Consider the following 54,814-nt stretch of genomic DNA (forward strand, 5'->3'; position numbering starts at 1 on the left):
AACACTACGGTGGAAGAAGGCGATCAAAGTGATGCGTAAAGGGCTTTTATGTACAGCTATGGCATTTTCGATTTGCATCCTTTCAAGCTGCTGGAGCAGTAAGGAATTAACCGATTTAGCGATTGTCGCAGCTATGGGAATTGATAAAACAAAAGATGGTCAGTATCAAATCACGCTCCAAATTATTAATCCAGGTAACGTAGCCGGCGGTCTTCAAGGCGGTGGGGGTGGTACCCAAAGTCCGTCTGTTTCCGTATACGGAGCAAAAGGCGCAAACTTAGTGGAAGCAAGCAGAAGAGCATCGAGCACGGTATCAAGAAGACTGTACTACGCTCATACAAACTTAATTGTTATCGGTGAAAGCCTAGCGAGAACGGAGGGCATTGATGTTATTATTGATGCTATTGACCGAGATCCGGAATTTCGAATTACATCCGATATGGTCATTGCAAACGGCGTAAAAGCTTCCAGTTTTGTAAAATCTCTTACGCCAATTGATAAAATTCCAGCTAATAAAGTCCTTAAAACGCTGGAGCTCACCGAACAAAAGTGGGGAGAACATATGAAAGTATCGGCTCAAGAAGTTATGAAAAACCTTGAATCCCCGGGAAGTCAAGCGCTGATGTCAGGGTTTGGAATAAGAGGTAGCGCTCAAAAAGCCCAAACGCTGCAAAATCTTCAGCAAACTGCTCCTGAATCGACTCTTCGTGCAGAAGGACTCGGCATGTTTAAAGATGGGAAGTTGATTACATTTTTATATGGAAAGAAAGCGCGAGGCGTGATGTGGCTGCGGGATAAAGTGCAGGGAACAGATGTGAATATTTCGTGGGAAGATAAAAAGAAAGCTATTGCTTATCAAGTCGTCCGTCAGCGAACAAACGTGAGTGCAAACATGGTAAACGGCAAACCAAAGATGATTGTACGAACTAGAGTAGAAGGAGATATTGGTGAAATGGAAGTACCTGTAGATATTAAAAATCCATTTGTGATTCTTGATATTGAAAAAAAAATAGAAGCAGCGATTGAAAACGAAATAAAAGAAGCGTTTGCTTTTGTTCAAAAAAAACAGACGGACGTTGTGGGATTTGGAGAAGTCGTGCACGAAAATTATCCGAGGCAGTGGAAAAGGCTTCAGCATGAGTGGAGCGATGTGTATTTTCCTGAAGTGGAGATGGATGTGAAAGTAGAAGCGTATGTAAGACGAGCAGGCTTGCGAAACAAGTCGTTTATGTCTGATGCGGTAAAACAACGCCAGTAAACAGGAGGGAGCAATGAGTGGAAAAAGTGAAAATTAGCTCTGTGCAGTTTTTTATTTTAATTGTCCTTTTTGAACATGGAAGCGCATTGCTCATTCCGCTTGCAATGGATGCAAAACAAGACGCCTGGCTTGCTATTTTACTCGGTATGTTTGGGAGCTTATTGCTTTACCTCATTTACTACCGGCTGTATAGCTACTATCCTAATATGCTGCCGACAGAATACATGCAAAAGCTGCTAGGGAAAGTCTTGGGATCTGCACTTGCTTTTTTATATTTGCTTCATTTTTCATATGCTGCCGCTCGCGTACTTCGTGATTTTGGAGAAATGCTGCTGACATTTGGCTACCCCGACAGCCCTTTGTTTGTCGTGAACGCGATGCTGATGCTGTTGATTATTTATACCGTGCACAAAGGACTTGAAGTAGTGGCTCGGGCAGGAGAGCTCATGTTTATTTTGATGTATATCTTGGCTGTAGCAGGATTTGTGCTTATTTTTGTTTCAGGATTAATTGATTTTACTTCTTTAAAACCGATACTTGGAGATGGGATTTGGCCGGTTTTAAAAACAGTCGCCACTCAGACTCTGTATATTCCGTACGGAGAAGCTGTTGTGTTTACGATGATTTTTCCATACGTAAAAGATCCTAAAAAAGTAAAGCTTGTAGGCCTTTGCGGCATTGTGTTAAGCGGTATCAATTTAGCAATTACAATGGCGATCAACGTGAGTGTATTAGGGATAGGGTTGACTAACAGGTCGGTCTTTCCGCTTTTAAGTACGGTAGAGAGCATTAGAGTAGCTGATTTTTTAGAGCGGCTAGACGTGTTTTTTATGATTGCGTTAGTCATTGGAGGGTTTGTTAAAATCAGCGTCTTTTTTTACGCGGTAATTGTGGGGCTTTCCACGCTGTTTAAGGTAAAACGCCCTTCTGCGCTGACATATCCTGTTGGCACGGTGATTTTATTTTTTTCTCTGACGATTGCAAGTAATTTTCAAGAGCATTTAAAAGAAGGCTTAACGATTATGCCGGTGCTACTTTTTATCCCTTTTCACGTAGTGATTCCGCTTACGCTGCTCTGTATAGCCTTTATTAAACATCGCATAAAAAAAACAAAAGCGCTGCAGCCATCCTAATGGCTGCAGCGCATTCGTCTGCGATTCTCTACTGCAAGTGCAGCTGTTCCCGCTCTTTTTTTACTTGTTCTAGCTGTGAAATCGTAACAAGCTGATATCCTTGTGCGTGAAGCTGCTTCATAATTTCAACTGCTGCTTCGGCACTTGTTTGGTAAATATCATGCATTAAAATAACTTTTCCGTCTCCGACTTGGCTCATAACTGCTTGAACGGAGTGAGGAACGTTTCGATATTTCCAGTCTTCAGGATCGATATCCCATAGAGTCACGCCAACATTTCCGACATAACGTCTTACATTTGCGTTCACAGCTCCATAAGGAGGACGTACATGCATTGGTTCATAGCCGCTCACTTGTTTAATAAGCGCTTGGGTATCGCCTATTTGGTGTTTGACCTGCGCTTCATTTAAACGTGTGAGCTGAGGGTGGTCCCAAGAGTGATTTCCGACTTCGTTGCCTTCCTTCACCATACGTTCGATTGTTTCAGGATAATATTGAACGCGGCTTCCTAACACAAAAAAGGTAGCGTGTCCGTTCACTTCTTTTAATCCATCTAAAATCACATTGGTAGATGCAGGGTTAGGTCCATCATCAAAGGTCATCGCAACGACTTTTTTAGTTGGATCAATAGGCGCTCCTTGCTGCGGTATTTCGTTAACGATATGTTTTGGAGGCGTTTCTTTGACTTTATTTTTATTTGCTGCTTCGTCTTTGTAAGCATCACTCAGCATGTCTTTAAATAAATCTTTTTGGATAGCGATTGTTTTGGTTTTCGTTTGTTCAGCACCTAGCTGATAAGGCTTAAAGTAGATCACAATACTGTTTTCAAGCAGCGCAAACTGACTGAAATTTTGATTGGCTGCCTGAGTTCCTTTTTGAAGGCTCGGGTCAAAATCAGCTTTTTTCATTTGTTTTTTTAATTCAGCATATGAAATAGCCGAAAGGCGATCTAAATAGTTTGCATTCTCGTTAAATAAATCTTTTAACGTCATTTGTTTTTGAGCAGGCAGGTCAAATGTAAAGGTTTTGAGAGAAGACGTTCCTTTCTCTCCATTTATAGATTCATATTCATCAAAGATAACGCTTAGCGTTTGCTTGCTGTAATGGACGATTTTATATGTAATCGTTAATTCAGATTTTTTCTTTTTTGACTGCTTCTTCAGCTTTTTTTCATAGTGTGCCACTTGATCTGTTACGTAAGCTTGAATGGATTGATCGATTTCTTTTTTACCAAAGGAAGGGTAACTAATGGCATAGCCTCCGTCGGTAAGGTCCTTAACTAGCGTTTGAATTTCAACGTTTGGATAGGTTTGATCTGTTTGAATACTTGCCGTTTTTTTCTCTGTACTGTTTGCTTTGACGATATACCCTGCTGTACCAAGAAACAAAATACAGCATCCAAGCAGTGTCAAAATACGTTTGTAGCCCATGGTTTTCATGTAGTAATATTCCCCTTTTTGTATATATCTACCTAATAGACGCATGAGACCATCATTTAGTTTTACTTTTTTTTAAAAAACCAAACTATTTTTCTACTCATTCCGTCTACCTTATAGATGTACTTCAGCAAGAGAAAATAGAAGGGGTATGAAAGACAATGAAAAAACATGATGCACATCAGATGCTCGTAGCGTGCATAACCGAGCATAAAGCGGATTTTTACCGGCTTGCTTTTAGCTATGTAAAAAATCAAGAAGATGCGCTTGATATTGTGCAAGAATCGATTAACAACGTCGAGCGTTAATCAGTACGACACGATTGATAAAAAACACGAAGTGCTCGTTACGCTTCCAAGTTTGTTCAAAGATAAACGCTATATAAAGGTCATTAGTGAAAATATTAAACAGCAAATGAAAGATCAAATGAAGCATGAAGAAGGCAAAATCTACTGGCTGACGGAAGAAGATAGGGATCCTTTTAAAGAGATTTCTGAAAATCAAAGCTTCTATATTACAAAAGATCACAAGCTTAGAATTGTATTTGATAAATACAAAGTCGCTCCAGGATATATGGGAAACATTGAGTTTGAAATTCCAACGGGCGTTATTTCAAACCTTCTAGTTGGTAAACGGTATATTCATTAAAAAACAGGCGTGAACGTTCAGCGTTCACGCCTGTTTTTTTACATAAAGAAACGTTTAAATTTATTTTTATGCAAAATAAGTTGAAATATATAAGCAATCATGTATAATATTCTGTATATATTTTCATTCTTTTTATTTATAAAGTCTTAGGGAAAAATGATGTGAACGGCTGCATTTCTAGAGAGGAAGTGAAGAGGTGAAACGCACGTTAAATCAAGATACGATTAAAGATGCCATGCTGTTTAATCAGCTTGTGATGCAAGTAAGCAAAGCTCTTTGGAAGTCTACTGAAAAGGATTGGGAACAGTGGGTTAAGCCGTACGATCTGAGCATTAATGAGCATCACATTTTGGGGATTGCTTATCAGCTGGAAATTGCGTCAATGACCGACATTTCAAAGCTAGGCGTTATGCATTTATCCACAGCTTTTAACTTTGCAAAAAAATTGCACCTGCGGGGATATCTTACCCTTTCTAAAAATGAGAAAGATAAGCGGAATACATACGTACAGCTCACAGAAGAAGGAAAAAAGATGTTTTTAAAAACGATCGAGGATTATAATCCTCTTGAAAATCCTTTGTTTCAAGGAGCGATGCCGCTGCGAGATGTTTACGGAGAGCTGCCTGACTTTGTTGAGCTGACGGCTCTGATTCGAAGCATATACGGAAAGGATTTTGTCCAGTTTATCGAACGTTCTTCTCAAGAGCCCGCTAGCTTGAAAAAATAAAAAAGCCTTCTTGTGCAAGCTGAGAAGGCTTTTTTGCATATCAACTTTTTTCAGTTAACCGTTCAAGTTCTTCTGAGGAATGGGCCATCTTCTCAATCCGCAGAGATAGCTGCTTCATTGCGTCAGCGATTTTATCAAGCTCTTTTTTTGTTAGAACGGTTTGCTGTTTGTTCTCGGTTGTTATGCTAAGGACGTTCGTGAAAAAAGAAGTAATGTTGTTCATATTGTCAGCCGTATCTTTTGTTAATGTGGCGACTTCTCCACCTAACGCCGAGACGCTTTCGATTTGTTTTTGAATGTCTCCGATAAAAGTAGAAATATTAGAAATCGATTTCTTCGTTTCTTCTGCAAGCTTCCGTACTTCCTGTGCCACCACTGCAAATCCTTTTCCATGCTCACCTGCTCGAGCAGACTCAATCGAAGCGTTTAATGCTAATAAATTCGTTTGCTCCGCAATAGAAGTAACAATCGAAACGATTTGATGAATTTGCTGTGATGTATGTTCGAGCGTTTTCATTTTGTTTTGAATGAGCGACGTATTTTTTTGTATGCTTCCAAGCATGTTTTGTTCTTCTTTTAATTTTGCTTGACTCGTAACGGATTCTTTCTCAATGACTTCTGCCAATTGGGAGCTTTTGTTTGCATAAGAAACGACGTCAGAAGACTGATTGTGCATTTGATTCATAAAGTTCTTCGTTTCTTCAGATAACGAAGAAAGGATAGATGATGTACGAGAGATTTCTAGCTGAATTTTCTCTTTTTGAGTCTGAAGTCCAGCGCGCTGCTCGTCATATTCAAGCTCATAGGCTTTTAACACAATTTGCTGTTCTAGACTAATAAGCTTGGTCATACTTGCGATAAAAGCTAGACATTCTTCTTTTGATTCCATCGTACGTTCACATACTGAAAGAAGCGACGTAAATAAATTTTGAAATGCGCACAAATACCAGTTTGGCTCAAGTCCAATTTTAACGTGCATCTTGGAAATTTTTTGACGCTTTACCACAAAAGCGTCGTCTATTTGTCCATCAAACATTTCTAAGATGTGCTGTTTTAACGTTTGTTTTAATGCATGGACGCTGCTGTGCTTTTCGATAATCGCAACCAAATGAGCCTGTTCGCCAATAGCTTTATAAAAATCATTCACGATTTCTTCGATGGCGTTCAGCGCGTGAACTTGAAATCTGGCAATCCGTTCGAGATCCTCTGCTGTTAAGGAAATCATGTTAATCTGCTTTTTTATCATCGGGTCCGATACATGAAGCTTTACAGTGATGGATTCGACAGCCGCGGCTTCGGCGGGCATGTTGTTTCGTTTAAACCAATTCATGTTTATCACCTTTATTTGCTAGAATAGTTGTGTTTCTCTTCTTCTTATATTTCGGCGTTTTACATCCAAGAGTTGAGGCTGTTTAAGAAGATTGTTATCAAATTGTTATCTTCTATTAATTGAATTGTTATCCACAGATGGTATGGTTGTACGGTGCTTAAAACATGATTCGGGGAGGAAACGAAATGAAAAAAATGCTATCGGCGCTTCTTGTAGGAGGAGCTTTATTTGCAAGTCCGGCAATGGGACATGCTGCGTTTGGCGACACGGTTTTAAAACAAGGGATGACAAATGATGATGTTGAACAAGTTAAAACGGTGTTAAAAGATAAAGGATTTTTAAAAGGCGAAGTATCGCGTTATTTTAATTATGAAACAAAGAAAGCGGTTATGGCTTTTCAGGAGAAACATAACTTAGAAGCAGATGGAATTGTTGGAGAGAATACATACAATGCATTAGGTAAAGGCGGCGTTGTAGAAGGCGAATCAGAAGTGAATACGGATAAAGTAATCAGCAAAGCAAAATCCTTAATGGGCACGCCGTACAAATGGGGCGGCACCACACCTTCGGGATTTGACTGCAGCGGATATCTTCAGTATGTATATAAAGAAAGCGTAGGCGTTGATATTCCAAGAACGGTTGAAGATATCTATAAAGCAGGTGAAAATGTAAGTGAACCGCAGGTAGGAGATCTTGTTTTCTTTGAAACATACAAAGAAGGTCCTTCTCATGCAGGCATTTATCTTGGAGACGGACAGTTTATTAACGCATCGTCTTCTAAAGGCGTTACAATTAGCGATAAAAATTCAAGCTATTGGAAAGAGCGCTATATAGGAGCAAAGCGTATTGCAGTCAACTGATTCTTCATTTAATAGATAAGAAAAGACAAAGCTTAGGAGCTTTGTCTTTTTTTGTTTGGGTTTCAGTAGGTAGGAGGAAGTAGGAAATAATCCTATGCAAAACGGGCTGGTCATGTGCGTATTTGTATAAAAACGTGATAAAAGTTCTGTCACCTTTCTGATAAAGCTTGTATATATTGGTAAAGTAATCTCTTAAGTTACGTCAATGGTTATAGGTAATTTGAAGGGATAGCAGCATAAAAAGGAGGAACAAAATTTATGTTTTTTTGTTGTTACCGTCGCTATGTAGAAAAGATAAAGCACCTGTTGTTTTCAAATCGATTTGCTGAATTTATTCAGGAAAACACAAAAAAAGCAGTAGAAGACGTTGTTTATTCCGACACGTTTAAAGAATATGTGATCAGTATTATTAAAGAAGCTCAAGAATCACCTTTTAAAGAAATTGCCAAGCAGTATATAGGACAAGAAGTTGTAATTGAAACAACGGCTGGTCCGCTTGAGGGCGTCGTGACGTTTGTTGGGGATAACTATTTAGAATTGATAGAGTCTTCCACATCAACGGTATTACTGCCATTTACAAGCATCGTCATCATTCAAAGTGCTTAAACGAAAGGAGAGAAAAGTATGTTTCAAGATGCATTAAGAGAAAATGTGGGTTCATTTGTGCAAATCATCACAGCTATTGACGTTATTAATGGAACACTTCTTGCTGTTACGGACGCAGCGGCTGTTGTACGTACATCAAGCTCATATGGTGAGCCAACGGATGTAACCATTCCACTAGTATCCATTACGTATGTTCGAATTTTTAGCGGAGTTGAGTGAGTTTGAAAGTATCAGTGATTATTCCAGCCTGTAACGAGGCCGATTCTTTGTTACCTGTCATTAAAGAAGTTCAAAAAATGAAGCCGTTTGAGATTATTGTCGTCGTAAATGGATCCAGTGATACAACAAAGGAAATAGCCGAGGATGCAGGATGCCGCGTTGTTTATTATGAAGAAGCTCTTGGTATTAATATTGGAAGAGCCATTGGGGCTAAAAAAGCAAAAGGAGATATTTTGCTTTTTTTGGACGGAGATATAGCGGTTCCTCATGAGGAGCTGATGAAATATACGCAAGCTATAGAAACCGGTCATGATATCGCTTTAAATAATCTTACATGGATTATGAAACGAAAGGTGCGTCCTCATCCTGTTTCTATTGCCAAATATATGCTGAACTTGTGCTTACAGCGTGAAGATTTATCTGTTCAAGCCTTAACAGCCATTCCTCATGCCATCAAAAAAACATCAGCAGCTAAAATCGGATACGAGAATTTAGCTCATCCGCCCCTCGCTCATACGATTGCTCTTTTAAAAGGAATGTCAATTGTTGCACCATGTTCTTCAGACGTTATTTATACAAACAAGATTCGAAACACTCATAAAACCATTCCTACCAATTCCCCTTTTCCTATTTCCACTAACTATATCATTGGAGATCACATTAAAGCGTTAGCTCATCTTATTGAAGAAAAAGGAATAAGAGGCGGACTAACAGACGGCGATCGAAACCGGGAAGTTGTTTCGGCTTATACACCGAATGTGAAACGGAAAACAGGCGTTAAGTACAGCGCCGTTATTCCAGTAGGTGAAGAAAAAGAAACGATTGCAAGCGTGATCCAAGAAGTGAAAAAAGCAGGAGTGGAAGAAATCATCGTGGTTGCCAACGGAGCCGATGAAGTGACGGTTAAACGAGCAATTGAAGCGGGTGCTACTGTTCTTCATTACAAACAGCGACTTGGGCATAACGTCCCTCGAGCAATTGGTGCGATGTACAGCAGTGGTGAGATTTGCTTGTTCATAGATGGAGACATTGTGATTTCCGCAGAAGATTTACGACGGTATTTAGAAGCAGCTGACCAAGGCATTGATGTAGCGCTTAATAATTTAGAGTGTTTGCTGGATGAAGTGCATCCTATTCACTCTGTAAGTGCGGCGAAATATTTTCTTAATATCATTTGTAAACGTCCTGATTTGACAATCAATACAACGACGGCGATTCCGCATGCAATTAAACGGGATGTAATGGAGAAGGTTGGCTACGAATCTCTTATTATTCCACCTTTATTTCAATTAAAAAGTATTATGTACGGCTTTATGGTTCAGCCCGTTCATTTTGTTGATGTGGCGCGAACGAACCGGGTTCGAAAGGAGCACATGAAAGTCAAAGGTTTGGCGGCATCAACGCAGCGTATTCTAGGAGATTACGTTGAGGCCCTTGCATACTATATTAGCCAAACAAGTGAAAGAGGCGAGTTTCTTCCGGACATACGAAGACATGATATCTTGTTTGAGGTGTTGAAGAATGAATAAAAAAGTTGCTGTTATTGGTCTTGGCTATGTTGGATTGCCGCTTGCTCTTTTATTTGCAAAGAAAAACTATAGCGTCGTTGGTCTTGATATTGACGCACGAAAAATTGAGGCGCTAAAACAAGGGAAAAGCTATATTCCAGATGTACGTAATGATGTGATTCAAACCCAGAAAAACTTTCAAGCATATGAATTGAAAAAAGGTATTTCCGCATTTCAAGCATGCGATTATGTAGTTGTGACTGTGCCAACTCCTATTACAGAAAATCATAACCCCGATCTAGGACCAGTCATTAGCGCATCTAAATTTTTGAAAGAACATATGGTAAAAGGGCAAACCGTTATTTATGAAAGCTCTACTTACCCAGGCACGCTTGAAGAAGTCGTTTTGCCTATTCTGAAAGATTCCAACTTACAGGCAGGTAAAGATTTTTATCTAGCTTATTCTCCAGAACGAGTTGATCCGGCAAACAAATCATACGATATTGAGCATATTCCAAAAGTGATTAGCGGCTACAGCAAAGACTGCCTTTATCACGTGCAGACGTTTTATGAAAGTATTTTTCAGCAGGTGGTGCCTGTTTCTTCTCCAAAAGTAGCGGAAATGTGCAAGCTGTTTGAAAACATTCAGCGCCTTGTCAATATTTCGTTGGTGAATGAAACAAATGAACTATGCGAGGAATTAGGGATTGATTTTCATGAGGTCTTACAGGCGGCATCTACTAAGCCGTTTGGGTTCACACCGTATTATCCAGGACCCGGAATTGGAGGGCACTGCATACCCGTTGATCCGCTTTATTTTTTATGGAAACTAAAGCAAAATGGGTTAACGAGCGAACTTATTGAAGCTGCTCATTATATTAATGAAGAAATGCCAAATAAAGTAATTAGACGTGTTGAAAAGCAGCTCGCAGCAAATGAGAAACGCGTGTTTGTTGTAGGCATCGCGTATAAAAAAGACGTAAATGATATGCGTGAATCGCCGGCGCTGACGGTATGTGAAGGTCTTTTAGCAAAAGGATATGAGCTGACGTATCATGACCCTTACATTGACTCCGCTATATTAAATAAGCAAACGTATTTCTCTGTCCCGCTGACAAAAGAAGAAGTTAAAAAAAGCGATGTTGTACTTGTGTTAACCGACCACAGTCAAATCGATTGGTCGATTGTAAAATACGCAAAAAAAGTTGTCGATACAAGAGGTATTTTAAACAAATGAAGCCGCTGAATTGTTCAGTGGTTCTTTCTTTAGGGGTGATATCAATGAAAACTCTTTCTGTCGTGCTGCCCGTTTACAATGAAGAAGAAACGCTAAAAAGCGTGCTTAAACAAATTAAAAAAGTGAACGTGCTTGAGATTATCATAGTTGCAAACGGCTGTACCGATGCTTCAGTTAAAATAGCGAAAGAAGAAGGGTGCACGGTAAAAGTAATAGAAAAGCGTATGTCTCCACATGAAGCGAGAATGGAAGGGGCAAAGGCTGCTAAAGGAGATGCCGTCTTATTTGTAGACGGAGACATTATCCTTTCGTCTTCTGAGATTGAGCGTTTTGTGCAGGCGCTGTTATTTGGGCATAGCGATGTGGTGCTAAACAAGTGGGAAAAAACAAAGATGAATACTTTTAACCGCAGCGAGCTTACGTGGAGTACGGTTTTGCATCATGCACTTGGAAAGCCTCATCGTGCAAACGCTTGTTTAAAAGCGCCTTACGGTGTGCTAGTAAGCGTATTAAAGAACCACTGGGAGTTGCCGCCTCTTTCTTTATTTGTGACGCTCTTAACACAGTATCGTGTAAGCTCGCATATTACGGTTGAAACGCAGGGAAAGGGAAGCTTTCGTCCGTTTGATCGCCCGCTGCGTAGCAGAGAACGAATTCAATCCTACCAGCAGCTTCTTCAAACATACTATACGCTTGCGTCAAATCGTAAAAGGCGAGTGGATATGCTCGCACAGCCTCTTCCAGTTGTGGAGCACGGCTGGGGGAAATTATCTTCTTTTTATGGAGGCAAACAGCTGTCTGTTATTGTTCCGGTTTGCAACGAAGAAGGAACAATCAAACAAGTGATTGCAGAAGCAAGAAAACTTGAGCCATTAGAAATCATTGTCGTGATTAATGGTTCTACTGATCAGTCCGAGGCGTATGTCAAAGAACAGGGTGTGAAAACCCTCGTCTACGATGAGCGGTTAGGGCATGATTGCGGAAGAGCTGCGGGGGCCCTTGCAGCAACGGGAGATATTCTTCTCTTTATAGACGGGGATTTTGTTCTTTCAGCTCAAGAGTTGTATCCATTTGCTTCAGCGGTAGCGAGCGGTGTTGATGTAGCTTTAAACGTATGTGAAGATGAAGCCAAGCTCACGCATGTTGTGCAGGGGTGGAAGTACGTGTTAAATGAGACAGTAGGAAGAAAAGATTTATTAATGAGCTCGATGACAGCTGTTCCTCATGCCATAAGCAGAGAGTGCCTGCAAAAAATTGGAGCTGAATCTCTTGTGATGCCGCCTTTTGCTCAAGTAAAAGCAATAATAGAAAATTTTCATGTGCAGGCCGTTCATCATGTTGACGTAAATAAATTCAATCGGTTTCGATATTCTGAACACTTATCATTGAAGAACCATTCTCCTACGGCAGAACTCATTGTTCACGATCATATTTTTGCTTTTCTCTCTTATCTTCAGCGTGACTGAGCAGGGAGTAATGCCTTATTCTCAAAAAAAAACGTTTAAAATGAGATAAGAAAATTTGCTGATATCTTGTTTTTCTGTTCTAACCCCTTGAATTTGTTCACAGTTGTAACTAAAATTGTTACATGTGCAGACAAAAGTAAAAAAGGAGGAAAAGAAATGAAAAGCTATCAGCTTGGAACGTTTTTACTTCGTCTTATGTTAGGGCTAACGTTTTTTATTCATGGTCTTGGCAAATTCCAAAGCGGTATTGATAATACGGTCGGTTTTTTCCACAGCATGGGCATTCCTGCGTTTTTCGCTTATGCGGTTGCGGTTATTGAATTCGTAGGGGGAGCCGCTATGATTCTTGGGTTTCAAACGCGTTTAATAGGTGTTCTGTTTGCGATTGTGATGATTGGCGCTATTTTTACAGCGAAAAGCGGTGCTGGTTTTACAGGTGGCTATGAGCTTGAGGTTGCCCTTTTTGTCGTTTCGCTTCATATGATTCTAGCAGGAAGCGGCGCGTACGCGTTAGACAACCGATTACAAAAACCAGAAGAACATTATTCTTAAAAAGGTAGGCGCTATGCGCCTACCCTTTTTTGTAAAAAATATCCTTCTATCGATTCATTTTTACTAAAATATACAGCTATCCTTTTTAAGAAAATTCGTATATATGGTACTATTTGGTCATAGATGACTACACAGTCATTCTATTTGAACGATACGGGGAGGTTTTAACATGAAAACCGAAAGAGAAAACGGAATCGTCCGTCAAGTGAATACGATTCAAACAAAAGAAGAGCGCTTTAATCCTTTTTCATGGTATGAAGAGATGAGAAACAGCGCGCCTGTGCAATGGGATGAAGAAAGGCAGGTGTGGGATGTTTTTCACTATGACGGGGTCAAAGAAGTGCTGGAACAAAAAAATATTTTTTCTTCTGATCGAAGACCTCCACAAAACCAAAGACAAACTGCTCTAGGAACGAGCCTAATTAATATTGATCCGCCTAAGCATGCTGAAATGAGAGCGCTTGTTAATAAAGCTTTTACGCCTAAAGCAATGAAAGCATGGGAGCCTAAAATTGCGCGTATTACCGCTGAATTATTACAAGAAGTTGAGCATCTTGAAGATATTGATATAGTCGAGCATCTTTCCTATCCGCTTCCGGTTATGGTAATTGCCGATATTTTAGGCGTCCCGATAGAAGATCAGCGTCAGTTTAAAGACTGGTCGGATATTATCGTAGCGGGTCCATCGAATAATGAACGTGAAACGCTCGAAAAATTGCAGCAAGAGAAAATGAAAGCAAACGATGAGTTAGAAACTTACTTTTATCGAATCATTGAAGAAAAACGGACGCAGCCAGGAGATGATATTATTTCCGTGCTTCTTCAAGCAAAAGAAGAAGGGAAGCAGCTAACGGATGAAGAAATCGTCGGGTTTTCCATTTTGCTTCTGATTGCAGGAAACGAAACAACTACGAACTTAATTTCAAATACAATTTATTGTTTAATGGAAGATAAGGCTTCTTTTGAACACCTCAAACGTGAGAAAGAGCTTTTGCCTTCTGCGATCGAAGAAGTTCTTCGCTATCGTTCACCCGTTCAGGCTCTTCACCGAATCGTAAAAAAAGATGTGACTCTTGCAGGTCAAAAACTAAAAGCGGGGGAACACGTTATTCCATGGATGGGATCCGCGCACCGAGACGCGCAGTACTTTGAAGACCCGGATGTATTTAAAATCGACCGAAAGCCAAATGTGCATATGGCATTTGGAAGAGGGATTCATTTTTGCTTAGGAGCACCGCTTGCTCGAATCGAAGCAAAGATTATGCTCGCTGAGCTGATTGACCGCTATCCGCATATGGACTGGAGCCCGGCATTTGAGTTAAAGCCGGTTGAAAGCACGTTTGTGTACGGGTTAGAAGAATTATTGATTCGTAAACATGTATAAAAAAAGCACGCTTTGCGTGCTTTTTACTCTTTCGCTGCCTGAATTCTCGCTTCAGCAATTTTATCGGTATGATCATATCCCCATTTAAACATCAGCTCGATAATAGGAATGAGAGTTTCTCCAAAAGGCGTTAAATAATATTCTACTTTAGGCGGAACTTGTTTGTAGACTTCACGGTGGATAATTCCGTCGCGCTCAAGTTCGCGAAGCTGCAGCGTGAGCATTCGCTGCGTCACGCCTGGAATGAGTCTGCGCAGTTCATTAAAGCGCCGGCGTTCCTTCGATAATTGATATAAAATGACGCTTTTCCATTTGCCTCCGACTACATCAACGGCTGCTTCCACAGGGCAAGAATAGCCGTGAGGCTCCCATTTTGTTAAGTCGTATTTCATAGTGATTACTCCTTTTATCCGTGAGTTCAGCTGCATTTGTGCTGTTTATACTATAGCACGTCTTATTTGATAAAAACATGGAAATGATTCATGGGATTATTGACGGAAAATTAAAAAAGTAATGGAAATAATTATGAGTTTGTTGTATGATGAAACTATGAAAATAACTTTTCTATTAAAAAGCGAAATATTTTGAAAGCGCTTTATTTATAAAGAACGACAGGGGAAAGGGCGGAGGAACGATGAAAAGATTTATCAAAGTAGAAAAAAGAAATCACGTGGCGGTTGTACGAATGAATCAGTCGATGCTTAATCGTTTGAACAGTGAAGTTATGTATGAGCTGCAAGAAACGATGAATGAGCTGCAGCACGATGCGTCGGTTGGATCTATTGTATTTATGGGAGAGTACTATAAAATGAACGGCGATCATAGAACAACTTCTTTCCTACGTGAAGAAACAGGAAGGCTTTATCAGCCGATTCATGCAGTAACAGCTCGAGCGATTTTTCAGCGCATTTCATGCAGCTCCAAACAAACGATTGCGCTTCTTACAAACTTTACGTTTGGCGGAGGGTATGAGTTAGCTTTAGCATGCGACGTACGAATTGCAGAAGAATCTGTGCAGCTGAAGTTAACAAACGGTATGACCGTTAGTGCGCAAGAAGCATGCAACATGGGTAAAGTGCAGCATATTGTGCAAAAAGGAAAAGGGTTGGACTATTCGTTTGCGCTGAACGCATTAGAAAAGGAAGCTTAAAAAACGCTTTCACTTTATTTTTATAAAGTGAAAGCGTTTTTATTTTATTTTGTTGATAAAAAGGTATTGAAAATTCTGAAAAAAGGAGTAGAATGATAACAAATCTACTTATTTTAAATAAGCAAAGGAGCTGGTATCAATGCCATTCATTTTTAAAGAAGCGGTAGTCGGATTGTTTACAGCGGCAGCAGCAGGTTTACTGGCGTTTCAAGGGGTAGAAGTGGTGTCAGCCATCATTCATCTGCTAACTTTTTGGAAACAGTAATAGCTAATAAGTAGAGAAACAACTTATAAAGATAAGGGGCTTGAGACTTTCTCAGCCCTTTTTGTTGTGGAGCTCATTATTTTTCAGTATACTAACGGTGGAAATTAAGACATAATATGGTTACATAGCAGGGATTTACGAACTCAGTAGGGAAGTATGTAGACTCTGAAAAAATAAACAATGATCGCTTTTACCCGGTAACAAGTTTTGTTATCGGGTAACGTGTGTAAGGGGTGTGGATAAGTGAAAAATAAAAATTTAACAGAAGAACAGCAGCGAGTTGATTGGGTAGTCGAAGAAATCAGCCAAAAAGCTGAAAAAATAGGCAAAAGCGTAGGAAGCGTAAAAGGCGAAATTGTCGATTTGCGAAGCACGTTTTGGGACGATGTCACGGTTAATATGGATGAGCCGGATGACGTGATTGAGACATTTACGAGCATTAAGCAGCAGGCAGAACTTTTAGCTGAACGTGAAATTACCCATAGACAAGCGTATGATCAATTAAAAACATTAAAAAAGCTAACGCAATCCCCTTATTTTGGACGTTTTGATTTTATAGAGAATGGTGAAAAAGAAGCGGAAGCTATTTATGTGGGCGTGGGCTCTTTAATGGATCAAAAAGATGAAGAGTTTTTAATTTATGATTGGCGTGCGCCTATTTCGAGTCTTTATTATGATTATTCACCAGGAAAAGCGCAGTACGAAACGCCAGGTGAAGCGATAAAAGGCGAGATGAAGCTAAAGCGTCAGTTTATTATCGAAAATAGCGTAATTAAAAGCATGTTTGATACAGGAATTACCATTCGAGACGAGCTGCTTCAAGAAGTGCTCGGACATAACGCAAGCAGTCAAATGAAAAGTATTGTAGCGACCATTCAAAAAGAACAAAACCAAATTATTCGAAATGAAAAAAATAAAGTGCTGATCGTCCAAGGAGTAGCAGGGAGCGGTAAAACGTCTGCAGCTCTTCAGAGGGTGGCTTATCTTCTCTATCATCACCGAAAGCAGCTGACTGCAGAAAACATGATGCTGTTTTCGCCAAATCCGCTTTTTAACAGCTACGTCTCAACTGTTCTTCCGGAGCTTGGAGAAGACAATATGAAACAAACAACGTTTCAGCAATATGCCGACGGACGGTTAGGAAACGAGTTTGACGTGGAGGATTTGTTCGTTCAAATTGAATATTTACTAACGGAAAAAGATGCTGCGGCAAAAAAACAAAAAATGCAGGAAATCCGCTACAAAGCAAGCCGTGAATTTAAAAAGCAGGTAGATGCGTATATCGAAGAGCTGTCTACTAAAGACATCATTTTTAAAAATATTAAGTTTCGCGGCGAAATCGTGTTATCTGCTCGGCGTTTGTTATCTTATTTCTATTCGCTTGATACGGGAATTTCCATTCCTAACAGAATGCAGCTCGTAGCCGAGTGGGCGCTTAAGCTCATCAACCAGCTTGAAAAACTTGAACGTAAAAAAGATTGGGTTCAAGAAGAAATTCAGCTTTTAGAAAAAGAAGATTATGTCGAGGCCTATCAGCATCTGCAGAAAAAGGAAGGCTATACGGAAAGCTCATTTGATGACTTTGACCGGGAACAAGCGTATTTAGCCAAAGCCGTTGTAGCTAAGAAAATGAAATTTATTAAGCAGGCCATCAAGCAGCTTAAATTCATCGACATTCGTCGTATCTATATGCAGCTGTTTGAAAGACATCACCTTTTTTCACATGTAGAAGGATGGGACGAAACAGCTAAAAACACGGTAGAAAGAGTTATGAACATGAGGCTGTCTTATGAAGATGTAACGCCTTACTTGTATATAAAAGATCAAATTGAAGGGCGAAAAGCCAATCCTGTCATTCGCTATTTGTTTATTGATGAAGCACAAGATTATTCACCGTTTCAGCTGGCGTTTTTAAAAGAGCTGTTTCCGCATGCTAGAATGACGCTGCTTGGAGACTTGAATCAAGCGATTTATGCGCACGCCTTGAACGCACCGACCATTCTTTCAAGCGAACTGTACGAAGAGAAAGAAGCAGAAACGCTGACTCTTACAAGAAGCTATCGATCAACGCGTCAAATTGTCGAGTTTTCAAGGGATATGGTGGCAAACGGCCATTTAATCGATCCGTTTAATCGAGACGGAGCGAAGCCGACCGTGACGGCTGCAGGTAACGTCAAAGATCTGCATGGGGCAATTATACACAAAATTAATGAATTGAAGCAGCAAAGCTATAAAACAATTGCTGTGATTGCCAAAACTGCTGAAGAAAGCCGAGAAGCATTCAAAGCACTGCCTGATTCGATGTCTGCAAGGCTGCTGACAAAAGAAACAAGTTCATTTGAAAAAGGCATGCTTGTCCTGCCAGCCTACTTAGCAAAAGGAATTGAGTTTGATGCAGTCATCATTTACAATGCCTCGAGTGAATGTTATCAGGATGAATATGAGAGAAATTTATTTTATACAGCATGTACAAGAGCGATGCATGAGCTGCACTTGTTCTCACTTGGTGAAATCAGCCCGTTTATATCAAATAAAGAAACTTATGAATACTAAGCACAATAAAAAGAGAACGGCCAGTGGCTTGAGTATCTGAGAAAGTGGAGAAGTAGTAGTACGGAAAATCGAGGGTGAAATCGCAAAGGTTTTACCCTCGATTTTTTATTTATATGGATTCAGCTCCTGTTCATTGCCAAAATAAAAATTGTTTGATTAAGTTTCCACTACTATAAAACGAATTAGAAAGACAGTGAAAGGAGGATTTTTATATCCAATATTTACGAATAAATGTATTACTCACCTCTTTGATAAGTTTATTTTTCTCGGGTATTATTCTTTTTTCTTATAAGTTATTTGCTGCAGGAATGTTGCCCATCATAGGCTTGCTTTTTATCTACGCTTTAACCTCTAAATATAGTTCAACTGTTTCTCTGTTTCTATTCTTTTTAATAGGGACATGTATGTTTCAAGTAGGAAGCAATTATTTCATTGAATGGGATCTATCTAAAGAGATGAAAATCATTGTAAACAGAGTTTTACTTTTGTTTATCATAGGTGGACTATTGCTTTCAATTTTATTGTCCAAGCAAAAGGTATTTCTTTTTGCATCATTACCAGACTGGCAGAAACGTATAGTGATGCCACATCATTCAATTAAACTAACGTATTTTTTACTGTTTGGTCTAATTGGTTCGGCTACAATTTTTGTACCGTTATTGTTCGTTGAAGATATAAGCTATACAAAATCATTCGTCATATACGGTATAGTATTCTCAATCATAAACGCTATTTTAGAAGAGGTGCTTTGGAGAGGAATCATGTTATCTCAATTAAAAAGTAACCTATCGACTTTTTATGCTGTTTTTATTACGAGTATTGGATTTGGTCTCTTGCACATATCAATAGGAATTCCTGTGGTAACAAGTTTACTTTTTTCTTTTGGTGGACTTTTCTATGCATTTGTCGTTTTAAAGACGAAAAGCATATACCCAGCCGTAGTTTTTCATTTTATTATTAATTTAGGCATGGTCTTTAACGGATGGATATTTTAGTATCTTGCACCAAAAAGCTCAGAGCTATATATCGCTCTGAGCTTTTTATGAGTTATTAGTGTTGTATATTACCTGAACTGTCTACAGTAGGTTGTCTTTTTTTATTGACTTTCAAAATGCAGCAAATACTTCACTAAATAAAGGCCTGAGTTTGTTTTTTCTTGAAGAGGAATAGTCAGGCATGTAACGTAATAATATCCTTTTGGAATATCATAGCTTAAGGCTTCAGATAGGACGCTTTTGATTTCAATGCCATCGCTTTCGACGTGAAATGGAAGGCGAGTCGTCTTTTCAGCTTGCGATGCGTCTGGAGTTTCGTTTACCCACACTTCGACAATGGCTTTTGTGTTCGACACGGCTTCAAACGAAATGGCTTTATCATCTGCGACATATCCTTTTTGAATATCTTCATCACTCCAGTCGTGATGGGGCTTCGGCTGTCCTTTTTGAAACAGCGTAAACTGATGATATGACATCGTTAGCTCTTGTTCTTTCCATTTTGTTTTCATCTTTTCACCTCTTCAAAGTAAAGCTTGTTCAGCTATTATTGCACGATAAATTGTACGCGTGTACCATCTGGGTATTGTTCTAATTGATTTCCAACCCATGAGCCCGCTCCGCGGTTATCAGAAGGTGAAATATAGCGAATATCAGCTCCCGCTCCGCCTTCTTCGCACATAGCCATTGGCCATTCATCGCGGTCATATCCTGTTTTTGTTGGGTATCCTTTCAGCGATTCTTCCCGATTCGCTTCAGCACCGTCGCGATCAATTGTGCAAACGGAAGAGTGACCAGCGGCAATCGCGTCGCGAATATGATCACCCGTTTCAGGATATCGGTCCAGTGGAAAATAAAGCGTTGCATCATAGTTTACTTCGGCTTCCGTTTTTTCAGGAGCTAAAAACGCTGTATGTCCTGTAAACCCTAAAACGCATGCAATGATAATGAATAGACTTGCCATTAATTTTTTCCCGTATGTACTCATCTCAAACCTCCAGTGTAGTCGTTTTTACAGCTTAACTATACTCTCAGATTGCTAAGTTTAGATTACAGGACAATAAATACGGTGTAAACAAGTATTAACAATTATGTAAAAATGATCATTTTGTCTTGTCTGTAAGATGTAAAAAGCCCCCATAATATTCTGAGAGTTATACTTTCTGATGTTTATCTACTTACGATTCAGATTAAATGGAGTGTGAAGTGTCTATTTGCATGTGGGTGAGTCCTAGGTGAAAAAAAGAGTCAATTTCCTTTACTTGACATCATACCCTAATAGGTATAAAGTTGTGTATACATTTACTTCTTGCGTATAGCTTAAAAGCAAGAAACGCAATCATGCATGAGCGGAGGTAGTAGTATGATGGAATATGATAAGCAAGTTAAAAATCGCTTGAAACGAATTGAAGGTCAGTTAAAAGGCGTCTTGAATATGATGGAAGAAGGAAAAGACTGCCGCGACATCGTGACACAGCTCTCAGCAGCCAGAAGCGCAATTGATCGCACGATGGGTGTTATTGTCAGCACAAACCTTGAACAATGCGTAAGAGAAAGCATTGAAAAAGGCGAGAATACCGAAAACTTAGTAAAAGAAGCAGTAGAGCTGTTAGTAAAAAGCAGATGAGACATTCGTTTCATCTGCTTTTTGTTTTTACTGTACGCTGCTCATAAGGATAAAAAGCGCTGTTCCTAAACACAATACGGATAGGAACAGCGCTTTTTTAGGTTTATCTCGTTTTAAGAACAGGAAAGATATATGAAGAGAAAGGAGGAGGTCAAGGTGAGTGATGACAAAAAGTCACCAACATATAATCATACGGAAATTCATCATAAAATTGAGGCTTCTCCAAAAGCGCCGGGAATCAAAGCTGCTTTTCGCTTTAACCACGCTTCTTCTCCGTGGGTAAGAGGAATCAGCTCGGGCTTGTCTTCAAGTTTGCCGATTTTAATAGGAATTTTGTTTGATCATTTGCAGTACGGACTCATTGCAAGTATTGGCGGCTTTACATATTTGTATACAAAAGATGAACCTTACGCGCAGCGTGCCGTTAAGTTATTTTTAGCTTTGCTTGGCGTTACGCTGTGCTTTACGCTCGGCTCGTTATTTGCTGACGTGGAGTGGATGAAAACTATTTTATTTGGTGTGATTGGAGCCGTATCGGTTTATATCTTCGGAGCTTTAAAAATTCCGGGACCTTCCGCGATGTTTTTTGTTCTTTCATTTGCCGTGAGTACAAGCATTCCAGCTCCGAATTTACAGGCAGTTTTTTTGCATGCAGGTCTCGTTTTTTTAGGAGGAGCACTATCTTGGTGTATTAGCATGAGCGGCTGGCTTATTAATCCACGCGGGCCTGAAACGGCCGCTGTGGCGAAAGCTTATAGGCAGCTAGCTTCATTTGTTGGATCACTTGGCACGGAATCGTTTCACGCTGAGCAACACAAAACGGTTGTAGAGCTTCGGGCAGCGGAAACAGCGATGAAGCAAGCGAAAATTAATCGAAAAAAATCCTCGTTTTCTCACCGCCTGTTTTTATTAAACCAAAAAGCTGAAGGGCTGTTTATTTTTGTGATGGCCGCTGCGAATGATTTTAATCCGGCTGTTTCGAAAAAAGCACAGGCGGTAATTGAAACGTTCGCATCCGAAATGGCCACGTTAAAAAAACATAAAAAAATTCGAGACGTGCGAGAAGAAATTGAAGAGCTGTCCATCAAAGAAGAGCTGCGCACATTGTTACTAGATGTAAACGACGTTCTTCAAATGAAGGAATTAAAAGAAACGGAGTATATTCAATTTTCACAAGGCAGCGTAAAAACACGGTTAAAAGCTGCTTTTCACAAACGTTCGTATGTACTTAAAAACGCTTTGCGCTACGGAATTATTATGATTATCGCCGCAGCTGTTGCCTACACGACAGACATTCCAAGGTCTTACTGGATTCCTCTCACGTGTGCAGGAGTGATGCTTGGGGCAACCGTTCGTGCAACGGTTCAGCGAGGTATTCAACGCTCTGTCGGAACCATTTTAGGTATTTTAATTGGAACCGGGATTCTCATGCTTGAACCAACGGGAATTGTCATTGCGCTCATTGTCTTTGTGCTTCAGTCAACGATTGAAATTGTGATTGTTAAAAACTACGCGCTCGGTACGCTTTTTATCACACCGAATGCTCTTTTAATTGCTGAAAGCGGTCATCCGGACAAAGCGATTAGCTACTTTACGTCCGCTCGAGTGATTGATATTGTTATTGGTTCTGTTATTGGAGTGGTCGGTACGGTATTAGTTTTTAAACGAGCTTCTTCGCTTCGTCTGCCGTATTTACTTGGAGATGTCATTCGAAAAGAAGGACAATTTTTAGAAATGCTAAGCACTGAACAAGATGAAGAAAGAATTAAACAAGAAAGAAATAAGCTTCAAGGGGAACTAGTTAATCTTCGGGCGCTTTATGATAATGTGATTGGAGAATATTCTAAAACGGCCGTCAAGCTTGAAGGACTGTGGCCGGCAGTTGTCGCTACGCAGCAGTTAGGTTATATGCTTCTTGCGTCGTATGAAGGATATGAGCTGTCAGAAACGGAAAAGCGAGAGCTTCAGGAAACATTTGCTCAGCTAGCCGCAGCAGCAGAGCAAAAGCGAGCGCCAAAGCTTTCAAGTGTTCCGACCCTGAAACGCTACCCCATTATTCAAGGGGAAATAACTGCTTTATATGAAAGTCTGCAGGTAGAAATATAAAAAGCACGGAACCAATGGGCTCCGTGCTTTTGCTTTTACATATCCACAACTTCACTTACCGTTTTATTTACATCGTCACGCGTCATTTTTTCTTTTCCTTTCATTAAGGCGTTTAACGTTCCATCGGCAAGCGCTAACGGAATTTTACAGAAATGAAGAATCGGAAGCGATTTGACATCTTCTAAATATTTCTTTCCTAGTGACAGATTGCGGCGAGCATAGGCAAACATATCTTCTCTGCTCCAGTTGTTAGGGAAGAAGCTGACTCCACGCTCTGAATCTTCCGAGGTATTGCGCAGAATATTTACAGACTGCAAGCCGCGTCCAAACGCAATGGCTAATTCTTTGTCTGTCTCCGTGCCGTCATACCATTTCCAAATGTCGTTAAGCATCACGCCTACTAGACCAGCTACATAGAACGTATAGTCATCTAAATCCGCTTCATTTTGAATATGCCAGTCTTTTTCTACCCAATCGGCCATTCCTTTGGCCATAATAGAAGTTGCATCTAATACTTGATCTGCAACTCCAGTCGGACAAAGCGCAATCCAGTTGCCGAGCTGAAGCGTTACGTCAGGTAAATCAGCTTGATAAGGACCTACTAATGCCATGTAGTCGTCTTCGTTAAAAGACTTTTTTAACAGGTCGCTAATGGCGTAAAGCAAGCGGCTTTTTACACCGGCTTCTAGCTCAGGGTGATCTTCAATTTCATCAATTGCCCTCATACATAAGTAAGCAGATCCTACTGCATCTTGCAATTCTGCCGGCAAGTGGCTAATTGGAATAAAAAATGTTCGGCTTGTTTCTTTTAACATCACCATTGCGTTGTCGCGTAATTTGTTGGGTACACTCATTGATAACTAGCTCCTTTTTACATATCCACATGTCAAATTAGTTTAAGTTTTCATCTTATATACTATAGTAACAAAAAATGAGCATTTAATGGAGTTTAAAGATTACTTATTAACGATATTGTCATTATTTTGTAGTATTTAAACAGAGATACTTGTATCATGCACAAGTTTACACTACGATAATACTCGTTCATTCTTCATTTTACAGACATAAAAAGTTTATTTTTAAGAAAATTGCCGTCATGCTAATGGGTTAGATGAACTTTTAAGAAAACCCTCAACAGTCGGGTATACATAATACATAGGAGAATACAGAGGTGAAGGTATGAAAATTTTAATTGTAGAAGACGATAGCAAAATATATGAATTAGTGAAAGAAAAATTCGAACAGTGGTCATTTGAAGTGGCTGGAGTAGAAGATTTTCAAAAGGTAATGGAAGTATTTATTGCAGAAAGCCCAGAATTGGTCATTTTAGACGTGAATTTACCTGTATATGACGGGTTTTACTGGTGTCAGCAAATACGTACAGTTTCAAAAACTCCTATCGTATTTCTGTCGTCTCGTGAACATCCAATGGACATTGTTATGGCAATGAATGTTGGGGCGGATGACTATATCCAAAAGCCGTTTAACTTGGATGTTCTTATTGCTAAAGTGCAGGCACTTCTGCGCAGAACGTATTCGTATGGAGACACGATTTCAGACGTTATCGAGTGGAACGGCGCGGTGCTAGACTTAAAAAAAGGAAGTTTGCATTATAACGATCGAGAAGTTCATTTAACGAAAAATGAATTTTTTATTTTACGCCTTCTTTTGGAAGAGCGAGGCAAGATTGTATCGCGAGAAGAGCTTATGCGAAGATTATGGGAAGATGAGAAATTTGTAAGTGACAATACGCTTTCAGTCAACATCACACGCATTCGTACCAAGCTGGAAGAAATCGGGCTGAATGATCAAATCGTGACCAAAAAAGGTCAAGGATATTTGGTGAATTAAGATGTGGAAAAGTTTTTTAAGAGAGAGACTAAGCTGGATTTTATTTGTTCTTATATGGCTGAGTGTAATCGATGCTCTGCTGCTGCTGGAGTATGATATTAAGGTGTCGTCCACTTCGTTTTGGTATTTGAATCTATTAACGCTGTGTATGCTAATTCTATTTCTTTTATGGAGAGGAGTAAAAGAAAGAAGATTTATAAAAAGATTAAGTTTAATGCTGCAGAATGACGCGTACGATTTACAAGAAATGCATTCATACGTGCGAACGAAAGCAGATGAAGACATGCTGAGTCTGCTGCAGCGTATAGATCGTGTGTATCGCAGACAAACTCACGCTCTTCACGTACAGCAGCGAGAGCAAGAGGAATATATAACGACGTGGGTTCACGAAATCAAAACGCCGCTTACTGCTATGAAGCTGCTTATTAACGCTCGTCGTACAGAGCTTTATAAATGGCCTTGGCTTAAGGAGATTGAAGATGAATGGATGAAAATTGATGGGTTAGTAGATCAGAATTTATATGCCGCACGTCTGCGTCACTTAGAAAAAGATTACCAGGTGCAGGCAGTGTCGCTAAGCGAACTTGTTTTTCCAAGCGTTGCGTATTTCTCGAAATGGTGTATTGAGAAAAGACTGCATATTGATGAAAAGAATCTAGATACGTTAGTGCACACTGACCCAAAGTGGATGCAGTTTGTTGTGAGGCAAGTGTTATCCAATGCAATTAAATATAGCCCTCTAGAAGGAAAGCTTTCTTTTTTTAGTGAAGAAACGCCGAAGTATGTGAAGTTATTTATCGTTGACCAAGGGGAGGGCATTCTACCACAAGACCTTCCGCGCGTATTTGAAAAAGGATTTACAGGAAATGTCGGAAGAAAATCGAAAGGAGCTACGGGGCTAGGGCTGTATTTTTCAAAAAAAATTACAGATGCTCTTGGCCATCGAATAGAGGTACATTCGCTTTTACACGAAGGAACCACGGTAATTTTGACCTTCTACAAACCGAATTCTTTTGATAACCTTTCAAAAATGTAAGGTTGAAAGCCGAGATTGTCATCTGCTTCAAACGAATCTTTCCTTGTTACGAAGTAAGATAGAGCTATACACAAGGAGGGAACGTACATGAAGCGAAAGTGGATTAGCCTCTTAGCTCTGCTTTTGGTTGTAGGGGCAGGTATAGGAGGAATAAAGATTTATCAAAACGCCGCAACGGAGCATCAATACGGGATCATCCCAAAAGAAGCAAAAAAAGTGGACGACTATGGACGAGTTCAATATACCATTTCAGTAATAAACGAAAAAGGACAAACAACGTTTCAAACGTTTACGACGATTAAACAGTTAAAAGAAGGAACGGTTATTGACCTTTTTGTTCGAGGTAACGAAGTTCGGAAATATGACATTATAACAAAAAATGAGCTGCCGCAGCGGGTGAAAAGCGTGTGGCCTACAAAAGAACGAAAGGAGGAAGGGGAATGAGTATTGTCCTTGAAGGGAAAAATGTAACTAAAACGTTTGGATCAAGAGGAAACGTATACGAAGCGCTACAAGGAATTGATTTTACAATCGAAGAAGGAGAGTTTGTCGGTATTATGGGACCATCTGGAGCGGGAAAAACGACGCTGATGAACATTCTTTCAACGATTGACCGTCCCACCGACGGCGAGGTATGGATTCAAGGAGAAAACGTAGCGCTCATGAAAGATAAGAAGCTGTCTGCTTTCAGACGCAATCATCTAGGATTTATTTTTCAAGATTATAATTTACTGGATACGTTAACAGTAAAAGAAAATATTCTTCTGCCGCTTACGGTTACAAAAATGTCTAAGAAAGAAATGGAAGCGAAGCTGAAAGACACCGCAACGCGACTAGGCATCTATGAGCTGGCGGGTAAGTACCCGTATGAGATTTCTGGCGGACAAAAACAGCGCGTTGCAGCAGCGAGAGCAATGATTACGAATTCAGCCGTTATTTTCGCCGATGAACCTACCGGAGCTCTTGATTCCAAGGCCGCTTCAAGCCTGCTTGAAAAGATGTCCCAGTTAAATCAAGAAGACCGTGCCACCATTATTATGGTGACGCATGATCCGCTGGCTTCAAGCTACTGCAGCCGCGTGCTGTTTATTAAAGACGGACAAATTTACACGGAGCTGTTTAAAGGTGAACAAACGAGACAAGAATTTTTCAAACGAATTATGAACATTCAAGGCGCATTAGGCGGTGAAGGCTATGACCGTATTTGATCTTGTTAAAAAGAATATGCGCAAAAACATTAGTCGGTACAGCCTTTATTTCTTTTCAATGATTTTTAGTATTGTTGTGTACTATGTGTTTGCTACGCTTCAGTACGACCAATCGATTTCAAAAGTGATTGGAGAAGAGATGAGGCTGCAGGGCATTTTTAATGCTTCAAATTACGTTCTGCTTACTTTTATTGTTGTCTTTATTTGGTACACAAACTCATTTTTTATCAGACAGCGTAAGAGAGAGCTCGGACTGTATCATTTAGTCGGTATTGAAAAACGTACGATTGGGAAAATGATTTTCTACGAGAATATGCTGCTGGGGATTTTTTCGTTGGTGGTCGGTATTTTACTAGGTACCGTGTTTTCAAGGCTGTTTGTGCTGTTTTTACTAAAGCTTATGGGACTGTCGCTTTCTATTACGCTCACATTTTCTCTTCAAGCGGTTTTAAAAACAGCCGTAGTGTTTTTGATTGTTACCATTTTTATCTCGTTTCAAGGCTATTTTATTATGTACCGCTATACGCTATTAGATCTGTTTCAAGCAGAAAGCAAAAGTGAACGCGTAAATAAAATGAATTCGAAACGCTCAATTGCAGTGGGAGGACTGGGTATCTTACTCGTTGGCTATGGGTACTACCTTTCATCGGGAAACATTGTGACGCCTAATTTTTTTCTAATTGTAGCCGTTGTACTGTTCTCGGTCATTTTCGGTACATTTTTACTTTTTAAAGCCACAATTGAGTGGCTGATGGGACTTTACCGAGAGCATGCAAGCCGATATTATTCGTTTGCAAATATGCTAAGCGTTTCTACGATGATGTATCGCATTAAAGCAAATGCACGAGTGTTAACCCTAATTACGATTTTGTCGGCTACTACACTTGTAGCAGTTGGTGTGACGTATTCCTCGTACTATAACACAAAAGCCGATGCCAGAAGCATGCAGCCTTATGACTATACGCTGCACAGTAAAAACGCAGCGCAAGGCTTTATGGATGTACTGCGTGAGTTAGATATCCAATCAAATCAGTATGTCTATCATATCGTGAAGCATTCCGCTGATTTATCGGATTTTCGATTTATTACATCGGGCTACTATAAAGATAGGGAACAAATCAGCTTTTTAGATGAAGAAGAAGTGCGGAAAAATGGCGTTTCGGTTCCTGCGCTAAGCGCAAACGAAACCGTTATTTTTGATTCAATGGCAAAAGGAAAAGTGTTTAAGCCTAGTACAGGTAAAACCGCAGCTGTGCAGCTGAAGGAATCAGAACAGCTTGCTTTAAAAGTCGTTAAATCCGAGCCTTTGCTCATTCTTGATTCTGACAGTGCCGGCTATCAGTTTGTAGTCAATCACGACACGTTTATCAAACTTTCAAAGGCTGGAAAAAAGCAAGCGGTGTACGTATTTAATACCGATGATGGAAACAAACAAAATGAACTTACTAAGAACTATCATCAAATCGCAAAAGAAGCTGGAGAAAGCCGTACTTCATACTATGATGTGTTTCAGGCAGGCTTAATGAGTAAAGGATTGTTTATTTTTATTGGAGGATTTTTAGGGCTCGTCTTTTTGATGGCAACGGGCAGTATTATTTATTTTAAGCAAATCTCCGAAGCCGAACAAGAGCGCAAAAGATTTGAAGTACTGCGCAAGCTTGGGTTTTCAGTGTCTCAAATGATGAGCGCCGTTCGAAAGCAGCAGCTGTTTACGTTTGGTTTGCCTTTAGTAATTGGCATCTTGCACAGTCTATTTGCGCTGAAGGTCATTACGAATCTAACCGGTGAAAGTCTGATCGTTCCTGTTTTAATAGCGGATGCAGTATACGGGGTTATTTATTTCATTTTCTACTGGCTGACAATGAATTACTATCGAATGGTAATAAAGCGACTGTAAAGAAAAGACTGTTTCGATAAATGAAACAGTCTTTTTTGTTGAAAAAATAAAAGGTATGGGGTAGCGAAAATCCGAATATAAAAAAGGGTATATAAAAACTAGAGAGTTACAAGGGAGGGGAAAAATGTGAAAGCAGATGCTGTGTTTGAAGGGGGAGGCGTTCGAGGAATTGCATTCACGGGTGCGATTGAAGCAATGGAAGAAAGCAATGTAGAATGGCAGCGTCTAGCAGGTACGTCAGCCGGAGCGTTGATTGCGGCACTTTTGGCGAGCGGCTATAAAAGCGGGGAAATTCGCAAGGAGCTTCAAAACATGGACTATGCTAAGTTTCGCGGGAAAACGATCATTAACCGAATTCCTCTCATTGGCAACTTGATTGAACTGATGGTTCATTTAGGTTTTTATAAAAATGATTATTTGGAAAAATGGGTGTACGGTCTGCTGCGTGAAAAAGGAATCGAAACGTTTGCAGATTTGCCTGCAGATAAGCTGAAAATTATTGCCTCAGATATTTCGAACGGACAGATGCTTGTGCTCCCTGACGATTTGCCCCGGTACGGAATGCAGCCAAGCGATATGAAGATTTCACAAGCCGTGATGATGAGTGCGTCCATTCCTTTTTTCTTTCGTCCCGTCATTTGGAAATCCAAAGGGTTCAAGAGGTCATACATTGTCGATGGAGCGCTTTTAAGCAATTTTCCGATTTGGCTGTTTGATACGGAGCATCCGCGTTTCCCGACGTTTGGTTTTCGATTTGTAAAAGAAGAAATTGATACAGCTGCTATTATTCCAACGCCTGTCCATTTATTTAAAAGCATGTTTACAACGATGCTGCAAGCTCACGATTTGCGGTATTTGAACGCGGAGACAAAAGAACGAACCGTACAAATTCCAACGGGTGTGATTACGGCAACGGATTTTGCCTTAAAGGAAGAAGAAATCGAGTTTTTATATGAATCTGGTTATATATCAGCCAAGCGCTTTTTAGAAAAGTGGGATTTTGAACAGCATAAAATGAATCGGACCGAACGTCCGCTGACGCGAAGGAAGCTCCTGTAACAGGAGCTTTTCTACGGCTGTTTTAAAATGTTGACTTCCACAGCCTCGCCTTTTGCGGGAACAGAATACTGAACGCTTTTGTCTTTTTTGAGCCATGCTTTAACGAGCTGTCCTTTTTTGTATGTTTGATCACCCGCAACTTTTACATAGATAGGCTGTACATCGCTTGAACCAAGTATTTCTTTTGTTGTATAGTCAAGCGCGGTATCTCGCGGAATGACGTTTGCAATAAGGATTTCATTCTGTTTCACTTGTAAAATGCGCCCTTGAACTAAATAGCCGGCTGGCTTTTTTGACTGCTCGGCGTTATCCGAACAGCCGCTTAAACAAATAAAAAAGAGAAGAAAAAGTGCAGCTGATTGAACGGTAAACTTCATAAAATCTCCTTTCCGTTTTAACATGACTACCATTATAGCGCGTTTGACCATTTCTTTTCCAGTTTTCGGAGAAAGCAAGAGGTAATTATTGACGTTATTTCAGCGCGCGTGATATGTTTTAACTCATAAACGCTATATTACTAGAAGCTATGCTTAGTACGGGAGGTCCTTGTATGGATGTTACCTTTTTAACCAATGTTATTCGACATATATTAGAACGAGATAATTTTGTCATAGACTTTGAAGAATCAGACGAACAGAATATTCATTTTTGGCATCGAGACGAGCCGTTTCGCCTTTTTATTTCAGAGCAAACGGAAAGTTATTTAGTATGGACCGTGTTTGAAAATGAAAAAGAACAGTGGAGCGGTAAGACATTTCTTCAAGAAGTGACGAATACGTGTAAAGACTGCAGTGAGCCAATCGCACACTGGATTTATAAAGATGGAGGCAAAGCAGGTTATTGCGATCGTTGTCTTCAAACGTTTGGAAATGCGTATTTTACCAATGCTGATGATATCAAGCAAAACCTTCATTTAATTGACGGTTCTATTTGTTTTATTACCGATGAAACCGGAAGCGACTGGTGGATTGCATATGAAGGATTCAAACGAGTAATTACAAGATTAGAAGAAAATCCCGATCAGAAAGTCGAAATGTACAAGCCTGAATATCCCGTCTTTAAATGGGAAATACATTTTCTAGAGGAAAACAATTCTGCTAGCTTTAAGTTCAAAGATGACTTTGCATCTGGAATTGTACCGAAGGGAAGAATACTCTAACATCCTTGTTATAAGGGTGTTTTTTCTTATAATGGGAAGTTTTTTTGAAAAAAATAATTAATTTAGGTTAAAAAGAAGGAATTAAAGGGTAAAGAGTAGAAGATATATCACTATAGGAAGAATGGGGGAAATAATTATGACAACTACAACAAATTTAACACTGGGGTACAAAATGTACACGATTGATTTTAGCCGTCCAACGCAGTCTAACGAGGCACTGCTTGATTTCTTTAAAGATGTGCAGCACAGACAGGGAAATAATGCAGAAAGCTTTTCTAAAACATTAATGGAAATTGAAGAAATCAAAACAAAATATGTAGATCATGAAATTGTCCTGCTGGCTAAATCGCTTGAACAGCAAATAAGCCGCTCAAATGCAGAAAAACTTGAGGTCTGATAATCACCAGAAATGGTCGATTTATCAGACCTTTTTTATTTTTATCGATGTAGCTCTGTCTCCATGGCTAAAGAGCAGCCAAGGAAACAGAGCTAGACCTAAGCGGAAGTTGTCCTCCCTTGCGGGCTGCCAACTTCCGCATACGTGGACCTTTTTGGGGGAATTCAAGGGGTCAGGGAATCTGGTAGCGTAGGTTTTTGGTCGACGATAAAATGCTGCACATTTCTCAGGACGTTTGATTTCATCAAAAGTTGTAGATGAATAGACTATTAAATCGTTGGAGGCGTTATATGGTTGGAATTTACAGCTGGAAGTGTGCAGTGAGTGGAATAAGTGTTGCGAGTGTCTACAGTAAGCAGCCGTCGTGGCAGCGGGAGTGTTATTTGGTGACACCTGGTAAAGTTTATTATGAGTCGTGCTATCAAGGGTACGGAGAGTTTGCGGGAATGGATATTTTTTGTTTGATGAGAGAACGCGGAGCGGAGCAAGAAGACAGTGAAGGGGTAGCGGCTTTTAAGCCTAAGATTGTGCTGGCGAAGTATTACAGCGGACAGCGTTATGAAGAACTGCCGGAATCAGAGCCGTGTCCGTATGGAGGCTATTTTTTTGAAGGGTGGAAGGAAGGATAGCGAATATACATAAAAGCTGTAGAGATATCTCTACAGCTCGTTATTAACGTCTTGTTTCATCGACAGATTGTTCTAAGTCACTTACTTCTTGCGTAATTGTATTTAATTCTTCTTGCACCGCTTCAGCTTCAAGAACAGGATCTTGAACGATTTCTGTCGTTTCAAGCTCTTCTGCTGCAGCCGTTTCTGCAAGCGGCTGTTCTTTAGCAGTGCGTAGAGATTTCACTTTGTTGACAACTTGCGAAGATTGTTCGGAGACTTTTTGTGAAAGACGAGCCGTGCGCTGTTTGAGGTCTTGGCCTTTTGCATATACCGTTTCTTTCACTTGACCTGTTTTAGCAAGTGCTTGATTCGCTCCGTCTTGAATAGAAGCACGCAGCTCTTTTCCTGACTTTGGCGCTACTAGTAAAGCTGTTGTTACACCCACTACGCTGCCTACTAAAGTGCCGACTAATAACTCTTTGCTTCCACCTTTTGTTTCTTTACCCACCGTTTCTTTTACGTTTTCTTTTGTCATGACATTTCCTCCTTTTATAATATGTAATATGAAGGGTTTACCATTTTGTTGAATACTTCCTGCAAAACGCAAATGATTCGCTAAAAAAATCTGCAAGTGCCGTCGGACGCTCGTACAGGCTGGTGAAATTTGATTGTATATAGTATTCAACCACCTGACAGAAAAACCTTCTTTTCTGCTATAAAAACAGAAAAAAACTTATCTATAAAATCCGACACAAGAAAACGACAACATTCGTTCTTTGGTAGCATTTTCACTTGAAATTTTATATCATAGAGGGCAAGGGGAATACGTTCTCTTTTTTTAAATGCTGGAGGGATTGAAGAAATGGCTGAATCGAAGTACAGAACGATTTTAGAAGCAAAATCTGGAGAGTTAGAAGTATTAAAAGACAAAGCAATCAAAGACAGCTGGCAGCCGATTTATCATATTCATCCACAGTACGGGCTGATGAATGATCCAAACGGATTGATTCAATTAAACGGTGAATATCACGTGTTTTATCAGTGGTATCCGTACGGTGCGATGCATGGAATGAAGCACTGGGCTCATGTGAAATCTACGGATTTAGTAACGTGGGAACGCCTTCCGGTTGCGTTAACGCCAACGGAAGAATATGAATCGCACGGCGCATACTCAGGCGGCGCGATTGAAAAAGATGGTCAAGGGCTGCTGTTTTATACGGGGAATGTAAAATACGAAGACGGCTCACGTTCAGCTAATCAATGTATCGCGATGCTAAACAGGGATGGAAGTGTAGAAAAATACACGCATAATCCAGCGGTACGAGGCGTTCCTGATGGATATACAGGACATGTGCGCGATCCGAAAGTATGGAAAGAAAATGATACATATTATATGCTGCTAGGCGCTCAGCGTGAAAACGAAACGGGCGCATTAATTGTGTATGAATCAAGCGATGCGCTTCAGTGGTCATTTAAAGGCGAAGTTCAAACATCGCTTCCTGACTTTGGCTATATGTGGGAGTGCCCGGATTACTTTAAACTGGACGGAAAAGATGTGTTTGTCTTTTCACCGCAAGGAATCAAAGCGGAGGGCCACGATTTTCATAATATTTATAATGTGATTTACGCGGTGGGAACATTTGATGTGGAAAGTTTAACGTTTGAAATGGAGTATTACCGTGAAATTGATAAAGGGTTTGACTTTTATGCACCGCAAACGTTCCAAGATGAAAGCGGACGTCGCTTGCTGTTTGCATGGATTGGAAACCCGGACGTTGACTATCCATCAGACGAATACGGATGGGCCCATGCATTAACGCTTCCTCGTGAGCTTTCGCTTGAAGGAAATGAACTTGTTCAAAAGCCTGTAGAAGAGTTAAATAAGCTTCGAGATCAAGCGGTTCATTTTAGAGGAACGCTAAGAAATGAAGAAGTGATCATTGATGAAGCAACAAACAATGCCTATGAAATCAATATGACGTTCCGCGAGATAGCGGCCAAACAGTTTGGTTTAGAGCTGTTTAATAGTAAAGAAGAAGAGCTTCGCCTCGTGTTTGATACAGAAAAGCAAGAAGTGCGACTCGACCGCTCTTCATTCCACCATCAATATGCAGCGGAATACGGTGTGGTTCGCTCTGAAAAATGGACGGCGTCAAATGAAGTCGATGTTCGCGTATTTGTCGACAAAAGCATTGTCGAAATTTATATAAACGGCGGCAAAATTGTCTTCACTTCCCGCGTTTTCCCGAAAAAAGATTCCAAATCAGCTGTAAATGTATTTGCAGAGGGATCTGTGGACTACCGTATTGATTATTACGGTATGTCGCGCGGCATTTCGTAAATGAGAAAAGAAGCTGTGACAAAAGTACTTTAGCGCAAGTGAAAAACGAACCACTAATTAACATGTTTGATTAGTGGTTCGTTTTTTTACGATGGTAAATATAGTTTTATCTGTTTCGTTCCTTCTAGCAGTTGATTGGAGGGCAAGGCGAAGACTCCTGCGGGACAAGCAGAAGAGGTGAGACCCCGCAGGAGCCAAGCGACGAGGAGGCGCTCAGCAGCCGCCCGCGGAAAGCGAAGCCTTGCACGAAAATCAACTGCGGTGTAACAAGCGGTTCAGCTCATGTATCTCATTTGTTCGTCTTTAGGTTAGCTTCATTTCGTTATGTTTTAACCTTTTTTTGAGCTCTATAAAAATAAAATACAAATACAAGAAGCAACTAAATGAGGAACGGCTGCAATAATAAAACGTTTCATCCATTCTGTATCCTCTCGCTGCCGGACCGGGGTAAAGTAAGGTCCTCTCGTTTCAAATCGAAATGTATCCAGTAAGGTTACGAGTGCAATTGCCGTAAGTAATATGCCAAGAGGGCCTGAAATATAGTAAATATACTGCCAGTTGCCTGCTGTAATAGAAATGATAATTACAATAATTAAAGATATAATGCCAGATATTAATCCCGTTTTCAAACTAAAAATCTCCTTACATCCAGTTTTTGCTTATCTATTTTACCATAACCGAATGAAGGTTTGTATATACGGCTCCGGACTGATATTTACTTTTTGGCTGTTCTTCGATGTAAGTATCTTCTCGTATAAAAAGAGTTTCCTAGCAAAAGCAGTGTCCCTAAAATCCAGCCAGCTGCAGGGGAATAAGGAAAGATATTTTTTATGCGTCAATCTGAACGTTTCTTTCCGGTTTATCACGCAGCGGCATCACCATACTCACAAATCCAATGACTACTACGATGATTGCCGCCGTTAAAAAAGTCGTCTGAGCACCTGCGAGCTTTACGACCATGCCTCCAAGAACAGGAGCAGTAAGTAAAACGGCGCTCGTTAAGGTGTTAATGAATCCGTACACTTTCCCTAGGTGCTCTTTGTCACTGTACTTTTGAACGATATAGTTAAACAGCAGCAAATTAAGTCCAACTCCGGCGCCACCGATAGGTGCAGCAATCAAAATAAAATAGCGCGACATAACGGCTGGGTTAAAGCAGCTAATAAAAAATAAAGAACCTCCAAATAGAAGCAGTCCAAGTGATAAAAGTCTAAATGGATGGTGAACCTGTTTTTTTCGATTAAGATACACTCCTGTTGTTAGCGCTCCCAGCCCGATTCCAGAAAGCAGCCAGCCGAGCATTTCCGGGTTATGAGGGAGCACATCTCGAAGAAAGATGCTAATTTGAGCATCAACAAGCATGACGACAAAGTATGAAATGTGAAACAAAACAACGACACGTAAAAGAATCGGGTGCTGAAAAACGAGTTTCCAACCGTTTGAGTACGTTTCTTTCGGTTGATGGGAAGAACGAGCAGCTTGCCCTTGAATATTTTTACCTGCTTTTTTAAGTGAAAACAGCACGCCGATAGAAATCATACAAGCTGCGGCGTTAACTAAAATACATGCTTTAGGTGTTGTAAACGTCAGCGCGGCGGCTCCGAGAAACGGTCCCACAACTTTGGCAATTTGAAACATAATGTTTTGTAAAGTAGAGGCCTGCAGCAGCTGGTCTTCTTTGACCACTTCTCGAACGCAAGCGAGCTGTGCGGGCACTTTCATAACAGAACTCATAGAGCGCAGCGTCAGCACCCCTAGTGCCAAAAGCGGTTCATTTGTGAAAAATAACAGACATGTAAACAGAAGACGGACTAGTTCAGACAGAAACATCAGCTGTACTTTGTTGTAGCGGTCTGCTAAATTTCCAGCTGCTTGACTTAGCAGGATGCTAGGCAAAGCGTACGCGACAGGAATAAGCGTAATCCAGAGGGAATTTGCGTGCCACACGTATGTAAAAAGCGTCATCACCGCAAACATATCAAATAAATCTCCGAAGCTTGCCGCAGTACTTGAAATAAATAATTTTTTATAAGAAGAATTAGCAAACAGCTTTTCTTTTTTCAATACTTTCATTCCTTTATGTGTTGCTCGTAAAAAATAATCGCATCTTCAATAAATTGAAGGACTTCGCTGTCAATAGGATAGAGATTAAGTGAACTGGATGCCTCAGGAGATTTGCGAATATCCCAAAAGGCTTTCTCTAAATCGGTATGAGGGCCAAATAGCTCACTTGATAAAAGCAGTATATCCGCCGCAATCAGCTGGCCATCTTCAGACTGTGGTGCACGCTGATGCTTTAAACACAGCTGAATTCGTTTAATGATACTGATCCATTTATCAGCACTCTCATTCTCCAGTTTAGGCATATCACGCTGCAGAATCTCACTTTCTTCTATTGAAAGCAGATCAGTCCAGCTGCTTTGCGTAGTAGGCTGATTGTGAACTAAAGGAAGGAGCTGCTTCCAGTTTAGTTCACCTTCTATTTTTATACTGTTGCGAAGAGTGTGGGTGTGTTCTAAAGCTCGCTGAATTTCTGAAGCTTTTTGCTGAAGTTTTTGCTGATGAATCGCTAAAAGTTCATCAATACTTACTTGATGAAGAATAAGTTCAATATCTCGCAAAGGAACGGCTAAGTTTTTTAACAGGGTAATTTTCTCTAGTGTGACTAAGTCCGTTTCTGAGTAGGAGCGTTTTCCATTTTCGGCTTTTGACGATGGATGAAGCAATCCGATTTGATCGTAGTAACGAAGCGTACGCACCGTGAGTCCTAATTTTTTAGCGGCTTGCCCCGTAGAAAAATAAATCATGTTTAATCCCTCCAAAAAAATGCTTGCAGGTAACGTTACGTCACCTTTTACACTGAATATATGTAAAAGGGAGGCGAAGTAAATTGAAACAACAAAATCAAGGATTATGGACAATAAAATCATTTGTAATTATGCTAGTCGTTACGTTTATTGGTGTTCCTGTTTTCATTGAAGGAGCATTGCAGCACGTTTTCCAGTCGCTATTTAAAAGTGAGCTCTATGCTGGAACAGCTACTGGATTTGTTATGGCAACTGTGTTTTTATCAGCTCTGTATTGGCTGATGGTGCAGGCTGGTGATAGAAAAATTGGTTTTCAATCGTTTTCAAAACGTCACTGGCCGCTCATTCTTTTTTGGCTTTTTGTGCTGATCTTAGGAAGTGTGGCAATTGTTGTACTCATGGAATGGTTTGGTATGACGTATGAAAATAAAAAAACAGCCAGTTTACAGCATGACCTGTCGCTGTTTTCATTTATACTTGCTTTTGTTTCAGCTGCTGTGATCTCACCTTTTTACGAAGAGATTATTTACCGAGGTTTTTTTTATACGTGGCTGAAACGTAAAGGAGGGATTGTATTTGGATTGGCGGGAAGTTCGTTTATCTTTATGCTGGTGCATATTCCAACGTACAATACCTTGCCCGTTAACTTTTTTTCAGGTCTCGTATTCGCTTGGGTGTACGAAAAAACAAAGTCGTTGCTTCCTAGTATGATCATTCACGCTTGTTTTAATGGAATTGCCGTGATTTTAACGGCGGCAGCTTAATGTAGTTTCGATAATGGGTAAGCTATGATTTATCTTACCATATTATGTCTAATGAAGAAGCGAATTGTAAAAAAATAAGCGGGAAATGAACCAAAAAACTGCTAGAAGCACTGCCTATTCCTAACAGTTTTTTGTATATGCACGCACGCTCAAGGCTTGTCTTAAAGTGCACATTAAGGTGTATGATAATAGTGACTATAAACAGAAATAAAAAGGAGAGGGTATCGATGCAATATCGAAAGCTTGGAACAACAGGTCTGGAAGTATCAAATTTATGTCTAGGTACCATGGCGTTTGGACGATGGATTGACGAAAAAGTGTCGGCAGCTATTTTACATAGCGCCATTGAAAATGGAATTAACTTCATTGACACAGCCAACTATTACGGAAAAGGGCAGGATGAAGAGTTTAGATATGGCACAGGGGAATCTGAAGAAATTATTGGACGCGCGTTAAAAGGAAAACGAGATGATGTTGTGCTTGCAACAAAAGTCGGCATTGCCGTAGGAAAAGGCAAAAATGATCAAGGTCTTTCACGCACACATATTATGAGAGAAGTTGATAATCAGCTGCGACGACTGCAGACGGACTACATTGATCTTTATCAAGTTCATCTTTTTGATCACCATACCCCTATGGAAGAAACGCTTCGCACGCTAGATGATTTAGTTCGTCAAGGCAAAGTTCGTTATATTGGCTGCTCCAATTATGCCGCGTGGCAAATCGCAAAGTCTCATCATATTAGTGACAACATGGATCTTGAAAAATTTATTTCCGTTCAGCCTCAGTACAATCTTCTCTCTCGTGAAATTGAGCAAGAGCTGCTGCCGTTTAGTCAATCCGAAGGTGTAGGCGTTATGGTATACAGTCCGTTAGCGCGCGGCATGCTTTCAGGCAAATATAAAACACCAAATGACGTGCCGCCAGAAAGTCGTGCTGCACATGGTGAAAAGCTGCTGCGAAACTACTTTACTGACCGAAACTTTCAGCTGGTGGAGCAGTATCGCAAGTTAGCAGAACAACATGAAGTAAGCTTGTCTCAGTTTGCTCTTTCATGGGTGCTAAATCAGCCCGCTGTGACATCAAGCATTATCGGAGCTAGTAAATTGCACCACGTAACAGATGCAGTTGAAATCAGCGATTGGACATGGTCAGAAGAACTGCTAAACACCGTAAATTCACTGTATTGATAAAAAGTCCGCAGGTGCACCTGCGGACTTTTGTGTTTATATTTTAATTTCTTTTTGCTCTAACCTTGCTTCTAGTGAGTCGTACAAAGCCAACTTGTAGTTAATTTGCTCGAGGTATTTAAAGGTTTTGGCCATTTCTTCTTCTACCGCTTCTTTGTGCTGAAGCATCATGTTTTTTCGTTCTTTAATCGTGCTTTCCCCTTGTTTATAGAGCTCTACATAGCGCTTGATTTCTGCAAGCGGCATGCCTGTTGAGCGCAGAGCTAAGACAAAACGGATCCATTCAATATTCGTATCATTATAGAGGCGCTTTCCATTTTCATCACGCTCTACAAAAGGAAGGATTCCTTCTTTTTCATAGTAGCGTAAAGTTGGTGCGGAAAGCCCGGTTTTTTCATTCATTTCTTTCATGCTATAAGACAAGATTGTTCACTCCCACTTATGAATCGTAAAGCTTACTTTAAGGTATATGATAATCGATGGTTGAACGTTTTATCAAATTCTTTTTCAGTTATTTTTTAAAAAAATGGAACTTTTATACATTTTGTCCGTAATAACAAGTAGACAATAAGAAACTTACTGTAAAAGGTTAAGTAAAGGGGATAGAGTAATGAAAAAAATAAAATGGATTAGTTTTATACTGCTGCTGATTTCAAGCGGAGTGTTTTTTATCAATCATCAGTACGCCATTTTACTAGCGGCTTGGACCGCTTACGGAATGGCTTTATCAGTCCTGGTTTATTTCTTTTCATACGGCATGAGTGATTCAAATCAAGAATAAAAACCGTATGCGCGTTTCTTATTGTCTTCAAAATAAAAGCAAAAAAAGAAAGGGTGGAAGAAATGGGAGAACTTTTTTGGATGATTTTTTTCGGAGCGTGTATTTGGGTTCCACTAATTTGGAATAAAATTGCGATTGGCAAGCGCATCGCTTACGAAGAAAAGAAAGCAGGACGTGATTTAACAGGAGAAATCAATCCGTTTACTGGAGGAAGAATGTAAATAGAGATTAAGACATCTCTAAATTACTCCCATTGAAAGACGAACAAATAGGATAAATGAGCTCATATGAATTGTTTGTGACACCGCTGTTAATTTCCGTGCAAGGCTTCGCTTTCCGCGGGCGGCCGGTGAGCCTCCTCGTCGCTTACGCTTCTGCGGGGTCTCACCTGTTCCGCTTTTCCCGCAGGAGTCTTGGCCTTGCCCTCCAATCAACAGCTATAAGCAGCTACCTACATAAAACTTACATTCAGCCTATCCATAAAAAATCCGAACGAATTTAATTCTCTACCAAGAATCTCAATGCATCGTTCAAATTTCCCTACCACTAATAAAATACGTTTGTTTCAGCCTCTTCATTAGTAAAGAAAACAATAGTTTAATTTTGTTATTAATAGTATAATTAACCATATTTATTTTGAATAGAAAGGCTGATGAAAAGGTGTCAACATTCTTTTTGGCCGGCATGGTACTTGTGCTGGTGATGATTATTTTTTCGCGTACGCTGTGGGTTCCCAGCGGAGTGGTAGAACGTCTCAGCAAGAAAAAGTGGTTTCAAAACCATTGGCTGAGCGGAGGCTATTTGTTTGGCATTAATGCTTTATATTTTGGTACTACAATATGTTTACTCTTTCTTCCTATCTTTACTAATATCCCTTATTTACATCTTGTTCTTATGTTTTTAGCGACGATTGTAAGTATTTTTACGTGGAGCGCCTTTAGTGCAGCGTGGACAGGGTCATTTAAAAATCGTCTTAAAATGGCTTTAACAGGAAGCAGCTTTTACTTGATAGTCGCATTGATTATGGTGATCCAGTGGCTAAGCGTTAAGCCTCTGTATCCCAATGAAGATACGTTTATGCGAGCTTTAGGATGGATGCTTGGCTTCTTCGTCTCAGCCGTCGCTTTTAGTATATGTTTTATCTTCACTGCGTTTCTTGGAAAACGTTCAGCACGTGTGTAAGGATTTTATCCGTTTATTAACGTTTTTTTCTAGTTAACTACTATTGACGAAAGCAGGGGTAAACGTGATTCGAGAAATTTCAGCTTCTGATGCAGCCGCTTTTTTAACGTTAAATAAAAAGCTTGATAAAGAAACCGCCTATATGCTGTACGAGGAAAATGAGCGTGCGATTACGCTTGAACAGCAGAAAAAAATGATTACCACTTTTTTAAAGATGCCGAACTCAACCATTTTAGTGGCGGAACAAGACGGACAGCTTGTTGGTCATTTATCTGTGATTGGAGGAAGCGTTAACCGAAAAAAACACAGCGCATACTTAGCTGTTGGCGTGCTTCATTCTTATGGAAACCGAGGTATCGGCACTGCGTTGTTTGAAGAAATGGAGAAATGGGCAGCGCAGAGCGGCATTAAACGAGTAGAGCTAACGGTTATGACACATAATGAACTGGCCATTTCGCTGTATAAAAAGATGGGCTTTAAAATAGAAGGGAAAAAAGTATGTTCACTCGTTGTAGATGGAAAATCAGTCGATGAATATTATATGGGGAAGGTTTTTGAAAAAACGTGTTTAAAGGAGAAATGAACATGGAAACGACGATTGTTCAGTTAAACGAATGGATGGTAAAGCTTCCTAAAAAGCTTGAAGTACTCTCTGAAGCAGAGGCGTCAAACCGTCCTGCTCCTAAGAAATGGTCACCAAAAGAAATTGTGGGCCACTTATGTGACTCTGCCATTCACAATTTGCAGCGCTTTATCAACGTGCAGCATGAAAAAAATCCTTGTGTACTGACGCCTTATAAACAAGATGAATGGGTAGAGCTGCAGCACTATCAAGATACGCCGATGGCAGAAGTAGTTGCCCTGTGGCGCAGTTTAAATAAGCAAATTGCTTCCGTTCTTTTGCATATACCAACAGAAAAGCATACGTATCAATTCGAACTAGGAGATGGAAAGTTCGTTTCGCTCCAGTGGTTGGCTAAAGATTATATCGCTCATTTGGAGCATCATATCAAGCAAATCGACGCTCAAATGCCGCTAGGAGGCAAAGAGGATGAAAAAAGAACATAAAAAAGAAGAATCTCAGGTGAAAGTAGATTTTAGAGTAGGCCGCGCCTATGGTGATCATGAATACATAGGATCTTCGAAAAAAGGCGTGCTTCTTGCTTTGTTACCCGTTCTGATCATTGCTGGAGGTATATTTTTTTTGATGGTAAAATGATAAAAGCCGCATTATAGCGGCTTTTTTTCATAAAGGTGCTGGGTTTTGCTTCCTTCGGGATTGTTGAGGCTTTCTAGGGTGGAAAAGCCTGCGTGTTCTGCGACTATTTTAGCTGCAGAAGGAAGCGTTTCGACTCTTTCCCAAGATTCTGGGTTCCACAGTTTTGATCGCTTGAACGCTTTGCTGCAGTGGAGAAAGCACTCTTGTACTTCGACGCCGATAGCGAGCAGAGGAGTTTTATTTTGAACCGCCATTGTTTCAAGCAGCGCTTTTTCTTTTACAATGCAAGCTTTGCCGTTAATACGCAGCGTTTCTTCTATGCCTGGAATTAAAAAAAGCAGCCCTATTTGAGGATTAGATAAAATATTTTCCAATGAATCTACTTTTTGATTGCCGCGCCTCTCTGGAATCAACAGCCTTTTCTCATCGACGACTTGTACAAAACCAGCATGATCACCTCGTGGAGAGCTGTCGCAAATTCCTTTATGATCAGCTGTAGCGATGATGACAAAAGGGGAATGTTTAATAAATTCCCGGCAGTGTCGATCTAAATAAGGAATTATTTTTTGATGCGCCAATTTGTTAGGCGCGCCGACTATACGTCGAAGCTCTTCCTTCGTTTTTACTCGTTCTTTAAAGTGACCGTTTTTCATTCCTCTTTTCACTCCTACAGTTTGCGTATACTGAAAATACCATTTTTACATATGAAATTCTATGTTTTTATATTAAAAAAACAGAAAAATCAGTATATTGAAAAGAAGGAGAAGCATGGTAACGCTAATTTCGGTCTTTTTTTAAGTTTTTGATTGCGTTATCAAATATGTCATTAACCGTTTTCATATGTTCACTGACAAGATGGTCGGAGTCTTTTTCTCTCTGGCGCATGTCTTTTAACAAATCATCCATATCATCTAGCAAACTTTGAAAATACTCATCTTTTTGTTCTTCTTTCATTGTGGAATCGTCCATTTCATCAAGCTTATCGAGCTTATCTTCAATTTTTTTGAAGTATTCATCTCTCAAAATTCTCACCTCATTTATAAAGTAGCTTTCTGCTTATTGTATGCAAAATGTTTGTTTGCATGAGTAAGAAGTAGAAAGGGTATAAAGAAAAAAGAGTCTAAAAAGCTCATTTGCATCTTAGTAGGTTACTTTTTAGTTCCCATATTACTTTAAAGTGCGTACTTTTTTTTCGTGTTTGTATGCTTCATAATAAATTTTGTCAGGGAATAATAAGACATTTAATAGATTGATTATACGAATCAAATTCTAAAATAGAGGTATAAAAATTTCAGGAGGTTTTATTCATATGAGAGAGATACTGCAAGGAAAACTAGGTTTTGGAACAGCACCACTAGGCAATATGTATCGCAATATTCCAGAAGAAGAGGCCATCGCAACGGTTGATGCTGCTTGGGAAAGCGGCATCCGCTACTTTGACGCAGCCCCTCTTTACGGAGCTGGCTTAGCAGAAATGCGCCTTGGTGAAGCACTATCAAAAAGAAACCGCGATGAGTATGTGCTAAGTACAAAGGTAGGTCGCGTCATTTCAGATGAATTGGAAGATATATCTTCACGTGATATGGGAGAAAAAGGCGGGCTTTTTGAATTCGGCCGTAAAAATAAAATTATTAATGACTATAGCGCTGATGCAACTCTTCGTTCAATTGAGCAAAGCTTAAACCGTTTAAAAACAGATCGCTTAGACTTTGTGTATATTCATGATGTTGCGCAAGATTTTTATGGAGATGAGTGGGTAGGACAATTTGAATCTGCTCGAACGGGCGCATTTCGTGTGCTTACACGTTTGCGCGAAGAAGGAGTTATAAAAGGATGGGGACTTGGAGTAAACCGAGTGGAACCAATCGAAATTATGCTGGAATTGGAAGAAGCAAAGCCCGATGTATCGCTGTTAGCTGGTCGATACACGCTGTTAGATCATGAACGTGCGCTGCAGCGAGTGATGCCCGAAGCTGTAAAGCATAATATGGACATCGTTGTCGGCGGACCATACAGCTCAGGCGTTCTTGCTGGAGGTACACACTTTGAATATCAAAAAGCGTCTTCAGACATTATGGCAAAAGTAGAAAAAATCAAAGCCATTGCAGATCGTCATCAGATCAGCATTAAGGCTGCTGCTGTACAGTTCTCGCTTGCTAATCCAGCGGTTGCTGCCGTTATTCCTGGCGCCAGTCGTCCAGAGCGTATTGCAGAAGACAAAGCGGCATTAAACACGGTAATTCCGGCAGCCTTCTGGGAAGAAATGCGTGAACAGAAGCTTGTAGCGTCACATGCACCGCTGCCAATAAACGTTAAATGAAGGTAGAACGGTAAATAGTAAGTAGAAAAAGAGTCTGGGACAAAAGTATTTTAGACGAAGTGAAAAACGAACCATTGATCAAAATCTTTGATTAGTGGTTCGGTTTTTTTGTTTTGAAATAGGGATTTGTCATACATTTAGTAAGAATTGACTAAAGACGAACAATTAAAATAAATAATATTAAAATATTCGCTTTTTATATTGAATAACCATTTTATATTTGATACATTTAGACAGTGAAAAATATTACTCGTATATGCTTGGAAATATGGTCTAAGTGTCTCTACCTGGTTCCCATTCAAAGAACTGGACTACGAGTTAAAGTATAAAAATGTTCGGTTTACCCAGACAGAAGCTGTATTCCGTACTTAATTTCTTATACTTTGACTCTAAAAAACGTAGACCATGAAACATGCTCTAGGTTTTTTTCTTTTGTCCAATCATCGAGTGTATGAAACAGCAAAACGAAATGGAGTGAAAGTAACGATCTATGAAAAACAAGATGTTAAAAACAGGGGCTTTATTTACTATTGGTATGGTTTTACTGCTATCTATACTTGCCGGGTGTAATTCAGCTTCAAAAAAAGAAGCTGGAGATAAACAGAAGCAGCAGCCTATTATTGTGCAAGGACCGATGCCGATAGAAGCGCAGAAATTCGCTAAAAAATTAGAAAATGTAAAAGAAGAAAAGTCAGGGAATTTTGTTTTTTACAAAGGAACTGTCGATAATTATCCAGTCATCGTGGTTAAAACAGGAAAAGGAATGGAAAACACGGCAGCTGCTACAGCGATAGCTATAGAAAAATACCATCCTAAAGCAATTATCAACCAAGGAACATCGGGCGGGCATGATGAAAACCTGAACGTGTTTGATATTGTATTAGGAAAGCGAACAACGAATATAGGCTCTTTAAAAACAGAAGATAAAAAAGAAGAGGAAGGAATGGATCCTACTGCTTGGAAGCCGATGGATTTAATGGCTTCTGAAGGAAGCGCTGGAGAAGATCCTAATGCTGAAAAAGCTCGTTATTATGAAGGAGATAAGAAGTTACTTGCGGCTGCAAATGCAGTAAAAGATACATATAAAAAAGGAAAAGTGGTTGAAGGAACGATAGGATCAGCAGACACGTGGAATAACGAAGTGGATCGAATTAAGTGGTTCCATACTAAGTTCGGGACGTCCGTAGAAGAAATGGAAGGCGCAGCGGCAGCACAAATTGCAGGAAGCTACGACGTTCCATTCTTGGGTATCAGAGTGTTATCTAACAACAAAGTAAACGGTGGAAAATATAATCCAAATACAGCAGCCGCTTGCCAAGACTATGTTTATGAAGTAATTAAACATTATATCAGCACAAACGCTAAGTAAATCTTTATTTAAAAAAGCATCAAAGCTTTTGTTTCTCTAACAAAAGGCTTTGATGCTTTTTTCGTCATGTCTATAGGGGTTTACTGTATTTACTTAGTATGAAGACGGATGGCAGAGTTCATAATATCCTCCTTTAGATAAAATACTTTACTTATAAACATACTAAGAATTAAGAATTGAGACAAGAAAAATTGAATCAGTAATCGTAAAGAAATAGTTTAATTTTGCTAATTTCACAAACAAATGGAAAGGTGGTAGGATGGTTTATATCCCTACTAAACTTACAAAAATAGTGGGTTTTAAAAAGTGATTTTAATTATTGGGGGAATGACGTTGAAACAGGTTAAGGTGAAATGGTTATTATTTATTGTGATTGCTTTATTTGTTGCCGGGTGCAGCAATAATCAAGCAAGCTCAGGCGATAAAAGCACCAGTGCCGCTCAAAAAGACGGAGGTACGCTAAACATTGCGTTTCAAAGCGAGCCAACAACTTTAGATTCTCAGATTACTGGAAATTCTTCAGTTAAAGATGCGGCGCGAAATATTTACGAAGGACTTGTTATTTTTGATAGTAAAGGCAATGTAGAGCCTGATTTAGCAGAAAAAATTGATATAAGCGATGATAAAAAAGTCTACACGTTTCAGCTGCGAAAAGGCGTAAAGTTTCATAACGGAAAGGAAATGACAGCGGACGATGTAGAAGCTTCGATTAACCGCTGGATTAAGCTGTCTTCACTTGGCAAAACAAACTTTGTTGGTTCACAAGTTAAAAGAACAGGAGACTATACGGTTGAGCTTCATTTGAAAACACCGAACGTGAATACGCTGGCACTGCTAGCAGATCCAATTCCGGCAGCCGCTATTTTTCCAAAAGAAATTATCGAAAAAGCACCTGCTGAAGGAGCTACTGAGTTCGTTGGCACAGGGCCATTTAAAGTGAAGGAATGGAAAAAGAATCAATATATCACGCTAGAGAGATTTAAAGATTATTCTTCAAAAGGACGAAAAATTAAAAAGACTCCTCACGTAGATGAAATTAAAATTAGTTTTTTAAGCGATGAATCTACTAGAATTTCAGGCATTACAGCTGGACAGTTTGATATTGCCTTAGGTGTTTCAAGCGACAATGCGGCACAAATTGAAAGTACGCAAAACGTTAAGAACAAGCTGGCTCCAGGAGGATTTATTGGTTTATTTTATAACACGCAAGAAGGGTTCTTTAGCGATTTAAATGCTAGAAAAGCTGTAAATGCCACGATTAATGCAAAAGATATTTTATCAAGTTCATACGGCGATTCGGATTATTATGAACTGACTTCATCGATTGTGAATAAAAAATTTCCTAACTATTACAGTGAAGCAGGAAAAGAAGAGTACAATCAGCATGATGAAAAGAAAGCAAAAAGCTATTTGAAAAGAGCTGGATACAGCGGGCAGGAACTGCGTCTTTTAACTTCACGCGATTATCAAGATCAGTACAATACGGCTGTTATCGTCCAGCAAGAGCTTGAAAAAATCGGTGTAAAAGTAAAGCTAGAAGTGTATGACTGGGCAACGTTTACAGATAAAGTAAATGATCCTAAAGCATGGGATATTTACCCGGTAGACTGGGCGGCGCGTTCAACCATTTTCCAAGGGCTTTGGACGTCAGGGGGCGCTCCTGTTGAGAAATCAACAAAGTACTTAGATAAAATTAAAGCGGCTGCTTCTGTAAAAGATGCGAGACCAGCCATTGATGCTACGCAGAAATACGTATGGGATGAGCTTCCGTTTACGTTAATTGGTCATAAAGTAAATATTAACGCCGTGTCTACACATGTAAAAGGCTATGACTTTAACTTAGGACCTGTATTTTATAACGTGAGCGTGAATAAATAACATACGCTAAGTTTAAACAAAAAGCGGTTTTAAAGGTACGAGAGAGGCTAGAACAAAAGTATTTTAGTTAAAAGAAAATCCGAACGGTGAAGATTCTTAATGGGAATCTAACTCGTTCGGATTTTTTCATGGTTAGGGTGAACGCAGATTTCATGTATGTAGGTGCTTCTAGCGGTTGATTGGAGGACAAGGCGAAGACTCCCGCGGAAAGCGAAGCCTTGCACGGAAATTAACAGCGGTGTAGCCATCCATGCTAGATTGTTAATCCTGTTTGTTCGTCTTTAGATTGAATCCATTGAGTTATGTCTCAATCTCTTTTATTTATCTATTCTTCACACCGCTCATCAGTAAAAACAAAGGAATACGCATTCGACGCTCGTAAGTTTCAGCGCTGTCGAAATGTTCATTTTGAGGACATGCTTCTTTTAAATTTGTAATGGTGAATCCACTTTGCTGCATCAAAGAAAAGTACTCTTCAAGCGTGCGATGATACTTTTGAACGTATCCACCCATCCAGTGCTGCTGACGGAATCCCATGAAGAAATAGTTGTCCACGGTCCAGTTTGTGCGGAGAGCGGAAGGCTGAAGAGTAGACGTAATAACTGGATGTTCAACGGAAAAAATAAGCCTTCCTTCAGGTTTGAGTGCTTGATTTACTTTAGTAAAAATGGAAGCTAAGTCTTCTATATAGTGAAGAGACAGTCTTGCGGTAACTAAATCATATTTGTCACGGGGCGGAGTATAGTGCTCCATCGGTTCATGGATCACTTCTGCATTTGGATAGTTTGAAAGCTGTTGCTGAGCTGCATTTATCATATTGATAGAGCCGTCTACTCCGGTATAAGAGAAACAGCCTTGTGCAAGAAGCTCCGCACCAAATCCAGCGTTTCCGCACCCTAAGTCTAAAACGTTTGCATTTGCAACATCACCTAGAAGCTGTAAAATGGCCGGTTTTTCAATCGTATCGTTGGCATTTTCTTTTTGCTGCCGGCGTTTTGTATAGGCCAAAAACGTCTCGTCATTATCGTAAAATTCAGCTCCTGTTGAGATCTTCAACTAAATCAGCCTCCTTTATGCAAAGTACCTTATTATAATCATATATTCAAATTATTTACAATGATTTAAATAAATATGGAAATGGTGTTTTATTTTGGAGATAGTGCTATCATGTGGAGTAACCGGCTTGTACACGTTTATGGAAGATAAGTCTAAAAGCTAAGAGTTGAGTATAGAAAGGGTCAGTCTATGCGTAACTCTTAGCTTTTGCTTTGAATCCGTAGGAAACCATTTGTTTTTGGCGTCGTTCTTATTTCGGTAATTTTTCAACAATTGCTGCGTCTATTTGCTGAGATAATACGCTGCTAATCTCTTTTTCATTTTCCACTTTTTCTAAAATTAGCTGCTTATTGCCCTTCTTTATTTTTAACATTGTACCTGAGTGAATAGAGAAATCATCTCGCAGCTTTTTAGGAATAGTAAGTCGAAAACGGTCATCAATTTTTCGAGATTGAGCCGTAAATGTTAAAGACGTTTTCTTACCAAAACTCATTTCATATTTTCGAATCACAATGTTATTTTCTTGGTTAATAAAAAATTGAACCTCCATGTTTGCAACCAATTCGACTGACGTTAACAGTTCAGAAGTGAGCTGAATCTGCCGTCCGGTTAATGATGCATAATAAGGAGGAGACGCCGCAGGTTTTTGTGAAAGCGCTATCGATTTTTCGTCTCTTTTTTTCACAACAATTTGCTGTTCTACTAAGTATAGTTCTACATAATCAAAGGGCTTAAGTTCATAGTCATCTCGTAGGGATCTGGGAATGACTATTCTACCCATATGGTCAATTGTTCGAATGAAGATATGAGAAGGAACGGGGACATTTTCATCATGATGATCAATAATAATCCAATCATCACAGCTCCGTAAAAGAACTTTGTCGTTCGTCTCGAGTTTCGTTAGTTGCATAAACAAAGAAGAAAGGGATACTCTTCCCATTTCATCAATTATACACTCTTCTTTTTTTGTACGCATCTTGCTACTTAATCCTTTCTAAAAACAGTTTAGATGGGGTATGTTACTTAAATTACACAGCATTTATTTCTTTGTCAAATGAAGCAAATGAGTATTTATTCATCCTACAGATTGAGAAATACAGGAATTTTGACCTCATTCAGTAGATGCACAGCTTTCCCGTGTAAATGGTAATCATCTGAAGAAAACAAGTTAATCTATAATTGAAAAAGCATAGAATAAAAGCGTTATTCTTTCTTTTGGTTTTATTGCAAGAAGAGAAAGAAAAAAAGCTTAAAAAGGGCCAATACCCTATTTCTAAAGAGTAGATGTAGGTTTTTAATCAAAAAATGCCGCGGAACTCAGTCTGAATGATGAATAGATTTATGCATATTAAGCCTAGAAAAAAATTTCAAGCAGTGCTTTTTTTACTTGGTTTGGAGAGCACTTATAGTTGAAGAATAAAGAAAAAGCTCAATGTAATGAGCTTTGTGCTAATTTTATCGTTTTTCAACCAGCAGTAAGATGAAGGTAGCAAGCGGTCCTAAAGCAAGAGATAATAAGAACCAGTTCAGACCGGTTCGATTTTTACCTTGCGCTAATCCGGCATTAATTAGAGCCAGCGTTCCCCATCCTACAACGTATTGATTATCCATATGACACCCCGCTAATATTATTTCTTTATATGATTAACAAATTTTATATTAGCATAAATATCCATATTTTTGATTGGAATTCCTGAATTAGGTGGAAAAGCGGTGAATTTCTTCATGAAACAAAATTCCTGTTTTCCTCCACTCAGTGAAGGTAGTAGTGAATAAGAGAAGGGTGCACGTAGTACACGTGAACGTACTGAGGACGATGATAGTGAAGCTGATGCATATATTGATTCATAAGCCTTTGAATGGCGTCGTACACATTGGGCGGATAGCCGTAATAGCCGTGATGAATCCCAACTCGAAGCAAGGAAACGGGAGGCGTGTTATTGTTTTTGTACATTTTTCGGTGCTCTTCTGCGCGTTTAACCTTGCGCAGCTGCTCCGCCCGCTGCCGGCGCAGCTGCTCCGCCCGCTGCCGGCGCAGCTTTTCGCTGTCCTAGTTCTTGATCGAGTATAAAAATAGCTGCAGGGTTATTTTGAGCAATTTTTAAGCGGTCTACAATTGTCTGAGCCTGAGCTTCTTCATCGACTTGTTCTCTCAAAAAGTCCTGCACGATGACTAGGGTTTGAGGATCGTTCGCTTGGCTGATAAATTGAAACGCTTGACGATAAGAATTTGTGACGAACTTTTCATGCTCCAATACTTTTTGAAACGTTTCTAACGGTGTCCCAAACTCACTTGGCTGAGCAGGTAAAGAACTTAATTCAACCGTTCCGCCGCGGTCAACTAAGTAGTCAATAAGTTTTAGCATATGAGTGCGTTCTTCTTCAGACTGCAGGCGTAGCCAGCTGCCCATTCCTTTATAGTTTAATCGATTCATATAGTTAGACATAGCTAGGTACAAAGTTGAAGAGACGTGTTCAAGTTGAATTAAGTTATTGAGCAGTTTTTGAATTTGTTCGTTCATATTTGTTATTCCTCCTTAGGGAAAGAATTTCTTTCATATACTAGCTGCAACCCTCACGTTTTTTATGGTGAAAGAAATCTACAGTGATACTATATGTCACTTCTTTAAGTAGGTAACTTGCCCATCCTTTATTGGTGCTTCTTACTTACATAAAGGGGTTGTATAATATAGGAATAAACGTAGTTTAAAAGACTCTTTTTTTAGATGGTTAAAATTACTATGTTCTATTTAACCAATTTAATGATAAAATTGTCACTCTGTGCAATTTTAATTGGTATGAAGGAGTCAGAAAAATGAATATGCAACACGTATTAATACCTGGATTTGAAAAGCTCGCGAGCTTTGTTTTCTGGTATCCATTTATTATGTCTTTATTTTGGATTGCGGGCACGCTTATTTACATACGCTATCGCGACCGAGATCCTAAAGTTGATTTTTCAACAGTTGATTGGCCGTTAGTGAGCTTTTTAGTGCCTTGCTATAATGAAGAAGAAACGATTGAAGAAACGCTTAAGCACCTTTTGGCGTTAGATTATCCGTCTAAAGAAATCATCCTTATTAACGATGGAAGCACCGATGGAACAGCTGATATTTTAAAGGAAATCAGCAGGAATCACCCTGAAGTTCGTGTGATTCAGCTTTATGAAAATAAAGGAAAAGCCAACGCGTTGCATTTAGGTGCGCACGCATCTAAAGCTGAGTTTTTAATCTGCTTAGATTCAGACGCTATTTTAGATCAAGACGCTCCGTATTATCTAATCCATCATTTTCTTCATAAAGGGGAACGGCTGGGAGCCGTTACCGGAAATCCGCGCATTCGAAACCGTAATACGCTGCTGAGTCGCATTCAGCTAGTTGAGTATTCTTCTATTATCGGTTCTATTAAACGAACACAGCGAATTTTAGGAAAAGTAATGACGGTCTCAGGCGTAGTAGTGGCTTTTCGAAAGAAAGCACTTGTGGACGTCGGGCTGTGGGATCGTGACATGATTACGGAAGATATCGCCGTAAGCTGGAAGCTGCAGCAGCGCTTTTGGGATATCCGCTATGAACCGCGGGCATTGTGCTGGATGCTTGTGCCCGAAACCTTAAAAGGAATTTGGAAGCAGCGAGTACGTTGGGCTCAAGGTGGGCAAGAGGTAATGCTTCGCCACTGGAAAGTGTTATTAAAATGGAAGCAGCGCAGAATTTGGATTGTATACCTAGAGCAGTGGATCAGTACTCTTTGGTCATTCGCATGGCTGTTTGTGACGATCATGCTGCTTGTTACCGCGAGCAGTCCTCAAGACATACTGTTTTGGTTTACGTTTACGTCATTTTCCCTTGTATTTATGAGCTTAATTCAGCTGTTTATTGCGCTGAAAATTGATTCGAAATACGACAACGTGAAGCGGTATTACGTCTGGGCTGCATGGTACCCAGCGCTTTACTGGATTGTCAATACGATTGTGGTAGTGGGCGCTTTTCCTCGTGCTATCAGATCTAGAGTGAAAGGAGGCTATGCCACATGGAGCAGTCCAGACCGCGGCTTAACGAAGAGCAAATCATGATTCAAGCTAAGCAGCCTCTTGCTCGATTCGTGATAAGCATCATTGTTTCATCTGTTTTTTGGCTGTATTGTGCCATTGTTCTTTGGTTTTTCCTTTCAGCTGTTATCGGCGTAAATGACCGTTACAGCGGGATATTAAAAATTGCGTTCAAAACGACGAACGGCGAAATTCGAACGTTTTTAGTAATTGGACTCGCTATTTTTTGCTTCTTTTTCCTGGCTCTGTTTTTATGGAGATTCTACAACAAAAAGAGATTTGGAAGCTTAAACCGACGAAAAGAGCCGGCGTATACGAGTATTAAAGATTTAGAGCGTCTTGAGCTTTTATCGAAGGATCAAATTCAAGAGCTTCAGCGTGCACAGTACATCGAGTTTGATGTTAATCCGTTAAAACATACTGAGGAGAGGAAGCACGCATGAAGAAATATGTATTCTTTCTTTTAATTGCGGCAGCGGTAGTTGGCTTTATTTTCTTTAAAGTAGTGAACTGGGAAGATAAGGCGAAAGCAACAACGACCGTGGAGCCAGCGCTTGAGACGAACGGATGCTTAGGCTTAAATTATCATCGCGTGCGCAAGCATAATTGGTTTAATCGAATTGTCAGCTCAGTTACAAAGTCTGACGAACTGACAGAGTACAGCGTCTACAGCAATGATTTTGAACAACAGTTAAAAAAGCTAAAGGAACTTGACGCTACGTTTGTTACGCCAAAAGATATTGAAACGTATCAGCAAAAAGGCACGTTTCCAAAACGCTGCGTATGGATTTCATTTGACGATATTGACCGTACCGTGTATCAAAACGCTTTTCCAATTTTGAAAAAGGAAAACATTCCGTTTACGCTATATGTAATCGCAGGACAAGTGGGAGCAGAGGACTTTCAAAATTTAAATATGGCTTCATGGAGTCAGCTAAAAGAAATGAAAGACAGCGGCCTTGCGACAATCGGTTCGCATACATATGATATGCACCGTTTAGAAGAAGACAAGCCTTTATTTCTGACGCCTGCTAAATACAGCGCGTTTGCTCGTGATTTACGAAAAAGCAAAGAAACGATTAAGAACCATTTAGGAATAGACCCCGTTTACTTTGCCTATCCATACGGCAATACGAATGATGACGTAGCTAAGATTGTGAAAGATGCTGGTTTTCACCAAGCAGCTATTTTAGCCCCTCATGTTATTACAAAAGACAACGATCCGTATTATCTTAACCGGATTGTTGTGTACAACAAAACCTTTCAATATCTTATTCTTCCGTGGCTGACGCGTACGAGCTCATGAGAAGAAAGTGAAAAAAGCCTCTGTCTAAAGCAGAGGCTTTTTTCTGTTTACCATCAAAAGGTATGTCAATTACGTGAAGAAAGTACACTTTCATTTCTATAAAAATCATTTTAATGTTACCATAGAAAAGTTGTGATAACAGATATGGATAAACGAAACTATCTATCAATCCTTTTACAAACTGCGTGTAAGAAGTTTGTAAAGGTGTAAAGAGGAAAAGCGGCAATTGTACGCTTACTATTTTACGAATGTAAGGCAATCGGACAAACTAATTCGCTG

Annotated in this window: 63 protein-coding genes, 2 pseudogenes and 1 riboswitch (1 of these 66 cut by a window edge); of the genes and pseudogenes, 45 read left to right on the plus strand and 20 right to left on the minus strand. The window is 39.8% G+C overall.

Going from position 1 to position 54,814, the window contains the following annotated elements:
- The 3 genes in view from ACH0CI_RS05075 to ACH0CI_RS05085 are tightly spaced (at most 17 nt apart) and all read left to right on the plus strand, a layout consistent with a single transcriptional unit that may run on beyond the window.
- Nucleotides 1-39: the final stretch of a spore germination protein gene (locus ACH0CI_RS05075; protein ID WP_335706760.1), read on the plus strand. It extends 1,584 nt beyond the left edge of the window; 39 of the gene's 1,623 nt are visible here — the last part of the coding sequence; its start codon lies beyond the left edge, outside the window; the stop codon is at nt 37-39.
- Nucleotides 29-1,258 carry a Ger(x)C family spore germination protein gene (locus ACH0CI_RS05080; protein WP_406900957.1) on the plus strand — a complete coding sequence of 410 codons (1,230 nt, stop codon included), beginning with the start codon at nt 29-31 and terminating at the stop codon, nt 1,256-1,258. Before ACH0CI_RS05075 ends, ACH0CI_RS05080 begins: the two co-directional genes overlap by 11 nt.
- Nucleotides 1,259-1,275: 17 nt before the next feature.
- Nucleotides 1,276-2,391 carry a GerAB/ArcD/ProY family transporter gene (locus tag ACH0CI_RS05085; protein ID WP_165636149.1) on the plus strand — a complete coding sequence of 372 codons (1,116 nt, stop codon included), beginning with the start codon at nt 1,276-1,278 and terminating at the stop codon, nt 2,389-2,391.
- A 28-nt stretch (nt 2,392-2,419) separates the two neighbouring features.
- Here ACH0CI_RS05085 and ACH0CI_RS05090 read toward each other — a convergent pair whose 3' ends face one another.
- On the minus strand, nt 2,420-3,829 hold the full coding sequence (locus ACH0CI_RS05090) for a polysaccharide deacetylase family protein (protein ID WP_335706762.1): 1,410 nt from the start codon (nt 3,827-3,829) through the stop codon (nt 2,420-2,422).
- Between the two features lie 158 nt (nt 3,830-3,987).
- On the opposite strand from ACH0CI_RS05090, the pseudogene ACH0CI_RS05095 reads away from it, so the two are divergent.
- From ACH0CI_RS05095 to ACH0CI_RS05105, 3 genes and pseudogenes are all read left to right on the plus strand, one after another.
- Nucleotides 3,988-4,116 (plus strand): annotated as a pseudogene (locus ACH0CI_RS05095) (RNA polymerase subunit sigma-70); the annotation flags it as partial.
- 22 nt (nt 4,117-4,138) lie between these two features.
- Nucleotides 4,139-4,474: pseudogene (locus tag ACH0CI_RS05100) on the plus strand (RsiV family protein); the annotation flags it as partial.
- Between the two features lie 196 nt (nt 4,475-4,670).
- A complete protein-coding gene (locus ACH0CI_RS05105) occupies nt 4,671-5,201 on the plus strand; it encodes an HTH-type transcriptional regulator Hpr (RefSeq protein ID WP_335706763.1) in 531 nt (176 codons plus the stop codon).
- A gap of 40 nt (nt 5,202-5,241) precedes the next feature.
- On the opposite strand, the gene ACH0CI_RS05110 is transcribed toward ACH0CI_RS05105, so the two are convergent.
- The gene (locus ACH0CI_RS05110; RefSeq protein ID WP_335706764.1) at nt 5,242-6,531 is read right to left on the minus strand and encodes a protoglobin domain-containing protein; all 1,290 of its coding nucleotides are present in this window, start codon (nt 6,529-6,531) and stop codon (nt 5,242-5,244) included.
- Between the two features lie 185 nt (nt 6,532-6,716).
- On the opposite strand from ACH0CI_RS05110, the gene ACH0CI_RS05115 reads away from it, so the two are divergent.
- The 8 genes from ACH0CI_RS05115 (at nt 6,717) to ACH0CI_RS05150 (ending at nt 14,363) form a co-directional block, all read left to right on the plus strand.
- Nucleotides 6,717-7,391: a C40 family peptidase gene (locus tag ACH0CI_RS05115; RefSeq protein WP_033579928.1), complete on the plus strand. Its 675-nt coding sequence runs from the start codon at nt 6,717-6,719 to the stop codon at nt 7,389-7,391.
- A 258-nt stretch (nt 7,392-7,649) separates the two neighbouring features.
- Nucleotides 7,650-7,997 (plus strand): DUF2642 domain-containing protein, encoded by a 348-nt coding sequence (locus ACH0CI_RS05120; RefSeq protein ID WP_335706765.1) that lies wholly within the window; start codon nt 7,650-7,652, stop codon nt 7,995-7,997.
- A gap of 18 nt (nt 7,998-8,015) precedes the next feature.
- Nucleotides 8,016-8,216: a hypothetical protein gene (locus ACH0CI_RS05125; RefSeq protein ID WP_033579930.1), complete on the plus strand. Its 201-nt coding sequence runs from the start codon at nt 8,016-8,018 to the stop codon at nt 8,214-8,216.
- Between the two features lie 2 nt (nt 8,217-8,218).
- The gene (locus ACH0CI_RS05130) at nt 8,219-9,745 is read left to right on the plus strand and encodes a glycosyltransferase family 2 protein (protein ID WP_406900959.1); all 1,527 of its coding nucleotides are present in this window, start codon (nt 8,219-8,221) and stop codon (nt 9,743-9,745) included.
- Nucleotides 9,738-10,961: a nucleotide sugar dehydrogenase gene (locus tag ACH0CI_RS05135; protein ID WP_406900961.1), complete on the plus strand. Its 1,224-nt coding sequence runs from the start codon at nt 9,738-9,740 to the stop codon at nt 10,959-10,961. Before ACH0CI_RS05130 ends, ACH0CI_RS05135 begins: the two co-directional genes overlap by 8 nt.
- 44 nt (nt 10,962-11,005) lie before the next feature.
- Nucleotides 11,006-12,427, plus strand: a complete 1,422-nt coding sequence (locus ACH0CI_RS05140; RefSeq protein ID WP_406900962.1) for a glycosyltransferase family 2 protein — start codon at nt 11,006-11,008, stop codon at nt 12,425-12,427.
- Nucleotides 12,428-12,583: 156 nt separating this feature from the next.
- A complete protein-coding gene (locus tag ACH0CI_RS05145; protein ID WP_013058570.1) occupies nt 12,584-12,979 on the plus strand; it encodes a DoxX family protein in 396 nt (131 codons plus the stop codon).
- 169 nt (nt 12,980-13,148) lie between these two features.
- Complete coding sequence (locus tag ACH0CI_RS05150; protein ID WP_406900963.1) at nt 13,149-14,363, plus strand: cytochrome P450; 1,215 nt, start codon at nt 13,149-13,151, stop codon at nt 14,361-14,363.
- A 23-nt stretch (nt 14,364-14,386) separates the two neighbouring features.
- Here ACH0CI_RS05150 and ACH0CI_RS05155 read toward each other — a convergent pair whose 3' ends face one another.
- Nucleotides 14,387-14,755, minus strand: coding sequence for a winged helix-turn-helix transcriptional regulator (locus ACH0CI_RS05155; RefSeq protein WP_335706769.1), 369 nt, complete (start codon nt 14,753-14,755; stop codon nt 14,387-14,389).
- Nucleotides 14,756-14,997: 242 nt separating this feature from the next.
- Here ACH0CI_RS05155 and ACH0CI_RS05160 point away from each other — a divergent pair, with 242 nt between their 5' ends.
- The 4 genes from ACH0CI_RS05160 to ACH0CI_RS05175 all read left to right on the plus strand — a co-directional run bounded on the left by ACH0CI_RS05160 (nt 14,998) and on the right by ACH0CI_RS05175 (nt 19,326).
- The gene (locus ACH0CI_RS05160; protein ID WP_406900965.1) at nt 14,998-15,513 is read left to right on the plus strand and encodes an enoyl-CoA hydratase/isomerase family protein; all 516 of its coding nucleotides are present in this window, start codon (nt 14,998-15,000) and stop codon (nt 15,511-15,513) included.
- Between the two features lie 139 nt (nt 15,514-15,652).
- Nucleotides 15,653-15,778 carry a hypothetical protein gene (locus ACH0CI_RS05165; RefSeq protein WP_016765178.1) on the plus strand — a complete coding sequence of 42 codons (126 nt, stop codon included), beginning with the start codon at nt 15,653-15,655 and terminating at the stop codon, nt 15,776-15,778.
- Between the two features lie 243 nt (nt 15,779-16,021).
- Nucleotides 16,022-18,331, plus strand: a complete 2,310-nt coding sequence (gene helD / locus ACH0CI_RS05170; protein ID WP_406900967.1) for an RNA polymerase recycling motor HelD — start codon at nt 16,022-16,024, stop codon at nt 18,329-18,331.
- A 404-nt stretch (nt 18,332-18,735) separates the two neighbouring features.
- Nucleotides 18,736-19,326, plus strand: coding sequence for a CPBP family intramembrane glutamic endopeptidase (locus tag ACH0CI_RS05175; protein WP_335706772.1), 591 nt, complete (start codon nt 18,736-18,738; stop codon nt 19,324-19,326).
- A 101-nt stretch (nt 19,327-19,427) separates the two neighbouring features.
- On the opposite strand, the gene comJ is transcribed toward ACH0CI_RS05175, so the two are convergent.
- Together comJ and ACH0CI_RS05185 are read right to left on the minus strand one after the other, a co-directional pair.
- Nucleotides 19,428-19,835: a competence protein ComJ gene (gene comJ / locus ACH0CI_RS05180; protein ID WP_033579939.1), complete on the minus strand. Its 408-nt coding sequence runs from the start codon at nt 19,833-19,835 to the stop codon at nt 19,428-19,430.
- A 35-nt stretch (nt 19,836-19,870) separates the two neighbouring features.
- Entirely contained in the window at nt 19,871-20,311 is a 441-nt protein-coding gene (locus ACH0CI_RS05185) for a NucA/NucB deoxyribonuclease domain-containing protein (protein ID WP_335706773.1), read from the minus strand.
- 378 nt (nt 20,312-20,689) lie between these two features.
- On the opposite strand from ACH0CI_RS05185, the gene ACH0CI_RS05190 reads away from it, so the two are divergent.
- Together ACH0CI_RS05190 and ACH0CI_RS05195 are read left to right on the plus strand one after the other, a co-directional pair.
- Nucleotides 20,690-20,950, plus strand: coding sequence for a metal-sensitive transcriptional regulator (locus ACH0CI_RS05190; RefSeq protein WP_335706784.1), 261 nt, complete (start codon nt 20,690-20,692; stop codon nt 20,948-20,950).
- Between the two features lie 156 nt (nt 20,951-21,106).
- Nucleotides 21,107-23,056 carry an FUSC family protein gene (locus ACH0CI_RS05195; protein ID WP_257041777.1) on the plus strand — a complete coding sequence of 650 codons (1,950 nt, stop codon included), beginning with the start codon at nt 21,107-21,109 and terminating at the stop codon, nt 23,054-23,056.
- A 35-nt stretch (nt 23,057-23,091) separates the two neighbouring features.
- On the opposite strand, the gene ACH0CI_RS05200 is transcribed toward ACH0CI_RS05195, so the two are convergent.
- Nucleotides 23,092-23,910 carry a squalene/phytoene synthase family protein gene (locus ACH0CI_RS05200; RefSeq protein WP_033579942.1) on the minus strand — a complete coding sequence of 273 codons (819 nt, stop codon included), beginning with the start codon at nt 23,908-23,910 and terminating at the stop codon, nt 23,092-23,094.
- Nucleotides 23,911-24,235: 325 nt separating this feature from the next.
- On the opposite strand from ACH0CI_RS05200, the gene ACH0CI_RS05205 reads away from it, so the two are divergent.
- The 6 genes from ACH0CI_RS05205 to ACH0CI_RS05230 all read left to right on the plus strand — a co-directional run bounded on the left by ACH0CI_RS05205 (nt 24,236) and on the right by ACH0CI_RS05230 (nt 30,107).
- Nucleotides 24,236-24,907, plus strand: a complete 672-nt coding sequence (locus tag ACH0CI_RS05205) for a response regulator transcription factor (protein ID WP_028414985.1) — start codon at nt 24,236-24,238, stop codon at nt 24,905-24,907.
- Nucleotide 24,908: 1 nt separating this feature from the next.
- A complete protein-coding gene (locus ACH0CI_RS05210) occupies nt 24,909-25,943 on the plus strand; it encodes a sensor histidine kinase (protein WP_406900969.1) in 1,035 nt (344 codons plus the stop codon).
- A gap of 87 nt (nt 25,944-26,030) precedes the next feature.
- On the plus strand, nt 26,031-26,387 hold the full coding sequence (locus tag ACH0CI_RS05215; protein ID WP_406900970.1) for a DUF1093 domain-containing protein: 357 nt from the start codon (nt 26,031-26,033) through the stop codon (nt 26,385-26,387).
- Entirely contained in the window at nt 26,384-27,151 is a 768-nt protein-coding gene (locus ACH0CI_RS05220) for an ABC transporter ATP-binding protein (protein ID WP_406900972.1), read from the plus strand. Before ACH0CI_RS05215 ends, ACH0CI_RS05220 begins: the two co-directional genes overlap by 4 nt.
- On the plus strand, nt 27,138-29,048 hold the full coding sequence (locus ACH0CI_RS05225; protein ID WP_034263844.1) for an ABC transporter permease: 1,911 nt from the start codon (nt 27,138-27,140) through the stop codon (nt 29,046-29,048). The genes ACH0CI_RS05220 and ACH0CI_RS05225 overlap by 14 nt, the downstream gene beginning before the upstream one ends.
- A 126-nt stretch (nt 29,049-29,174) precedes the next feature.
- Nucleotides 29,175-30,107, plus strand: coding sequence for a patatin-like phospholipase family protein (locus ACH0CI_RS05230; protein ID WP_028414980.1), 933 nt, complete (start codon nt 29,175-29,177; stop codon nt 30,105-30,107).
- A gap of 11 nt (nt 30,108-30,118) precedes the next feature.
- On the opposite strand, the gene ACH0CI_RS05235 is transcribed toward ACH0CI_RS05230, so the two are convergent.
- Nucleotides 30,119-30,484, minus strand: coding sequence for a DUF3221 domain-containing protein (locus ACH0CI_RS05235; protein WP_406900974.1), 366 nt, complete (start codon nt 30,482-30,484; stop codon nt 30,119-30,121).
- Nucleotides 30,485-30,657: 173 nt separating this feature from the next.
- Between ACH0CI_RS05235 and ACH0CI_RS05240 the strand changes: the two genes are divergently transcribed.
- From ACH0CI_RS05240 to ACH0CI_RS05250, 3 genes are all read left to right on the plus strand, one after another.
- The gene (locus tag ACH0CI_RS05240) at nt 30,658-31,266 is read left to right on the plus strand and encodes a hypothetical protein (protein ID WP_335706776.1); all 609 of its coding nucleotides are present in this window, start codon (nt 30,658-30,660) and stop codon (nt 31,264-31,266) included.
- Nucleotides 31,267-31,402: 136 nt separating this feature from the next.
- A complete protein-coding gene (locus tag ACH0CI_RS05245; protein ID WP_016765166.1) occupies nt 31,403-31,663 on the plus strand; it encodes a hypothetical protein in 261 nt (86 codons plus the stop codon).
- Nucleotides 31,664-31,953: 290 nt separating this feature from the next.
- The gene (locus tag ACH0CI_RS05250; RefSeq protein ID WP_335706777.1) at nt 31,954-32,292 is read left to right on the plus strand and encodes a hypothetical protein; all 339 of its coding nucleotides are present in this window, start codon (nt 31,954-31,956) and stop codon (nt 32,290-32,292) included.
- Nucleotides 32,293-32,335: 43 nt separating this feature from the next.
- Here the strand turns inward: ACH0CI_RS05250 and ACH0CI_RS05255 are convergent, their stop codons facing one another.
- Complete coding sequence (locus tag ACH0CI_RS05255; protein WP_013058548.1) at nt 32,336-32,809, minus strand: YtxH domain-containing protein; 474 nt, start codon at nt 32,807-32,809, stop codon at nt 32,336-32,338.
- Nucleotides 32,810-33,136: 327 nt separating this feature from the next.
- Between ACH0CI_RS05255 and ACH0CI_RS05260 the strand changes: the two genes are divergently transcribed.
- On the plus strand, nt 33,137-34,615 hold the full coding sequence (locus tag ACH0CI_RS05260; protein WP_335706778.1) for a glycoside hydrolase family 32 protein: 1,479 nt from the start codon (nt 33,137-33,139) through the stop codon (nt 34,613-34,615).
- 131 nt (nt 34,616-34,746) lie between these two features.
- The gene (locus ACH0CI_RS05265) at nt 34,747-34,959 is read left to right on the plus strand and encodes a hypothetical protein (RefSeq protein WP_406900976.1); all 213 of its coding nucleotides are present in this window, start codon (nt 34,747-34,749) and stop codon (nt 34,957-34,959) included.
- A 3-nt stretch (nt 34,960-34,962) separates the two neighbouring features.
- Here ACH0CI_RS05265 and ACH0CI_RS05270 read toward each other — a convergent pair whose 3' ends face one another.
- The 3 genes from ACH0CI_RS05270 to ACH0CI_RS05280 form a co-directional block, all read right to left on the minus strand.
- Entirely contained in the window at nt 34,963-35,244 is a 282-nt protein-coding gene (locus ACH0CI_RS05270; RefSeq protein ID WP_028414975.1) for a hypothetical protein, read from the minus strand.
- Nucleotides 35,245-35,443: 199 nt separating this feature from the next.
- The gene (locus ACH0CI_RS05275; protein WP_406900977.1) at nt 35,444-36,688 is read right to left on the minus strand and encodes an MFS transporter; all 1,245 of its coding nucleotides are present in this window, start codon (nt 36,686-36,688) and stop codon (nt 35,444-35,446) included.
- Nucleotides 36,685-37,422: a MerR family transcriptional regulator gene (locus tag ACH0CI_RS05280; protein WP_028414973.1), complete on the minus strand. Its 738-nt coding sequence runs from the start codon at nt 37,420-37,422 to the stop codon at nt 36,685-36,687. Before ACH0CI_RS05280 ends, ACH0CI_RS05275 begins: the two co-directional genes overlap by 4 nt.
- A gap of 83 nt (nt 37,423-37,505) precedes the next feature.
- On the opposite strand from ACH0CI_RS05280, the gene ACH0CI_RS05285 reads away from it, so the two are divergent.
- Together ACH0CI_RS05285 and ACH0CI_RS05290 are read left to right on the plus strand one after the other, a co-directional pair.
- On the plus strand, nt 37,506-38,186 hold the full coding sequence (locus ACH0CI_RS05285; protein ID WP_154973223.1) for a CPBP family intramembrane glutamic endopeptidase: 681 nt from the start codon (nt 37,506-37,508) through the stop codon (nt 38,184-38,186).
- 227 nt (nt 38,187-38,413) lie between these two features.
- Nucleotides 38,414-39,376: an aldo/keto reductase gene (locus tag ACH0CI_RS05290; protein WP_406900978.1), complete on the plus strand. Its 963-nt coding sequence runs from the start codon at nt 38,414-38,416 to the stop codon at nt 39,374-39,376.
- A gap of 36 nt (nt 39,377-39,412) precedes the next feature.
- Here the strand turns inward: ACH0CI_RS05290 and ACH0CI_RS05295 are convergent, their stop codons facing one another.
- Nucleotides 39,413-39,799 carry a MerR family transcriptional regulator gene (locus ACH0CI_RS05295; RefSeq protein WP_335706781.1) on the minus strand — a complete coding sequence of 129 codons (387 nt, stop codon included), beginning with the start codon at nt 39,797-39,799 and terminating at the stop codon, nt 39,413-39,415.
- A 187-nt stretch (nt 39,800-39,986) separates the two neighbouring features.
- Between ACH0CI_RS05295 and ACH0CI_RS05300 the strand changes: the two genes are divergently transcribed.
- Both ACH0CI_RS05300 and ACH0CI_RS05305 read left to right on the plus strand, forming a co-directional pair.
- Entirely contained in the window at nt 39,987-40,157 is a 171-nt protein-coding gene (locus tag ACH0CI_RS05300) for a hypothetical protein (protein ID WP_165573631.1), read from the plus strand.
- Nucleotides 40,158-40,219: 62 nt separating this feature from the next.
- Nucleotides 40,220-40,378: a hypothetical protein gene (locus ACH0CI_RS05305; RefSeq protein ID WP_162200723.1), complete on the plus strand. Its 159-nt coding sequence runs from the start codon at nt 40,220-40,222 to the stop codon at nt 40,376-40,378.
- An 18-nt stretch (nt 40,379-40,396) separates the two neighbouring features.
- On the opposite strand, the gene ACH0CI_RS05310 is transcribed toward ACH0CI_RS05305, so the two are convergent.
- The gene (locus ACH0CI_RS05310; protein WP_406900979.1) at nt 40,397-40,591 is read right to left on the minus strand and encodes a hypothetical protein; all 195 of its coding nucleotides are present in this window, start codon (nt 40,589-40,591) and stop codon (nt 40,397-40,399) included.
- A gap of 250 nt (nt 40,592-40,841) precedes the next feature.
- Here ACH0CI_RS05310 and ACH0CI_RS05315 point away from each other — a divergent pair, with 250 nt between their 5' ends.
- From ACH0CI_RS05315 to ACH0CI_RS05330, 4 genes are all read left to right on the plus strand, one after another.
- Nucleotides 40,842-41,339 (plus strand): hypothetical protein, encoded by a 498-nt coding sequence (locus ACH0CI_RS05315; RefSeq protein WP_335707503.1) that lies wholly within the window; start codon nt 40,842-40,844, stop codon nt 41,337-41,339.
- Between the two features lie 64 nt (nt 41,340-41,403).
- Entirely contained in the window at nt 41,404-41,922 is a 519-nt protein-coding gene (locus ACH0CI_RS05320) for a GNAT family N-acetyltransferase (protein WP_335707501.1), read from the plus strand.
- Between the two features lie 2 nt (nt 41,923-41,924).
- Nucleotides 41,925-42,407, plus strand: coding sequence for a DinB family protein (locus tag ACH0CI_RS05325; RefSeq protein WP_406900980.1), 483 nt, complete (start codon nt 41,925-41,927; stop codon nt 42,405-42,407).
- Complete coding sequence (locus ACH0CI_RS05330) at nt 42,391-42,558, plus strand: hypothetical protein (protein ID WP_406900981.1); 168 nt, start codon at nt 42,391-42,393, stop codon at nt 42,556-42,558. Before ACH0CI_RS05325 ends, ACH0CI_RS05330 begins: the two co-directional genes overlap by 17 nt.
- 11 nt (nt 42,559-42,569) lie before the next feature.
- On the opposite strand, the gene ACH0CI_RS05335 is transcribed toward ACH0CI_RS05330, so the two are convergent.
- Both ACH0CI_RS05335 and ACH0CI_RS05340 read right to left on the minus strand, forming a co-directional pair.
- Complete coding sequence (locus ACH0CI_RS05335) at nt 42,570-43,211, minus strand: pyridoxamine 5'-phosphate oxidase family protein (RefSeq protein WP_098626191.1); 642 nt, start codon at nt 43,209-43,211, stop codon at nt 42,570-42,572.
- A 124-nt stretch (nt 43,212-43,335) separates the two neighbouring features.
- On the minus strand, nt 43,336-43,581 hold the full coding sequence (locus tag ACH0CI_RS05340; protein WP_028409779.1) for a hypothetical protein: 246 nt from the start codon (nt 43,579-43,581) through the stop codon (nt 43,336-43,338).
- A gap of 286 nt (nt 43,582-43,867) precedes the next feature.
- Here ACH0CI_RS05340 and ACH0CI_RS05345 point away from each other — a divergent pair, with 286 nt between their 5' ends.
- The 3 genes from ACH0CI_RS05345 to ACH0CI_RS05355 all read left to right on the plus strand — a co-directional run bounded on the left by ACH0CI_RS05345 (nt 43,868) and on the right by ACH0CI_RS05355 (nt 48,125).
- On the plus strand, nt 43,868-44,878 hold the full coding sequence (locus ACH0CI_RS05345) for an aldo/keto reductase (protein ID WP_335707499.1): 1,011 nt from the start codon (nt 43,868-43,870) through the stop codon (nt 44,876-44,878).
- A gap of 230 nt (nt 44,879-45,108) precedes the next feature.
- A riboswitch (purine riboswitch) is annotated at nt 45,109-45,212 on the plus strand.
- Nucleotides 45,213-45,368: 156 nt separating this feature from the next.
- Nucleotides 45,369-46,247: a 5'-methylthioadenosine/S-adenosylhomocysteine nucleosidase gene (locus tag ACH0CI_RS05350; protein WP_406900983.1), complete on the plus strand. Its 879-nt coding sequence runs from the start codon at nt 45,369-45,371 to the stop codon at nt 46,245-46,247.
- A gap of 327 nt (nt 46,248-46,574) precedes the next feature.
- Nucleotides 46,575-48,125 (plus strand): ABC transporter substrate-binding protein, encoded by a 1,551-nt coding sequence (locus tag ACH0CI_RS05355; protein WP_406901371.1) that lies wholly within the window; start codon nt 46,575-46,577, stop codon nt 48,123-48,125.
- Between the two features lie 321 nt (nt 48,126-48,446).
- On the opposite strand, the gene ACH0CI_RS05360 is transcribed toward ACH0CI_RS05355, so the two are convergent.
- The 5 genes from ACH0CI_RS05360 to ACH0CI_RS05380 form a co-directional block, all read right to left on the minus strand.
- Complete coding sequence (locus ACH0CI_RS05360; protein ID WP_328141744.1) at nt 48,447-49,181, minus strand: class I SAM-dependent DNA methyltransferase; 735 nt, start codon at nt 49,179-49,181, stop codon at nt 48,447-48,449.
- A gap of 250 nt (nt 49,182-49,431) precedes the next feature.
- On the minus strand, nt 49,432-50,157 hold the full coding sequence (locus ACH0CI_RS05365; protein WP_406900984.1) for an AbrB/MazE/SpoVT family DNA-binding domain-containing protein: 726 nt from the start codon (nt 50,155-50,157) through the stop codon (nt 49,432-49,434).
- 479 nt (nt 50,158-50,636) lie between these two features.
- Nucleotides 50,637-50,792, minus strand: a complete 156-nt coding sequence (locus ACH0CI_RS05370) for a hypothetical protein (protein ID WP_014458731.1) — start codon at nt 50,790-50,792, stop codon at nt 50,637-50,639.
- A gap of 142 nt (nt 50,793-50,934) precedes the next feature.
- Nucleotides 50,935-51,135, minus strand: coding sequence for a hypothetical protein (locus ACH0CI_RS05375; RefSeq protein WP_014458732.1), 201 nt, complete (start codon nt 51,133-51,135; stop codon nt 50,935-50,937).
- 22 nt (nt 51,136-51,157) lie between these two features.
- Nucleotides 51,158-51,703, minus strand: a complete 546-nt coding sequence (locus tag ACH0CI_RS05380; protein WP_406900986.1) for a ferritin — start codon at nt 51,701-51,703, stop codon at nt 51,158-51,160.
- Nucleotides 51,704-51,996: 293 nt separating this feature from the next.
- Between ACH0CI_RS05380 and pgaC the strand changes: the two genes are divergently transcribed.
- The 3 genes from pgaC to icaB are packed head-to-tail and all read left to right on the plus strand — an operon-like array spanning nt 51,997 to nt 54,535.
- Nucleotides 51,997-53,253, plus strand: coding sequence for a poly-beta-1,6-N-acetyl-D-glucosamine synthase (gene pgaC / locus ACH0CI_RS05385; protein WP_033579968.1), 1,257 nt, complete (start codon nt 51,997-51,999; stop codon nt 53,251-53,253).
- Nucleotides 53,211-53,672 carry a poly-beta-1,6-N-acetyl-D-glucosamine biosynthesis protein PgaD gene (pgaD, locus tag ACH0CI_RS05390; RefSeq protein WP_165636170.1) on the plus strand — a complete coding sequence of 154 codons (462 nt, stop codon included), beginning with the start codon at nt 53,211-53,213 and terminating at the stop codon, nt 53,670-53,672. The genes pgaC and pgaD overlap by 43 nt, the downstream gene beginning before the upstream one ends.
- Complete coding sequence (gene icaB, locus ACH0CI_RS05395) at nt 53,669-54,535, plus strand: intercellular adhesin biosynthesis polysaccharide N-deacetylase (protein WP_028414957.1); 867 nt, start codon at nt 53,669-53,671, stop codon at nt 54,533-54,535. Before pgaD ends, icaB begins: the two co-directional genes overlap by 4 nt.
- The last annotated feature ends 279 nt before the right edge of the window (nt 54,536-54,814 follow it).

Source organism: Priestia sp. 179-F W1.4 NHS, from assembly GCF_045369295.1.
GTDB classification, from domain to species: Bacteria; Bacillota; Bacilli; order Bacillales; family Bacillaceae_H; genus Priestia; species Priestia zanthoxyli.

Bases quoted from the DNA above. Each gene is read 5' to 3' on its own strand.
- ACH0CI_RS05185 (WP_335706773.1), bottom strand. From the start codon at position 20,311: ATGAGTACATACGGGAAAAAATTAATGGCAAGTCTATTCATTATCATT.
- ACH0CI_RS05315 (WP_335707503.1), top strand. From the start codon at position 40,842: ATGGTACTTGTGCTGGTGATGATTATTTTTTCGCGTACGCTGTGGGTT.
- ACH0CI_RS05220 (WP_406900972.1), top strand. From the start codon at position 26,384: ATGAGTATTGTCCTTGAAGGGAAAAATGTAACTAAAACGTTTGGATCA.
- pgaC (WP_033579968.1), top strand. From the start codon at position 51,997: ATGAATATGCAACACGTATTAATACCTGGATTTGAAAAGCTCGCGAGC.
- ACH0CI_RS05305 (WP_162200723.1), top strand. From the start codon at position 40,220: ATGGGAGAACTTTTTTGGATGATTTTTTTCGGAGCGTGTATTTGGGTT.
- ACH0CI_RS05210 (WP_406900969.1), top strand. From the start codon at position 24,909: ATGTGGAAAAGTTTTTTAAGAGAGAGACTAAGCTGGATTTTATTTGTT.
- ACH0CI_RS05110 (WP_335706764.1), bottom strand. From the start codon at position 6,531: ATGAATTGGTTTAAACGAAACAACATGCCCGCCGAAGCCGCGGCTGTC.
- icaB (WP_028414957.1), top strand. From the start codon at position 53,669: ATGAAGAAATATGTATTCTTTCTTTTAATTGCGGCAGCGGTAGTTGGC.
- ACH0CI_RS05275 (WP_406900977.1), bottom strand. From the start codon at position 36,688: ATGAAAGTATTGAAAAAAGAAAAGCTGTTTGCTAATTCTTCTTATAAA.
- ACH0CI_RS05250 (WP_335706777.1), top strand. From the start codon at position 31,954: ATGGTTGGAATTTACAGCTGGAAGTGTGCAGTGAGTGGAATAAGTGTT.
- ACH0CI_RS05345 (WP_335707499.1), top strand. From the start codon at position 43,868: ATGAGAGAGATACTGCAAGGAAAACTAGGTTTTGGAACAGCACCACTA.
- ACH0CI_RS05205 (WP_028414985.1), top strand. From the start codon at position 24,236: ATGAAAATTTTAATTGTAGAAGACGATAGCAAAATATATGAATTAGTG.
- ACH0CI_RS05380 (WP_406900986.1), bottom strand. From the start codon at position 51,703: ATGAACGAACAAATTCAAAAACTGCTCAATAACTTAATTCAACTTGAA.
- ACH0CI_RS05145 (WP_013058570.1), top strand. From the start codon at position 12,584: ATGAAAAGCTATCAGCTTGGAACGTTTTTACTTCGTCTTATGTTAGGG.
- ACH0CI_RS05375 (WP_014458732.1), bottom strand. From the start codon at position 51,135: ATGTACAAAAACAATAACACGCCTCCCGTTTCCTTGCTTCGAGTTGGG.
- ACH0CI_RS05330 (WP_406900981.1), top strand. From the start codon at position 42,391: ATGAAAAAAGAACATAAAAAAGAAGAATCTCAGGTGAAAGTAGATTTT.
- ACH0CI_RS05300 (WP_165573631.1), top strand. From the start codon at position 39,987: ATGAAAAAAATAAAATGGATTAGTTTTATACTGCTGCTGATTTCAAGC.
- ACH0CI_RS05355 (WP_406901371.1), top strand. From the start codon at position 46,575: ATGACGTTGAAACAGGTTAAGGTGAAATGGTTATTATTTATTGTGATT.
- ACH0CI_RS05245 (WP_016765166.1), top strand. From the start codon at position 31,403: ATGACAACTACAACAAATTTAACACTGGGGTACAAAATGTACACGATT.
- ACH0CI_RS05125 (WP_033579930.1), top strand. From the start codon at position 8,016: ATGTTTCAAGATGCATTAAGAGAAAATGTGGGTTCATTTGTGCAAATC.
- ACH0CI_RS05365 (WP_406900984.1), bottom strand. From the start codon at position 50,157: ATGCGTACAAAAAAAGAAGAGTGTATAATTGATGAAATGGGAAGAGTA.
- ACH0CI_RS05115 (WP_033579928.1), top strand. From the start codon at position 6,717: ATGAAAAAAATGCTATCGGCGCTTCTTGTAGGAGGAGCTTTATTTGCA.
- ACH0CI_RS05240 (WP_335706776.1), top strand. From the start codon at position 30,658: ATGGATGTTACCTTTTTAACCAATGTTATTCGACATATATTAGAACGA.
- ACH0CI_RS05175 (WP_335706772.1), top strand. From the start codon at position 18,736: ATGTTTCAAGTAGGAAGCAATTATTTCATTGAATGGGATCTATCTAAA.
- ACH0CI_RS05140 (WP_406900962.1), top strand. From the start codon at position 11,006: ATGAAAACTCTTTCTGTCGTGCTGCCCGTTTACAATGAAGAAGAAACG.
- ACH0CI_RS05255 (WP_013058548.1), bottom strand. From the start codon at position 32,809: ATGACAAAAGAAAACGTAAAAGAAACGGTGGGTAAAGAAACAAAAGGT.
- ACH0CI_RS05325 (WP_406900980.1), top strand. From the start codon at position 41,925: ATGGAAACGACGATTGTTCAGTTAAACGAATGGATGGTAAAGCTTCCT.
- ACH0CI_RS05225 (WP_034263844.1), top strand. From the start codon at position 27,138: ATGACCGTATTTGATCTTGTTAAAAAGAATATGCGCAAAAACATTAGT.
- ACH0CI_RS05150 (WP_406900963.1), top strand. From the start codon at position 13,149: ATGAAAACCGAAAGAGAAAACGGAATCGTCCGTCAAGTGAATACGATT.
- ACH0CI_RS05155 (WP_335706769.1), bottom strand. From the start codon at position 14,755: ATGAAATACGACTTAACAAAATGGGAGCCTCACGGCTATTCTTGCCCT.
- ACH0CI_RS05260 (WP_335706778.1), top strand. From the start codon at position 33,137: ATGGCTGAATCGAAGTACAGAACGATTTTAGAAGCAAAATCTGGAGAG.
- ACH0CI_RS05215 (WP_406900970.1), top strand. From the start codon at position 26,031: ATGAAGCGAAAGTGGATTAGCCTCTTAGCTCTGCTTTTGGTTGTAGGG.
- ACH0CI_RS05335 (WP_098626191.1), bottom strand. From the start codon at position 43,211: ATGAAAAACGGTCACTTTAAAGAACGAGTAAAAACGAAGGAAGAGCTT.
- ACH0CI_RS05135 (WP_406900961.1), top strand. From the start codon at position 9,738: ATGAATAAAAAAGTTGCTGTTATTGGTCTTGGCTATGTTGGATTGCCG.
- ACH0CI_RS05120 (WP_335706765.1), top strand. From the start codon at position 7,650: ATGTTTTTTTGTTGTTACCGTCGCTATGTAGAAAAGATAAAGCACCTG.
- ACH0CI_RS05280 (WP_028414973.1), bottom strand. From the start codon at position 37,422: ATGATTTATTTTTCTACGGGGCAAGCCGCTAAAAAATTAGGACTCACG.
- ACH0CI_RS05190 (WP_335706784.1), top strand. From the start codon at position 20,690: ATGGAATATGATAAGCAAGTTAAAAATCGCTTGAAACGAATTGAAGGT.
- ACH0CI_RS05200 (WP_033579942.1), bottom strand. From the start codon at position 23,910: ATGAGTGTACCCAACAAATTACGCGACAACGCAATGGTGATGTTAAAA.
- ACH0CI_RS05290 (WP_406900978.1), top strand. From the start codon at position 38,414: ATGCAATATCGAAAGCTTGGAACAACAGGTCTGGAAGTATCAAATTTA.
- pgaD (WP_165636170.1), top strand. From the start codon at position 53,211: ATGGAGCAGTCCAGACCGCGGCTTAACGAAGAGCAAATCATGATTCAA.
- ACH0CI_RS05160 (WP_406900965.1), top strand. From the start codon at position 14,998: ATGAAAAGATTTATCAAAGTAGAAAAAAGAAATCACGTGGCGGTTGTA.
- comJ (WP_033579939.1), bottom strand. From the start codon at position 19,835: ATGAAAACAAAATGGAAAGAACAAGAGCTAACGATGTCATATCATCAG.
- ACH0CI_RS05370 (WP_014458731.1), bottom strand. From the start codon at position 50,792: ATGGATAATCAATACGTTGTAGGATGGGGAACGCTGGCTCTAATTAAT.
- ACH0CI_RS05165 (WP_016765178.1), top strand. From the start codon at position 15,653: ATGCCATTCATTTTTAAAGAAGCGGTAGTCGGATTGTTTACAGCGGCA.
- ACH0CI_RS05235 (WP_406900974.1), bottom strand. From the start codon at position 30,484: ATGAAGTTTACCGTTCAATCAGCTGCACTTTTTCTTCTCTTTTTTATT.
- ACH0CI_RS05090 (WP_335706762.1), bottom strand. From the start codon at position 3,829: ATGAAAACCATGGGCTACAAACGTATTTTGACACTGCTTGGATGCTGT.
- ACH0CI_RS05350 (WP_406900983.1), top strand. From the start codon at position 45,369: ATGAAAAACAAGATGTTAAAAACAGGGGCTTTATTTACTATTGGTATG.